Source organism: Frankia sp. CeTa3Moorea (assembly GCF_978021225.1).
The window spans coordinates 1-44,693 of the sequence record NZ_CDXDOR010000009.1 but is presented as its reverse complement, the minus strand read 5'-3'; the positions used below and the strand labels follow the sequence as shown (position 1 = coordinate 44,693).

Below are 44,693 nucleotides of genomic sequence, written 5' to 3'. Positions count from 1 at the left end.
GGTTGTTCCGGCCGCCCGCCAACGGGCGAACACCGAGGCGGTGCAGACCCTCGACGCGCTCCGGGCCGTCGACCAGGAGACATCTACGCAGGTCGTCCGCTAGCAGCACAGGCGTCGAGGAAGGTGTCATCGTCGGCGCTTCAGACAGTGACGGCTTCACAGCACACGAAGCCTACGGGCGAAGGCCGCCCGCCACGCGGACGGGCTCACGCCCGCGTGGAAGTCCCCTTCGCCGACCGCTTCAGCTGTGCGGCGACCGCCTCCCAGACGGCCGCGTGCACGGCCTCCGGCGCCTGCCCGGCCGTCGGCACCCTCATCATGCCGGTGTCGCGTGCGGCCAGCTCCTGATAGGCAAGATCTACGAACGACAGGTACGCGCGCTGCTCGCCGGTCCACTGTCTCCCGTCACGGGCCTCCGCCCGCGCGATCGTCTCACCCACCGGCGCCGACAGCCACAGCACGACGTCCGCCCGTCGCCCGGCAAGGCGTCCCAACCCATCCAGCCAGGACACAGCCTCGTCCACCTCCACCGCATGCTGCCGGATCAGGGACGCAAGCCCGTACGAGAACATGGTGTGCACACCACGGTCCTCGATCACCACATCGTGGTGATCGAGCGCCGGCTCGATCCGCGTCGCCACGATGTCCGCGCGCACCGCCGCCGCCAACAGGCACTCGGTCACCACGTCCCCGTGACGCAGGAACGGCTCATCCGACGACGAGAAGATCTCCACCAAGGTCGTCCCGACATCCCCGGTGTCGAGGGTGGCGAGATCCGGGAGAAAGGCGACCACGAGTCCTTCACTACGAAGTCGCTCCTCCAGCAGACGGCCCTGCGTCGACTTCCCCGCCCCGGGAAGACCTTCCAGGCTGACGAGCATCCCGACCCCTCCGATCACAGTGGCAACCATAAAAGGGGCAGTTCAGCCCTCAGCATCGGCCGTCGTGCCGGCCTCCCGTAGCTGCCGCACCCGAGCCAGGAAGAATCGGGCACGGCACCCTTCCTTCCAGCATGGCCCGCCGACGAATTGTTAGAAGGATAATGCTGCCACACTTCTTGAATGAAGCGTGGCATTCAACGATTCCGGCGGATGGTAGGAGGCTCGCGACAACGTCTCGTGCCGGCCGGCGGACGAGCAGGGACCCGCAACCTCGCCCGCGGCGACGGGAAGTTCTCAAAGATGGTACGAGCGCATAGACATCGAGCATGCCCGGATAGAGCGGGTTCCTCCACGATCGGCGCTCCGGCCAGGCTGACCGCCACAGCTCCACGCGGACGCCGACGTGATCACGGAAGGTGCCGCCCTGACTCCGGGCGTGCCGCAAACGATCGCTGTCTGGTTTCGACGGAATACGCCGAACAGATCAGGGGGTTCAAGCCGAACAAAGCGCACTCGTCGACACTGTTGTCGCAGGTCAGTGGCACCGCACAGACCCGAAGCGGATGTTCGCATTGCGGGGAATGACTGGCGTGCCGCCGGTTGGGAGGCTGAGGGCGTTCAGCGTCGACGCGGTCAGCTCGCCGTCACGACAGCGGCGGCCAGCTGACCCGGTCGTCGAGGCGCCTACGACGAGAAGGATCTGATGATCATCTCCTCTCCACCTCCTCCAACCGTTGATACTGAGGTGCAGCCGGGCCCCGGTGAGATCTGCGCGCCTACTGCCGAGCCTGTCGTCTTCACCGATGGGCACCATTTCAGGCTGAGGGCTCCGCTGGATCTGGAGGCGGTCGCAGCCGGGGCGGCTGGGCCACTGTCAGTGATCCTTCAGGTCACGAAGCGGTGCAATTTCGACTGCTCGTTCTGCTCCGAGACGTTGCAGGAGCCCGACCCGACGCTGGCCGCCTTGGAGCGGATGCGGGACAATTTGGCCGGGGTGCCCCGGGTGTTCCTCAGCGGTGGCGAGCCGCTGCTGCGCCGGGACTTCGTCGACATCGTCGACATGTTCGCCGGGACGGTGATCGGCGTGCCGACCAACGCGACCCGTGGACTACAGCACGCGGCACGCCTGTCCGGCAAGATCGCGTTCGTCAACGTCGGGCTCGAAGGCCCACGGGCCACGACCAACCGTGTCCGGGGAGACTACGACGCGGTGATGGCCGGGATACGGGCGTTCCAGGACGCCGGGCTTCCGCTGTCGCTGTCGGCGGTGGTCTACCGCTCGACGGTGGCCGCGCTGCCGTACACCTACCAGATCGCCGATCTGCTCAATGCCGGGAAACTCAAGATGATCATGCCACTGAAGAAAGGCAACGCGCTCGATCTCGCCGACAACGAGTTCATCTCCGGGGAGGAAGCCACGGCGACGTTCGATCGGCTCGCCGAACTCCGCACAGCGCACGACTGGCGGCCGGCATTGCGGCTGACGTCCTGGACCCCGGACACCGAAGGCCACATGATCGTGGTCAGCCCGCGTGGGCTGGCAAGTGCCTGGCCGGTCTACGACGCCCCCGACCTGCTCGAACCGCTGGGCAACCTGCTCGATGAGCCGATCACCGCGATCTGGGCGCGGTACCGCTTTCGACGCAATCACTACGCCAAGTACCTGGGGCGCTCGATCCGCACCCTCACCCGCGCCGAGCAACCGCCGGCCGAACCTCCGTCGCTGCGTATCAGCCATGCGTGAGGCGACGAACCTGGGCTGGGCCGACACACCGTTCGGCGCCGCACGTCGGCCGTTCGCCGAACGCACTCCGTTGCTGGCCGCGTTCACCGTCTCGACCCGCGCCGCGGCGCCGGACGCCCTCGCAGCGGTCTACCTGCGGCTGCCGCGGGGACGCACCCTGACGGTGACCGACACGACGCTGCGGTTCGGCTTCCACGCCCTCGCGGCCGAGCAACCGGCTGAGACCCCCACCGTTTCTGCCAGGCTCGATGCCCTGCTGGTGCAAGCGCGACGCCAGGCGGCGATCCTCGCCGGCTACCGGCTCGCCGACACTCTGGCGAGGCTCGCCACCGCCGATGCACCCACACGGGGAATCACTGCCCTCGCCGCCGCCTGGTCGGGTCAGACCGCGCGACCCGGTCTCGCCCGCCTCTGCGACGCGGCATATGGCCCCACACCGCCCGCGCTGCGCGACGTGTGTGCCGCCGTCCACCTTCACGGCCTGCCCACCGACTCGGACCCAGCCGCCGGCCCTGCCTTGGCGGTACCCATGACCTCCGCCACCGCGCCGCAGACCCTTCGGCAGGTCATTCTCCGAGCACTGGGGATCGCGCTCCTCGCGGCGCGCAGCGCCGGCCACTACCAATGGGACCGGCTCGATCTCGACACGGTCATCGAGGCCGCCGCCTGTGACCAGACGGCAGCGGCCACGTGAGGAACCCATCGGCACGGCCCTCGTCTCGCCACGCCGCACCGGCCGGCAGCAGCGACCAGATGTCCGCCGCGGAAGGAGCTCGCTGATGCTGCGCAACTGCCTGGTCGTCGCCGTCGAAGGCACCCACGCCTCGGGCAAGACCACCCTCACCCACGCCCTCGCCGCCTACTACCGGGAACGCGGCGTGCACGTCGCCTGCGTCCCCGAGCCCGCGCGCAACAGCCCGTTCATCGAGGAGATCGTCGTCCACGGCCGCGGCGAGTTCGACCTGGAGACCGAAGTCGACCTCTTCGCCGCCCAGCTGACCAGCCTCCTGCGCACCGCACGCCAACACACCATGGTCATCGCCGACAAGACAATCGCGAACGTCCTCGCCTACGCCTGGCTCGTCCTACCCGGCGGCCCCGAAGGACCCCACGCGCCTGTCCTACGCGCGATGGAAGCGTTCTGCCGGGCCTGGGCGCCGTTCTACGACGCGGTGTTCTACTGCACCGACAAGTTCGACCAGCAGCAGCTCGGCGACCCCTACCGGTCGCGCGTCCTCGACATCCAGCCCGCGGCCGACCGGGTCGTGCGCAGCATCTGCGCCACCGTCGGACAGCGGATCTACGACATCCCACCGAACATGCCCACCAGCGCACGGGTCGGCTGGATCGCCGAGCAACTCACCACCCTCGGCCTCGACCCGACAAACCGCTGACCCACGTCCCTGGGAGACTGCCCTCCATGGCGTACACCAGTGTCATCGACGTCATGCTCCTGCTCATCCGAGACGGCGCGGTTCTGCTCGCTGAGCGATCCGGTACCGGCTTCGCTGACGGCTGGTTCAACCTGCCCTCGGTTCATTAGGCAAGTCGCCTGTCGGAATCGACCTTAACGATCTTCGCGTCCCGCGCACGCCGGTCTCCAGGTTGGCCCATCCCAGCAGCTATCCCCCTGCTTGACGTGCGCGCGCATCTCGGCCAGAAGCAGACCCCCCTCACGCTCCTCCGCAAGATCGGCAACGACCACGAGCCGGCGACCTACCGTCCGCACTCACCGATGATGAATCAGCGACGTGATCATGGACTGCTCCCACACCCGTCGCGTCGGCGACAGCCTGACGGTCTGTCCCGCTGGCTCCGCACGATCTGTGTTGACGGAGAGCCACATCGCCACCGGCATGCCAGCGCCCGGTCAGCGGCATGAGCGGATGTTTCATCCAGGCCGAGACCGTCACTGAAGGTTTGTAGAGCGTCACGGCACGTCGGGGTCGGGATGGGCGTCGAGAAACCGGGTAGCCGTGTCGTCGTCGATCAGCGAGTTGTCGACGAGCCAGTCGACGGCACGGCGTTGGGCGCGGACGTCGCGGAAGGCGTACCACGCCGGCAGCAGGTGCGGATGTTCCCGGTGTAGCTCGTCTTTGAAACGACGAAAGGCGCCCCTGCCCTCGATCGCTCTGGCCAGCCTCTGCCCGGCCCGATAATCGCTGACCCGCTCGGCGAAGTCGGCCATGTCCTGGTACCAGACGTAGGACGGGAGCGGGTCGATGCAGATCAGGTCCAGGTCGTCGAGGTCAACGGGGTTCTGGCCGTCGATTCCGAGGTCGGACGTCCAGAACGCAACCTCTCCGGTCCGCGGATCGATCAGCCAGCGATGCTCGTAGTCCGTCTGGTCGGCAAGAGCGGTAGCGATCTCCTCCAGGTCCAGGTTGCTCAGATCAAGCATCGGACCAGGGTAGTGAGGGTGTCTCTCGAATCGCCGGTCGGTCTCGGGTGGATCTTTGGCGGTCGGCATAGCCGCCGTTTGGCAGCAGGTGGTAGCGGTGTTGGTGCTGGTCGGGTGGGGTTCTCCGGTCCCTGCGGCCGGGGCGGCGGCTGGGGTGCCGCTGCGGCGTGATGATCGTTGAGGATCTATCCGTGCCCGATTTGCCGGAGTCGGTTTCAACGCGTTCGTGGGGCTTCGCGGCACGATGCCTGCCGGTTTGCCCGTTCTACCGGTCCGGCCCCTGGGTGCCAGGTTGAACGATACTCTGTCAAGATCTGTCGCATGTGGGCGGTGACACGGGCCGCCGGGCGCCCGGTGGCTACGCTTTCCCTTCGAGAGGCGCGGCGCGGGTGCGGCGAAACAGCTCCCGGATGTTCCCGGTCAGGGCAGGATGTCCTCGAGTAGCGCGATCCAAGCCGTCTGACGGGAGAAACCTCGCCATGGCTCTTGACCCGGCCAACCTGCGCGGCGCTCAACGTGACGGGCAGTCCAAGGCCGCAGGCGGCGAGGCTTCGTTTGCGGTTTCTGCGCCGTCTCTGAGCCTGCCCAAGGGCGGCGGTGCCATCCGCGGCATCGGCGAGAAGTTCGCCGCCAACCCTGTCACTGGCACCGGCTCGGTGTCGGTGCCCATCGCTACCAGCCCAGGGCGTTCCGGCTTCGGGCCGCAGCTCTCCCTGTCCTACGACTCCGGTGCCGGCAACGGGCCGTTCGGCTTCGGGTGGAGCCTGTCGCTGCCGTCGATCACGCGCAAGACCGATAAAGGCCTGCCGCGGTATCTCGACGCGGCAGAGTCCGACGTCTTCATCCTTTCCGGGGCGGAAGACCTGGTACCGGTTCTCCGGGCCGACGGTACGCGCTTCCGTGACGACACGACCGCGCCCGGGTTCGTCATCCACCGCTACCGTCCTCGTATCGAAGGGCTCTTCGCCCGCATCGAGCGCTGGAGCAGGATCGACTCGCCCGGCGACGTCCACTGGCGCTCGATCTCCAAGGACAACATCCTCACCCTCTATGGCTGTGACGCGAATTCACGCATTGCCGACCCGCTGGACGCCGGCCGCATCTTTTCATGGCTGATCTGCGAATCGCGCGATGAAAAGGGCAACGGCATTCGCTATCTGTACAGAGGCGAGGACGGCACCTACCAGGCCAGGCCAGGCCAGCCCGATCCGTTCCATCAGGTCCACCAGCGCAACCGGGGCCTCGCCTCCGACGCGCGGCGCACCGCGCAACGCTACCTGCAGCGGGTGCTGTACGGAAACCACAAGCCCCTGCTGGACGCCCAGGGCCTGCGCCCCCGGTACCTGAGCGACCTGCCCGATCCGCCGTCGGACACCGACGCCGACTGGCTCTTCGAAGTGCGTTTCGATTACGGAGAGCTGGACGAGGGCAACCCGACGGGCCAGCCGGAGAAGCCCTGGCTCCACCGCTCCGACGCTTTCTCCAGCTACCGCTCGGGTTTCGAGGTGCGCACCTCCCGCCGCTGCGAGCGGGTGCTGATGCTGCACCACATCCCCGATCAGCCGGCGGGCCCGGGCCAGGCGGCGCAGCCCGGCTACCGGGGCGTGGTTCGCAGCACCGAGTTCATCTACGACGACGAGATCGACCCCGGTCTTGCCACTCGGCCCGTCTACAGCTTCCTGAAGCAGGTGGTGCAGGCGGGGTGGAGGCAGGAAGGCGGCTCGAGCACACGCGGCAGCCTGCCGCCGGTGGAATTCGCATACACCGAGCCCCGCGTACAGGAGATTGTCGAAGAGGTCGACCGGGCGAGCCTGGAGAACCTGCCCATCGGCCTGGACGGCAGTACCTACCGCTGGACCGACCTGCACGGAGAAGGCATCCCCGGCATCCTCACCGAGCAGGCAGGTGCCTGGTTCTACAAGCGCAACTGGAGCCCGCTTCCGCAGGAGCAGACCGACGGCGGCAAGGCCGTCAAGGCCCGTTTCGCCGCGCTCGAAACGGTCGCGCTCAAGCCCAATGTGTCCTTGAATGCCGGCGCCGAGTTCATGGATCTGGCTGGCGACGGCCACCCTGACGTCGTCGTCATGGAAGGGCAGACGCCTGGCTTGTATGAACACGATGAGGCTGAGGGCTGGCAGCCCTTCCGCCCCTTTACCGCGCGCCTGAACCGCGACCTGAGCGACCCCAACCTCAAGTTGGTCGATCTCGACGGCGACGGCCATGCCGACGTGCTCATCACCGAAGACGACGCCTTGGTCTGGCATGCCTCGCTGGCCGAGGAAGGCTTCGGCCCTGCCCGCCGCGTCGCCCAGGCGCTCGACGAGGAGAAAGGCCCGCGCATCGTCTTCGCCGACGGCACGCAGTCGATCTACCTGGCCGACCTGTCGGGCGACGGCCTCACCGACATCGTGCGCATCCGCAATGGTGACGTCTGCTACTGGCCCAACCTGGGCTATGGCCGATTCGGCGCCAGGGTGGCGATGGATGGCTCGCCGTGGTTCGACAACCCCGATCAGTTCGACCACCAGCGCATACGCCTGGCCGACATCGACGGCAGCGGCACCACCGACATCATCTACCTGCACCGCGACGGTGTGCGGCTGTACTTCAACCAGTCGGGCAACGGCTGGAGCCAGCCGCAGACGCTCAAGGTGTTCCCGCGCGTCGACGACCTGGTGAGCATCGTGCCCACCGACCTGCTCGGCAACGGCACCGCCTGCCTGGTCTGGTCGTCGCCCGTGCCCGGAGACGCGCGGCGCCCGATGCGCTACGTCAACCTGATGGGCGGCTGCAAGCCACATCTGCTGGTCAGGACCATCAACAACCTGGGCGCCGAAACCCGCGTCGACTACGCGCCATCGACCAAGTTCTACCTGCAGGACAAACAGGCCGGGAAACCCTGGATCACGCGGCTGCCGTTCCCGGTGCACGTGGTCGAGCGCGTCGAGACGTACGACCACATCAGCCGCAACCGCTTCGTCACCCGCTACGCCTACCACCACGGCTACTTCGACGGCGTGGAGCGCGAGTTCCGCGGCTTCGGCATGGTCGAGCAGTGGGACACCGAGCGGTTCGCGGCCCTTGCCGATGGAGCAGCGCCGGCCGACAACATCGACGCCGCCTCCCACGTTCCGCCGGTCCACACCAAGACCTGGTTCCACACCGGCGTCTACCAGGGCCGCCAGCGTGTCTCCGACTACTTCGCCGGCCTGCTGAACGCCACCGACCACGGCGAGTACTTCCGCGAACCCGGCGTCACCGATGCGCAAGCATGGGCAATGCTCTTGCCGGACACCGAGCTTCCCGAAGGGCTCACGCTCGACGAAGAACGCGAAGCCTGCCGTGCCCTCAAGGGCTCGATGTTGCGCCAGGAGGTCTATGCCGACGACGCAGACCATCCCGGCGCCACGCAGGAGCAGATCGAGCGCGCCCGCACGCCCTACACCGTCACCGAACAGAACTTCACCATCCGCGCCTTGCAGCCACAGGGTTCCAACCGCCACGCCGTGTTCATCACCCATGCGCGCGAGGCACTCAGCTACCATTACGAGCGCAACCCGATCGATCCACGCATTCAGCACGCGCTGACGCTGGAAGTCGACGACTTCGGCAACGTCCTCAAGCAGGCGGCCATCGGCTACGGCCGCCGCGCCTCGCCGTTGTCGGAGCAAGGGGATCGTGACCGGCAGACCACGCCGCTGCTCACCTACACCGAAAACCGCGTCACGAATGCCATCGACTCGCCCGACGGGCACCGCAACCCGCTCCCCTGCGAGGCGACCACCTTCGAACTGACCGGCTACCCGGCCACCGGACCGGCAGGCCGCTACCAGGCCTCGGACCTGGTCGAACCCGACCCCGCAGCGCCAGGCCGCATGCGCCACACGTTCACAGCGCCGGAAGTCCCGTACGAAGCCACCGCCACCGGCAACCAGCGCCGTCGCCCCATCGAGCTACTGCGCACGCTCTACCGCCGCGACGACCTGACCGACCTGCTGCCGCTCGGGGAACTGCAACCGCTCGCCCTGCCTGGGGAGAGCTACAAACTCGCCTTCACTCCCGGTCTGCTCACCCAGGTCTTCCAACGTCCGCGCCACGGCCAGGCCCCCGAACCGCTGCTGCCCGATCCGGCCGCCGTGCTCGGAGGCCAAGCCGGCAACCGGGGCGGTTATCTGCAGAGCCAGGAACTCAAGGCCGACGGCCGCTTTTCCGCGAGCAACGCCGACGATCACTGGTGGATTCCCTCCGGGCAATCGTTCTTCAGCCCGAACCCCGCTGACAACGCCGCCACTGAATCGGCGCAGGCCCGGCAGCACTTCTACCTGCCGCGCCGCTACCGCGACCCCTTCGGCCAGGACGCCTTCGTCGACTTCGACACCCACGACCTGCTGATGGTCGAAACCCGCGACGCGCTGAACAACCGCGTCACCGTGGACACCAACGACTACCGGGTGCTGCAGCCGCGCCTGGTCAGCGACCCCAACCGCAACCGGACCGAAGTCGCCTTCGACACCCTCGGCATGGTGGTCGGCACCGCCGTGATGGGCAAGCCGCTGCCCGCGCCGGTGGAAGGTGACTCTCTCGCTGGCTTCGTCACCGACCTCACGCAAGCCCAGCTCGACGGTTTCTTCGACGGCGCCGATCCACACGCAATGGCGGCAGCGCTGCTGAACAACGCCACCACGCGCATCGTCTACGACCTCGACCGCTTCCAGCGCACGCGGCAGGCGAATCCCCATGCCCCGGAGCAGTGGCAGCCCGCCTGCGCCGCCACGCTCGCCCGCGAAACCCACCTCCACACCGCGCTGCCGCCGCAGGGCCTGAAGATCCAGCTCAGCTTCAGCTACTCCGACGGCTTCGGCCGCGAGATCCAGAAGAAGATCCAGGCCGAACCCGGGCCGGTGCCGCGGCGCGACGCGGCCGGAAAGATCATCGTTGGTGTCGACGGCCAGCCCGTGATGGCGGCGGCAGACGCCAGACCGCGCTGGGTCGGCAGCGGCTGGACGGTGTTCAACAACAAGGGCAAGCCGGTCCGCCAGTACGAACCCTTCTTCACCGACACCCACCGTTTCGAGCTGGATGTGCGCATCGGCGTCAGCCCGGTGCTGTTCTACGACCCGGCCGAGCGCGTCATCGCCACGCTGCACCCGAACCACACCTACGAAAAGGTGGTGTTCGACCCCTGGCAGCAGACGACGTACGACGTCAACGACACCTGCGCGCCGCGCCCTGCCCAACCGGGCGATCCAAGGCCGCCGCAGACAGGCGACCCGCGCACCGACCCCGACATCGGCGGCTACGTCAAGGAGTACTTCAAGACCCAGCCGAACGATTGGAAGACCTGGGTGCGGCAGCGGATCGCCGATTCTCAGAATCCCCCGGCTGACTCGCGCGGAAACAATCCAGAGCAAGACGCAGCCATACGCACGCTCGCCCACGCCGACACGCCCACCACCGCCCACTTCGATGCCCTCGGCCGCCCCTTCCTGACAGTGGCGCGCAACCGGGTGATCTGCGAAGGCCATCTGCTCCACGCCAAACCAGACGAGCAATTCCGCACCCGCGTCGAACTGGACATCGAAGGCAACCAGCGCAAGGTGTTCGACGAACGCAAGCTGCCCGACGCCAACAACCTGCCACTGGGCGCGCTGGAGCAGCGCATCGTCATGCAGTACGCCTACGACATGCTGGGCAACCGCATCCACCAGGAAAGCCAGGAAGCCGGCGCTCGCTGGATGCTCAATGACGTGGCCGGAAATCCCATCCGCGCCTGGGACAGCCGCGGCCACAACTTCACGACCAAGTACGACGCGCTGCGCCGCCCGATCGAACAGTACGTGTGGGGCGACTTCAGCGACCGCGATCCGCTGAAACCCAACTCCGACCCACGCACGCTGAACCCGCCGAACCAGGCCGGCCTGCTGGTCGACAGGATCGAATACGGCGAGAGCCAGCCCAACGTCGAAGCGCTGAACCTGCGCACCCGCATCTACCGCCACGCCGACTCCGCCGGCATCGCCACCAACGCCCGGCTCGACGCCGCCGGCAAACCACTCGAGGCCTACGACTTCAAGAGCAACCTGCTGCGCAGCACGCGGCAGCTGGTCAGCGACTACAAAGCCATCCCGGACTGGTCGCGGAATCCGGCACCGAAGCTCGACGCCGAAACCTTCGAAGGCAGCACCCGCTACGACGCGCTCAACCGTCCCATCCAGTCCATCGCCCCGCACAGCAGCCTGGGGCGCGGCCAGTTCAACATCATCCAGCCGGTGTTCAACGAGGCCAACCTGCTGGAGCGGGTACATGTGTGGCTGGAACGTGCGGCGGAACCGGACAAGCTCATCGACCCGACCGCCGAAGCGCCGTCACCGGTCGGCGTGGCCAACATCGACCACGACGCCAAGGGCCAGCGCCTGCGCATCGACTACGAGAACGGCGCCACCACCTTCTACAGCTACGACCCGCTCACCTTCCGCCTCACCCAACTGCTGACCAAGCGCAAGCCGGCGGACTTCCCCGGCGACGACCCGCAGCCCGCTGACCCCGCCTGGCCGGGAAAGCAGGTGCAGAACCTGCACTACACCTACGACCCCGCCGGCAACATCACCCACATCCGCGACGACGCGCAGCAGGCCATCTACTTCCGCAACCAGCGCGTCGAGCCGAGCAACGACTACGTCTACGACGCGCTGTACCGGCTGATCCAGGCCAAGGGCCGCGAGCACCTCGGCCAGGGCGGCGCGCCGATGCCTCACTCCTACAACGACGCCGGCCGCGTCGGCATCCTCAGCGCCAATCCGCCCGGCCGCTTCGCACCCAACGACCGGAGCGCGATGGGCCGCTACACCGAACGCTACGTCTATGACGCGGTCGGCAACTTCCTGCAGATGCAGCACGCGCGACACGACACAGCCGTGCCCGGCTGGACGCGCCGCTATGCGTACACGCAGGCCAGCCTCATCGAGCCAGGCAAACAGAGCAACCGGTTGAGCAGCACCACCGTCGGCAACGCCGCGCCGGAGCCCTACACCCACGACGCCCACGGCAACATGCTGGGCATGCCGCAACTGAACGCGATGCAGTGGGACTACAAGGACCAACTGCTGATGACGCAGCGGCAGAAGGTCAACAACGAGGACGCGGACGGCGCCGAGCGCCACGGCGAACGCACCTGGTACCTCTACGACGCCTCAGGGCAGCGCGTGCGCAAGGTAACGGAACTGGCCAACAACGGCGGCATCAAGGACGAACGCATCTACCTCGGCGGGTTCGAGGTGTTTCGCAGCTATCAAGGTCCAGCCAATGCGCGCACGCTGAAACTGGAGCGCGAAACGCTGCACGTGATGGACGACAAGCAACGCATCGCACTGGTGGAAATGCGCACGCTGGGTGATGAGCAGGACCTAGCGCAGCGACTGATCCGCTACCAGTTCGGTAACCGCCTCGGGTCAAGCAGCCTGGAGCTGGATGAGCAGGCACAGATCATTTCCTATGAGGAGTATTCCCCCTACGGCAGTTCAACCTATCAGGCGGTGCGCAGCCAGACGGAGATGGCGAAGCGGTATCGGTACACGGGAAAGGAGCGGGACGAGGAAAGCGGGTTTTATTACCACGGGGCACGGTATTACGCGGCGTGGGTGGGGAGATGGACAAATTGTGATCCAGCAAATTTCGTTGACGGGCCAAATATATACACCTACGTCCGCAACTCTCCAATTCGCCTTAGAGACACAACGGGAATGGAAGGGGATGACTCGTTCCCGCCTGATCCAAGTAAAGAAATCGCGATCGAGCTAAAGGTTCGCGCACAGGCGGCCAAAGGGGTACTTACGGGTTCTCTAGAGGGATCCAGGCGCTTTGCAGTGGCAACGGTGGCGGGCGCCAGGCAGATGGGAGAGAACGCAATTGTGGGGATGATGAGCGGTATGGTTCATAGCACAGGCGATCCGAAGGTGATTGCAGCTTATCAAGAGGACATGAATCGGCGCGTTCAACAAATGAACCCCTTCATCGGACTTAAGGACGCGTGGGAGAAGACTAAAAGCGGGGTTGCCGAGTTTAAGGCGGGAGACACTCATGAAGGGACAGCAAAGGTTGTCGAAGCGGCTGCGCAAGCCTATGCCATTGTTAGAACAATTAAAGGAGCTAAGGAGACTGTTTTCGAGAGTCCAGCTTCAGCACCAAGAGCAACTACACCGACTCCGGGCAAGCTGGCTGGCCAAGGCGAGGTGGCGCCAAAGGTAGGCCTTCCTGCAGGGGAATCTGAGCTATCCTTTCCTGCCCCAGCGCCTAAGCCCTCGGTTCAGGCTCCTGCTCAGGCGCAACCTTCACGCCCGGCTCAACCCAATAGTGGAGGTTCAACGGGAGCGACACCACGGCCGATTGGCGGGGCTCCACGGCCTGATACTCATCCCGACCTTCGGTTTCACTACACCGTAGCAGAAGATCCCGTTTCGGCGTTCTCGGGCGGCGTTCATGCAGAAACATCATTCACCGGTGAAGGGAATCTCTCTCCAAAGGCCGCTAAGACGAGGTTGGGTTTGCCAGGAAATCCTCGATACGTGGTCGTCGTTAGGGACAGCGGGCAGTTTCGCCCCAAGATTCAAACTAATCCGACCCCAGGTAGAGGTTTTTCCGGCGGCGGGAGCGACTACACGAATCCAAATAGAATATCTCCCGATCGGATTGAGGGCATGTACGAGATTGGTCGGCAGGGGCCAATCTGGGAGAACAATCTGTGGAACAAGAAGAATTGAATCTAGCACCCCGAGTCTTTACCGATATTTAATCCGTGAAGTCGTGTGGGCTCATAGCGATCATCTACCGTGATCTGGGCCAGGATGAGGGGCGCACCCGCCTGCGCGGGAGGATCACGGCTGCGCCGCTGATGCCGACCCTACCGGCACTCGGTGGCATGGCGTTCATATCTCGAGCCGGACCAGGCGGGCCGTCAGGTCGACCGCTCTCTGACTGTTGGTGGCTCGATTCTCCCCGCGGCGAGAGGTCGGGGGCGCCGGGCAGATGCCCGGGCCGGGCACGGCGTCATAGTGCACGAGCAGATAGACGTCGCACAGCCGACGGACCTCGGGTGGGAAGGCGAGGACGCCGAGATCGAGGCGATCCCCCGACCCGTTCCGGTCGGGGTCGAGCTCCACGAAGCCGTGGTACTGGCCGGGCCAGGCGCTGTCGCCGACGCAGACCACCGATGAGACGCCCTCTCGTGAGGTCGATGGATCGAGAGCGGTCAGGCGTTGACCTGCGTAGAAGGTCACCGTGTGGTGGGTCGCGGTCGCGGCGTCGGGTGCCTCGAAGAGGATCTCGATCCGGGTGGGTGCGACGGCCCGGTCTCCGGTGAGGTACGGGAAGATGTGCCGCTCCAGGGCCAGACCCAGCAGCTGTGTGGTGCCCCCCGCCCGCTCGACGGTGCGCCATTGCCCGCCGAGTTCGCGGACGGCGTCGATGAAGCGCGTGCCGTCGCCGGTGAGGTGTTGGCGGGCGCATTCGGAGGCGGCGGACCGTAGGAGGTCGCCGCCCTCGCGGGAGGTGTAGCTCAGGTGCAGTATCACGTCGCTCAGCTGCTCGAAGTCGAAGTGGTTGTTCTCGGGCGGGAGATCGATGCGCCACCGGCTGACGGCGCCGGCGAGTTCGAACGGCAGGTAGCGCTGGTCGTCGAAGTCGAGGCGGAACAGCCCGGTGTCGGACTGGCCCGTCGAGGTGGCGATCGCGTCGGTGGCGGCGTAGCTGGTGACGACGCGCTCGTCCTCGGCCAGTGGTGGGTAGCCGTTGTTGCAGGCCTGGTGGTCGCAGCACCGGTGGGCAGGCTGCTTCAGCTCCGGGCTCACCCGGGTGGTGCTTGACATCAGTGTCAATCGGCTGTGGATGCCTGTGTAGGGCCCGACGACCGACGGGATCGAGAGGGAGACGCTCTTGATGCGGCGCATGTACTGACCCGGGTGATCGAGGTCGAACAGCCATTCGGGAAGGTCGATCTCGGTTTGGCCCGTGGCTCGCAGCTGCAGGAGGGCGGCGGGGAAGTGCTGGCGCAGCGAGACATGTTTCGTGAGCTCGTACTCACGGACGTTGCTGTCGTGGTAGGCCTTCTCCATCTGGCGGATGGCGAGTGACAGGCGTTCGCCGCTGAGAAGCCCCTCGTGCAGGCTGTCCCAGGCATCGCTGGGCACGAACCGCGCTGCCGGGTGGCCGCGTTCGACGTTGAAGGCGTGTTCGGCCTGGAGTGCGCAGTGTAGTGCCAGCTCGTACATGCGGTGATGGAGCGCCGCCGTCTCCTTCTGCAACCAGAGGTAGGTGGCGTGGCTGGTGAACTTGTCCCGCACGAAGTCGTGGATCTCGGCGGCGTTCTCCATGGTCTGCCGGTGGTTGTTGAGCTCGCGCAGGGCGATGTCCCGCCGGCGCTCGGCGGCCAGGATCTGGCGTTCGATCTGCGCCACCTCGATGGTGAGCACGTCGACCTGGTGTTGCCATTCGTCCTCGCGCCGCACCCAGCCGTCCTTGGTCAGCCCGAGGCCGGCCATGGTGTTCACGACGTCGGCCGCGGTCCGGACGATGGTCCCGGCAGCCGCGAACATCATGGCGGCCTTCTTGCCGGGCGCCAGGGTGAAGAAGCTGGCCGGGAAGCCCATGTTGGGGTCGGGGGCCATGTTCATGGCCTGGCCGATCGCCTCCACGGCGTTGGCCGCGGAGCGCAGGCCGGTGGAGGTGATGGTGAGCGGCTCGTAGCCGGCCTCGCCGGACAGGAGACCGACGGCGATGAGGTTGCGGTACCACTGCAGCTTGGTCGTCGCGATCGCCTTGGCCTTCTGCAGTGCCTGGACCTGCCAGTCGGCCTCTCGCCACTGGTCCTGGCGGATCCGCAGGGCCAGGTCGCCGAGCTGCCGCTCGTGCAGGACGCGCAGCTGTGCCAGGTATTCGGCGTCGCCTCGTTCGTACGCCGAGATCAGCTGGCTGCCGAGCGCACGCACCTCCGAGGCCATCTCCTGGGCCCGCTGCGCCAGGAACTGGAACCGGTAGGGGCTGGCGGGGCGACACCAGAACGCGGTGTCCAGGCAGGCATCGCCCTCGGCGGTCCAGGCGATCCAGTGGTCACGCAGGCGTGGGTCCCCGAAGTACGCCAGGTCGCGGTTCGGGGTGCCGCCGTGGCGCCGGTGGGCGTTGAGGCAGGCGCGCAGGAGCGACAGCCGGTCGTCGATGCGCTCGTACAGGCCGAGCAGCCGGGGGTTGAGGGGCGCGCAGGCGAGCGTGGCCTGCGCCACCGGCACCGCCTCGCCGTCCTCGGCCGCCTCGCCGTCCGCGCCGGCGTCGAGGACGGTGCGCGGGACGTCGCCGAGGATGCGCCGGGCTGTGTCGGCGAGGAGCCGGGCGTGCTGGAAGGCCTCCGGCGTGTTCCGGGCGAGTAGCGCGTCGGTCCACTCGGCCAGGATCTCGAGGTAGGTCAGGACGACCGCGCGCCGTCGGGCCGCATGGTTGCCGGCGGGTTCGCTCGGGCAGCAGCAGCGGCTTTCGACAGGCAGCGGCTCGCCGTCGTCGTCATCGTCGTGGGCGTCGCAGGTGGCCCAGGTGTTGTCCTCGTCGAGGGGGCGGGCGACGAGTTCCAGCCACTTGAGCGCCTCTTCGTAGCGGCAGTGGGTGCGCAGGTGCGTCGCCACCGACAGCACCGGGGCCAGGATGTCGCGGGGCAGGATCGGCGCCCCGGGGCTGGCCCAGGCGAAGTAGGGGAAGGCGGCCAGGCCGCCGACGGGTTCCGGCGGTGGTGCCGGCACCACCTCGGGCACGGTGACGGCGTCGTCAGGCGCGAGGTCGTAGCGGAAGCCCGCCGGTGGATCATCTGGAAGACCCACCGACGTCTCGCCGCCGGTGACGGAGAACGCCAGCGAGTCACCCACCCGTCCGGTGAAGACCAGGGCCGGTTCGGCGCCGTCGGAGACCCGCACCCCCTCGGCCGACTGGCGGTGGGTTCCGAACTCGCCGTTGTGGACACGGCACCAGTGCAGGTGCACGGTCCGCCGCGGCGCCCAGGCCAGCAGCCCCGGGAGCGCCGCGGGACGGTGCCAGTCCGACAGCGGGTCGCCGGTGATCTCGGCGGCCGGGTCGTCCGGCACGGTACGCCACTCCGCCACCTGCTCGACCGGGTCGTACTGCTCGGAGACCTCGAGCCAGAAGTAGTACTCGTCCATCAGCGCCGGGTGGGCCTTCCCGCACTCCTGGCAGCAGGAGGCGGCCGACGTCTGGTCGTGCGCCGGCCGGTGGCTGGTCGAGGCCTGCGGCAGGCCGGCGGCGGCGACGCGGACGAACCGGGCGCCGAGGCGGACCGCCGCCTCGATCCACATGGGGAACGGGGGATTGGATCCGTCCTGCGTGTCCTCGCCGTCGTCGCGGATCCGGCCTCTCGGGCGGTGGGTGGCGGGGGCCAGCCAGCTGGTCCGCGCGTGCCGGTTCGGAGTGCCGAGCACCCCGAGGCCGTCGGCGGGCGGCGCCACGAAACGCATGGTCGCCGGCTCGCGGGCCTGGAGCGGCGTCGCACCGCTCTGAGGCGGCAGGCCGGGGGTCGGCCAGAAGGCGAGGCTTCCGGGTTCCGGCAGGGTCAGGTCGGCATGGCGCAGCTCGGAGGTGAGGAACCGGAACGCCTCCGACCCGCGGGCCTCGGCCTGTTCGTCCCACTGGATCCAGTTCTCGCGGTAGATCTCCCGCCGCCGGCACGCGAGCCAGGTCTGGTACTCGGCGAAGCGGCGGTCCCAGACGAGGGCGAACGACGGGCCGGGGGAGAACGCCGGTTCGAGTCCCAGCCGGGCTCGGCTGACGAAGAGCTGCACCGCGCAGATGGCCTCCTCGATGCGGCTGGCCTTCTGGCAGATGCCGGCCTCGACGTCGAGGAGCAGCAGCTCGGACAGGTCGCGGGCCGTGGCGGCGAATCCTCCCCACGGCAGGGCCACCCGGTCGAGGCGGGTGAGATAGGAGACCAGGGCGGCGCGGCCCCGCTCCCGCAGGCCGTCGTTCACGTTCCGGATCTCGGTGTACCGCCGTGGCGCACCGTTCTCGATGCAGTCGTCGCGGTAGAACCGGGTCAGGTTCTCCAGCCCCGCCGTCTCAGGGCCGTCGGAGGCCCAGAGGAAGACCGCGGCGGCGCGCGGGTCACGGCTGAGGAACTGGTGCTCGCGGGCCCGCACCCAGCGGTCGGCGTGCCAGACCCGGACCGTCCAACGGTCGTCGCTCAGGTCCTCGCTCGTGACGTCGTAGGAAAGGCCGGCCTCCGCGGGATCGAAGTAGCGCAGGACCGACTCCTGATGGTCGATCCGCACACCCAGGTGCCTGAGGAGATGCGCCGGGTTGTCCTCGTGGGCCTCGTGCGCCTCGTGGAACAGCAGCCACAGGGGCAGCTCCGGGCCACGGGTGGCCGCCGCCCGCATCACCGTGTAGTCGAAGAGACGCTCCCACCAGTCGAACAGGGCGGCGCTGCGCCGCCGGGACGGGGCGGCGCGCTGGTCGACGGCGGGCGACGGCGGGTGGTAGACGTCGGCGACCGGCCAGAAGTTGACGTCGAACCATGCCTGGTGGGCGACGATGCCGCCGCCGTCCCGGGCATAGGACCGGCCGGCGAAGGCCTCCGGCCGGGAGAGGATGTAGGCGAGTTCTGACTGTCCGTCGTCGGCTTCGGGCTTCGCTCCGAGGCCGAGGCGGTGGGCGAACAGCAGGGCCTTGAAGGCCCGCTGGTAGGTCCGGCGGATGTCACGGACTGTCGGGACGTAGCGGTTGCGGAGCGCGGCCAGCAGGGCGGCGGGGGAATCCGCGTCGAAGCCGTCGTCGAGCCCTGCTGCCTTGTGCCCCACGAACAGTCTGTCGTTGGGGATCGGCCGCCAGCCTCCGTCGGTGTCGGGGCCTTCGTAGCTGAGCTGGATCCCGGTGGTCTGCGGATACACGTCCTCGGGGCCGTCGAAGGTGACGGGCAGGCGTTCGAAGGTGATGGCGAGCTCGTAGAAGCCGCGTTCCAGCCGCGCGGGCGCCGAGCAGTCCGGCGGCGCCTCCTCCGCCGGCCAGTCGTGCGCCAGCAGCACCCAGGACCGCTGCCCCTGCCTCAGGGTGACGCACCAGCGGTGGAAGCGCCGGATCGCCTCGAAGTCGGGAAACCCGCCGTCGGTGGTGGGCGCGCCTACCCGGAAGCCGTAGGCACCGGGCTGCTCGATCAGTACCAGTCCGGACCAGGTCAGGCGGAACGGCTCCGCGCCGCCGAGGGCCAGACCATTGGTGTTCGCCATGGCGAAGCCGTTGCGGATGGCGGCGTACCGGAGCTGCTCGGGAGCGAAAGCGGTGTCCATGGCGGGCACCACGGTGGGCACCGGGCTCATGGCCGTGTTCTCGTGCGGCCCGAAGGCCTCCGTCCCGCCTCGGGTCTCCCGCCACCGGAGGGCATCGGTGGCGGAACGGTACTCGGCCAGCATGCCGGTGCCGGCCACCCCGAGGAGGGCGTGGAAGGCTCCTCCGCCGGGGGTCGGGGCCCACCTCACGGCCGGCGGCTGACCGCCGTCGTCCTCCCACGGCGTCAGGGCCGTGTTCTCATCGGCCCGGAGATACCTGAGGACGAGCCTCGCCGCGGTGGCGCTGTCCGGTCGGTCTCGCCCGGTGACCCGGGCGACGTGGCCGGCGAGGTGCGAGGCGATGGCGTCACAGCGGGCCAGGAAGCGGGCGAACGCGTGTTGGAACCAGGACCAGCGGGCCGCGGCGTCGGTCTCCTCGATGAGGTGCCGCTCGGCCTCCGCCTGGTTGTCGAACAGGAAGGAGAAGAAGGCAAGCTCCGCCCGAGGCAGGTGGTAAAGCTCGCTGACCGCCGCCTGCTCGGCCGGGCTGAGCTGGCGGACACGGGCCAGTTTGGCGAGGACGTCGGCGTCGGCCAGCGGGACGTCGCACCACAGGACGCCGGCAGCGGGGTCGTGGCGGAACGGGCCTTCGGGAGGGGTGTTCCAGAGTTCCGTCGAGGTCCCCGCCAACGGTGTTCTGTAGCGCCGCTGCGCGGCCGTGACGGGGACGCCTTCGGCGATCAGGACGTCAGGGAAGAAGTGCCGACCGAACCGATCCCACTGGTCGCCGTCCGGAGGCAGCGGCAGCCCGACCTCGGCGTGCAGGCGCTCCCCCATCGCCGTGAAGGTCCAGGCCCGGGCCGCCGCGTCGTCGACCTCGACGGCGAGGAGGCGCTCCCGCAGCGCGAACAGGTTGTCCGGGTCGTCGTCGGGTGCGGCGAACGGGAGGTCGAGCGCCTCGTTCGCCGGCTGGAGCGGAAAGGGGTCGCCCCCTTGGATCTGAGGATCGGCTGTGAAGAGGAACAGGATCTCGCCGACCTCGAAGTCCGAGGCGTAGATCTTGGCCAGGATCTCGGCGAGGCGGAGGGTGTGGGTGGGTCTGGCGTCCCACGTGTCCCCCGGCGTCTGCGGATCGAAACCGGCCAGGCGTGACAACGGGTCCAGATTGTCCTTGAGCAGCTTGATGAACTCGGGCGGGCGGGGTGTGCAGCCATAGGTGTAGACGGCGTAACGCTGGATCTGGTTCAGCAGGTGCCGGACGGCCCACTCCCGCCGGGCGGCCCCCGGAACCCAGAACGCCAGGAGGTGGGTGCGGTCAGCCCCACCATCAGCCCCACCGGTGGCCGGCTCCTCCGTCGGCGTTCCATCGGTCAGGTCGAGCTCGAAGTCGCGACGCAGCATGAGGAAAGCGGCCAGCTGACGGGCGAAATCGCCGTTGACGGCCGCTCCGTCGTAGAGGGCCAGCACCCTCGCGATATCGGCGAGCTCGGCGAACGACAGCGCCGTCTCCGGCCGGGCGTTCAGCCGGCGCCACAGGCGGATGAACGCGTTCAGGCGCTCGAGCTCCTCGGCGGGATCCGCGGAATCGGGGAAGACGATGGTGAAGTCATCGAGACAGCAGGGCTCACAGGCGGGCAGTGGGCGTTCCTGCGGATGGCGGAACGTGAACGACACGTAGTCGGCGAGCCACAGCTCGCGGAACTCGCAGAAGCTCAGACCGGTACGTTCAAGGAACGTCGGAAGGTCGGTGACGGAGCTGATCCAGCTCTCGTCGTCCCGACCGAAACCGAAATGGACCGGCAGAGTCGCCGGATCGAGCCCCCGGGGGGTGTAGAGGACGTCGTACTCCTCGGGACTGATGCCCAGGTATTCAAGTGCCAGGGGGAGGCGGACCGGATACCGCCACAGGTGCGTCTGGAAGTCGCCCGGCTCGGACGACGGGTCGAGCACCAGCTCGGTGATGTGCCGCCGGCCGCGCCGCATGGTGGCGTAACGGCTTGTCCCCAGCGCGTCCAGGTAGGTCCGGGCGATGTCGAGAGGCTGGTGGTAGGGCAGCAGCCAGGACGAGAAGTCGCGGCGGAGCACCTCCCACGCCCCCGGAGCCCTGGTGGGTGTCGCCGGTGTGGAATGCGCGGGCAGCGCCTCGAACAGCGTCGTCGCGTCGTGGGACACCCCGCCCGCCGGGGCGGCGGTGTCCAGGGCGTGCCCGCCGAGGGTACCGGCCGCGGTGTCGTACACGACACCGGAGGTGGCCTGCCCGGCCACCAGGTGCTCGAGACACTCGTTGACGCGGTCGATGAGCGGGATCGGCACGTCGACGTTGGAGGCGCTGGCCAGAAGATCACCGACAGGCCCACGCCGGGAGGCCACCAGGTCCGACAGCGACGCACCTCTGTCGACAGGCAGCGGTTCCTCGCAGCTGGACCTGCCTGTGGCCCGCAGCAGTTCCTGCAGATACGCCACCGGACCCAGGGCCGACCGGTGCCGGGGCGGGACGCAGTCGGTGAGCCGCCCGTCCGGGTTGACGGCGGCGAAGGGGCCCGCAGGCTCGGCCGGCTCCGCGCCACGGGCGCCGGCCTGCGTCCAGATGGCCTCGGCGTGATCGAAGGCGACACTGCCCTGCAACGCGTCCCGGAACCCGTCGAGGGTGAGGCTTTCGAAACCGGCCGCGGTGATGAAGCCACGGGCCCACAGAGCCTCGATGACCGAGAACTGGAGCTCGGCCGGGACGCCGGCGACGAGGGCGACGACATCGCGGATGCGCCTCAGCCACGCGGTGACCTCGGCCTGGGCGTCGGGGTCACCGGGCAGAAGCAGGTCGAGCGCCGGCGCGAGCGTGGTTTCCGTCCACGTCCCGAAGTCGAAGTCGGGCAGGGCAGCGATGAGCGCGTCGACCAGGGTGCCGGGCGACCGGTCCAGCAGCGGGGCGCCGAGCGCCGTCGGCGGCGGCGGTGTGTCGGCGGTCTCGGTGAGGTCGAAAAAGCGCCGAAGGCCGCGGATGAACGCGTCGATCCGCTCGCTGGTCGTCCCAGGAGCGGTGAACGGCGGCAGCCTGGTGGGGTCGGCGGCGAGCAGCGTGGCCCAGTCCTGGTTCGTCTTCGCGGCCAGGTCCGCCACGGTGGTCACACCGAACGCGGCGTCCTCGACGGCGTCGACGAGCGGCTGGTGGGCGTCCGCGATCGCACCGACCACGACGTGGAGATGCCCGGCTGCCCGGCTGCCGTTCAGCGAGGCCCAGAACGCGTCGATGTCGTCGCCGGCGAAGGCGAGCCACCCGGAGAACAGGGCGTTGACCGGCGCCGGTGCCGGCGCCAGCTCGCAGGTGGGGGTGCCGAGGTCGTTCAGCCGACCCAGGAGCTGCAGCCGGCGGGCCGCCTGGTACCGGTTCGCGGCGGGCGGCTCGCTGATGACGCCGTCGGCGACCGCCTGCGAGAAGGCCCTCACGGACTGGGCCTCCCCGTCGAGCACGGCCAGGTCGTAACGCTGCTCGCGCTCGACCTGGTGGGGCAGCACCGCGGCCAGCGCGTAGAAGTACGCCGCCGGAACGACCGGCGCGGGTGCGAGCGGCGCCCCGCCGGCACCGGTGAGGAACACGCGACGGTGCCGGTCAGGGCGGTCGGGGAAGACGGGGAACGTGAAGCCGGCACGTGTGGCGGCGGCCGACCGCCGCTCGCACCAGATCGCGGCCGACAGCGCGTAGACGAACTCGGTGAGGCGATCGGATTCGGTGTTGCGGGCGACGTGGTGCATGAGCAGCTCGCCCTCGAACACCTGACGCTGCCGCTCCTCGTTGCTGTCGGCAGCGTTCGGACCGGTGTAGATGGCCTGGAACACCTGACGCTGCCATTCCTCGGCATTGTCGGGAGTGTCCAGACCGGTATCGATGGTCCCCTTCGCCGCATCGGGCTTCGGCGGCGGGTACGCGACGCGGTTCCACGCGATCTCACGCGCGACATGGCGCGCCTGCTCGAACGTGAGATCGGCGATGCCCGCGGTGGAACCTGGATCGTCGTCGAGGACATCCTCCACCGCCGCCCGCAACGCGTCGAAGTTGGGGGCGGTGCCGTCCTCGGGCAGGGTGAACCCGGCTCCCGTGCCGTGACCCGATGAGGGGAGCTCGAGGTAGAGACTCACCGGGGCCAGCTCCGGATAGTCGTTCGGATCGGCCGGGACCGGCGCCGGCGCGACCGGCACGTTGTAGTACAGCTGACGATGGACGATCTCCCCGTTACGGGCGATCACAATGCGGACATCGACGGTGTCGTGCTCGCCGCCCGCGGGCGGGTCGGGCACCTCGATGACCGCGGTCGCGACGGCGAATATCTTGGGTATGCGCTGGCCGGGCGTCGGGCCTTCCACCATCCCGACGTGCTGCGTGACCCGCGTGTTCGCATTCGGCAGGTAGTTCGCGGTGCCGAAAGCCGGCCCCGCCCCGGCCGGGTCCGAGAAGGACAGCTCGTGCGCCGCGATCGAGAGGTTCGGCAGGTATTCGTCCTGGAACGAGTTGGCGGTGACGGAGACATCAGGATGCAGGCGAATCACCAGAAGAGTGGGCATCGGTGCTCCTCGACACTGAAAGCGACTCGCCGACGACCGGCCCCCGTCGGAGCCACGTCAACGAAGGCGGTAAGAAGGACTATCCCGGTCGGGTTGGCGAGTGGGATCGGCGGATAGTCAAGTTGGGGGAACAGGTCATCGAGTCGTCGACCGTCGAAAGACTCCACCCGAGACCGAACGGCCCGTTACCCGCCCCCGAGTCGTAGCCGAGCGTGAGCTGAGGGCCGAATCCGGAGCGACCGGGACTGGCGGCGATCGGCACCGACACGGTGCCCGTGCCACTGACCGGGTTCGCGGCCAGCTTCTCGCCGATACCGCGAATGGCACCGCCGCCCTTCGGCAACGCAAGAGAAGACGCGACCACCTGCGGCGATGCCGAAGCAGAGTCGGCTCCACCGCCCGCACGCCCGTTCGCAGCTGACGCCGCCATACGCCCCCCCGAGCTTGCGCCGAGAGCAACCGCCCGAGGCCCTAGCGGCATAGTAACCCCGAGGAACGTGACGTACGTCAGAATTCCCCAGACGGACACCGAGCGTCGTCACGTCTCCGGACGCGAAGAGAAACGCCGACCTTACCACTCCCACGATCATGGTGACCAGGCGGACCGGAGCGAACGGACCTACCAGGCGCTCAGAACGTGCGTTCGACGTAGTGGATGATGTTGCCAGTCGAGTTCTAACCGGGCATCCCCCTGGTCGACACCCGCGCGGCAACGCTCCGTACCTGCCGAAGCCCTGGACCGACGACCCGATCGGCTCGCCGCGGCCAGCGTCCCTGACGGGACCGGCTTCCGCACCAAGCCAACCCTCGCCCTACCGGTGATCGTTTCGGTGCCGGGCAACGGGTGTCCGCCGGCTGGGTGACGGTTACAAAGTCGATGGAGCTGACCCGCGCCTGCGCGCCGATCTCGTCCGACGCGCGGCCGCCGCCCTGGTCCTCGCCCGCCGTCCGCGGTTGCCCGGCGTCCCCCGCGCCGACCTGGCTGGTGCCAACCCTTACCGTCCCTCCAGCGTCACCGTCCTCGACCTCGCCAAGGCCGATCTCCGGACCGTCGCACCGGCCGGGTGCGAGCCTCAGCCATACCGGGCCGAGCGAGGCGGATTCAACCAGGCGCCACTGGGTTGACACAGGGCAGGTAGACGTGGCGTGTGGGGTACGCGGCGGCGTGGCTACCGAACGGTCTTCGCTCTACGCGAACCTGCCATTGCCAGAGCGTAGATGATCATTTGCTGTTCTCCGCGTCTTCGCTGCTGTAGATGCCATCCCAGCCATCGATGGAGAATCCGTGTCCGACTTGGATCTGTGCGACAGCCGCGGCCGTGTAGCCGACCGTGTTGGGTGGCAGCTTGTCGGGGTCAGCCCAGAAGAGGCCGGCGCATTTCGCGGGCTCGCGGTTACGCGGCTCTCCTTCCCACCGGGTAGCTCCAAAAAAGAAGCCGATGCGGGCCTGCCCCTGCGGGTTGCGGTGGTGCACGACATGCACGAAATGAAGGTTCTCCTTCCGGAGAGTGACGCCGACCTCCTCGTGGGCTTCGCGGATGGCGCCATCCACCACGGATTCACCTTCTTCGAGATGGCCGCTGGGTGGGCAGAGCTGCCCGTCGGCGTACCCGGTGTTGGCGCGTTCCAGGAGGAGAATCTTGCCGTCTCGTCGGAGCAGGACGTAGACGTCAACGATGCTTCGGTAACGGTCCGGCACAGCTCTCCTACAACATGTGGTGGAGTCGAGTAGGGAGTCCGTCAGCAAGGGCCGATGAGGTGCGGGTCGGTGCGGGCGTGAGACGAACGGCGTTTCTCTGATCATGTCCTTGGTCCTGTGCTTGGCTCAGTTCCAGAGACAGCTCGACGACGAGTCTGCGCAGGGTCGCGGCGGCGGCGCGTTCCTCGGCCAGCTCGGCTTTGGACGCGGCGAGTTTCTGCATGAGGTCGGCGTTCTCCTCGGCGAGGTCCCGCAGGGCGGTGGGTGTGGAGTTCTGTGCCTTGACCAGCGTGCGGAAGACCTCGACCAGGTGGGAGTGGTCGGCGTAGACGACGTCGCGGCGCAGGCCGGACTCGACGATCAGCTCGGTGACGGTGAGTTTGCCGGAGCGGGACCGCAGTGGGGTTCCGGCAAGCAGCCGCGCGGTCGCGGCCTCGATGGCGGATCTCTCTGCCGGCGGATTCCGGGGCTGGCGGGTCATCACTGGTCTGCCTGGTCTGCCCGACGGGGCGAGGTCGAGATGTGCCGGTCGATGGTGGCTTTCGCGGCTTCGGCCTGTGCGTGCGCGCGGTCGCGGAGCGGCTGCGGTGTCAGCGGGTCGCCGATGGTGGCGTCCAGACGATTGAGCCGTGCGCGGAGCTGGTCGATGCCGCGGTCGGTGTAGGCAAGGTTGGGGCAGGTGGACCGGCAGTGGAACTCCTGCGGCCCGTCGGGGGTGAGCCCCTGCCGGGCGAGGACGCGGCGGCATTCGGCGGTCTCGGCGCGGTAGACGCAGGTGAGGCCGTCGCCATGATGGACATCGGGGTCCGAGCTGGCGAGGAGCCGCCGGGCGTTGCGGGCCTGGTTGACAACGCGGCCGTGGAACCGTGCGCCCCGGGTGCGGTATTCGGCGGCGGCGGGTCCGCTGATGTGCTCGCCGTCGGTGAGGAGCCGGGTGTCGGTCTGCGTCTGTTCGATGACCAATTCCAGGCGTTCGACGGCGAGGTCGTCGAGCCAGGAGGTGTCCGCGGCGCCCGCGTAGCTCAGGGTGACCTTGGTGTGGACATGGCCGTATTGCAGGGCGGCGGCGATGAGGCCGCCGGGGGCGGCGGACGATGCTGTGGGCGAGGGTGCGCCGGAAGCGGGTGGCGCGCAGGTGCTTGGTCGGATCGGGTGGGATCGGCAGGGTGCCGTCCGGGTGGGTGAAGGTCGTGTTGACCCAGGTGATGAGGTCTTCCAGGTCCTGGTTGATGGCGGCGGTGGACCGGGCGTGGGTGGTGTTGGCCCGGCCGGTGTGGGCGGCGATCGGGCTGGCGGGGAACAGGAACGGGAAGTCGGCGAGGGTCTCCAGCATCTGCACGGCGGTGTGGACCGGGGCGACGACGACCCAGGGTCGGTCGGGTTCGGCCCGGCCGGAGGTCAGGGGGCTGCGGTCGTAGCCCTTGCCGCGCCGGCCGTGCACCAGGAGTTCGCCGGTGCGGGGGTCGCTGCCGGAGCAGCCGTGGGGCAGGGTGAGGACCTCACCGGGGCGCATGCCCGAGAGATAGCAGATGACGGTGAAGGCGGAGGCATAGAGCAGCCGCACCAGGGTGGGCAGCTCGCGGATGCTGATCGGGTCTGGCCGCCAGGGGATGCCGTCGAGGTGTGCGGTGATGCTGCCTATGGTGGTGTCGGTGGCGATCGGGAGTCCCGCGTTCTCCAGCAGCGCCCGCTGCCGTGGGGGCAGCCCGGCGCGCTTGTCCGGAGGGACTCCGATCAGGCGCAAGATGTGAGCGCCGTTGACGACAGTGCCGCGGGCGGGGTCGTGCCGTCCGGGCAGCGGGGTTCCGCGTCTGCTGGCGTGGTGGAGGAACAGGTCCAGACGGTCGGGGATGCCCAGCCCGTCGTAGATCTGCTGGGAGGGGTGGGAGCCCGCGTCGAGATCGTGGAACTCGTGCCAGGCGTCGCGGATGTCCGGGCCCAGGGTTTCCACCATGCGCAGCGCCCAGGCGAGCAGGGCGTCCATCGTCGCCGGGGCGATCCGGGGAGTGGCGTTCTCCCTGCCGCCGGGTGGGAGGCGGACCAGATCCTTGGCCGCCAAGCCGTTCCACGGGCAGACCCGAAGCCGGCATGCGGTCGGAAGACGTTCGCGGTAGAGCCACAGGGTGCGGACGGCGGCGAGGAGATCCGTCTCGCGGGCGGGGCTGCGGCCCAGTCCGAGGATGTGGGACCGGTAGGCGTCCAGGTCGGCGGTGGTGACGTCCCTGAGGCTGCCGACGGCGCGTTCGTTGAGCCAGGTGGCGAAGACGAGCAGGTCGCCGAACCAGTAGCTGAGCGTGGCGACGCTGGGCCGCTCACCGGGCCGCTGCACATGTGGCGACGCCGGGTAGGGCTGCTCCAGCGCGGTGTGGAAAAACGTTTTGAACGGCCCGACGAGCCGGGCCGGGTAGCGGCGCCAGTCCAGCGCGGCGACGGTGACGTGCGCGTCGGGATGTGCCGGGCTCAGCTGCCAGACCATGTCCCCGAAGCGGGACAACAGCGTCTCGTCGGTGCCGGGGCGCAGCGGCCGGCCGGCCAGCACGATCGTGTCGTCGTCCGGCCAGCCGACGGCATCCTCAATGTGCGCCTGCGAGTGCGCCGCGGTGGTCATCGCAGGTCCCATCGGCCGTCGAGTAGATCGTCCACGAGCTGCTGCTGGCGGGCGGTCACGCCGGCGCGGGCGTGGTCGCGTTCGGCCGGCGTGTAGTGGTTCAGGATCTCCTCCAGCTGGTCGAGCCGTCGGCGCAGATGGGCTTCCCAGACGGCCGGGGTGAGGTTCGGTCGCAGCGCGCGTAGCCGCTCGGCGGCCAGCATCTGCACGCCGAGCTGGTGGGGCAGTGCGCGGGCGTTCGGGCAGTCCAGGCAGTCCAGGAACGACGCCGGGCATGGCTGCCCCGCCGTGATGTGCGGGCCGTCGCGGTGGTCCGTGCAGGAAGCAAGGGCGGTGTCCTGCACCCCGGAGATCATGCGCCGCAGGGTGTCCTGGTCCATCCCGGCCGTGGCCGCCGCGGCGGTGGGGTCGCGGCGGGCGTGGGCAAGGAAGGCCACGGTGAGTACGGGCATGCCCTGGGCTGCCCGCGCGCTGTCGACCTGCTCGCGCAGCGCGGCACCGACCACGGTGCGGCTGTCGTCCTGGACCGTGCGGCTGCGCCGGAGATAGTGGTCGTTCATGGTCTGCCGGGTGTGGGCGATCGGCTGCCGGCGGCGTTCGATCACGGTCTGGCGCAGGCGTCCGACGTGCACCGCCGGTCTCGTGCCCGGACCGGCCTCGGCGGCGGCGGGGAAGCCTCGGCGGCGGGCCCACCAGAGCAGGTCCGTGGCGTTGACCCCTTCGGTCCAGCGGGAGCCGAGCGGGCCGGGCCGGGCGACGAAGGCGCTGAATGCCGAGGTGTGGCCGCCGTGCCGGCGGGAGAGCTCGGTCAGCTCCACCAGCAGCCGGTAGACCCGCAGCGGAGAGCGGAACAGCCGCGTCTCCTCACCGGCTGCCTCCAGCCCGGCGGGCAGGTCCTCCAGCGCGATGACCATGTGTTCCCGGTCGGGCCCGCGCCGTGGCTTGACCTCTTCGACGAGGGCGACACCGGTGTCGCCGTCGCCTCCGTCGGGCCGGTGGTGTGCGGCCGGCCACGCGGCGACGGTGCCGACGTTCTCTCCGGTCAGCGCGACCAGCAGCAGGCAGAACGCGACCGCCTCGTCGCTGGACAGGCACAGCCGCCCCCCGACGGCGGTCAGGCCACCGGCGTCCCGAACGGCTCGGGAATGCCCGCCCGAGCCGACGCGAGGAAGATCACCGGTACGGTCGAAGACGTCCAGCAACACACCAAGCCCACTCTCCGGGCTCTCGGACGGCAGGGCACCGGTGCGGAAACGATCTAGCAGTTGGCGGCTGGCCCGGATACGGTCCCGGGCCAGCCGCACGTCCCGCCGCACCACGGTCATGATCTGCTGCCATTCCGTGTCGCCGTAGCCGACGACCGGGCTCACTGGCGCCGCTGGCGCGAGCCGCGCGGACAACAGCGCCGTCCGCGCGGGCTCGGGCAGCTCCGGATCGTCACGCAGCAGCACCCGCAGCCGCTTGAGATACTCCCGCTCGCTGGGCTGACCGCGGTAGCGCAGGACAAACGCGGTGACGTGCGCGGGCCGCAGATCGACCGGGCCGGACGGGGGCGGTGACGCTCCGGCGAGCGACGCGGCGAAGCCCCGCAGGACATCGAAGTGCCCCACGGCGGTGCCCATCCGTTTCGTCGCCGAACGTGGACCGGCCCGGCGGGCGAACACCCGGGCCAGCCATCGCTGGACGTCCTGCTCGACGGCAGACCGGCGAAGTCGAACGTTCGCTCCCGTCGGCCGGACTCCTCGACGAACCGCACCCGCAGGCCGTCCCCGTCGGCCTCCAGCCGCTGCGGTGGCCGCCAGCCCGTGGCCGGCTGCGTCGCGCGCCGGCCACCCGCCCCGGTGCCGCTCACCCGGCGCTCCCCGTGCCGCTCAGGTCCGCCCCGGTGAGTACGCGTCCGCTGTCGGCGGCCACCGCGCGCAGCAGCGTGTCGACGGCGGTCTGCTCCTCGCCGTCCAGCAGTGCCATCAGATAGTCGACGTCCAAACGGGTGAACGGTTCCAGATAATGGTCGCGGGTCGTCGACGGATCGGCGTGTCCGAGCAGACCGGCAAGCTGATACCAAATATCCCCGAACTGCGTGCGATAGTCCTTCAGCTCTTCGGCGGTGAAGCCCGTCAGCCGGTTGTTCCACACCATCGACAGGATCGAGAACCATTTCAGCGCGAAGCTGTGCCGGCACATGTGCGGCGTGCACCACGACGGCGCGCTGCCCATCCGGCCCGCGGCCGTCCACGCCCCTGCGACACGACGGTTTGCGGCGGTGAACGTGTCCTCCCAGCCGTGCGGATGTTTCGGTAGCCCATCGCGTCCCAGCCACACAGCCAGCGGCTCCAGACCGTTATCAGTCCGCCGGAAGAGGCAGCGGCGCTCGTGCGGGCCCAGCACGTCCACCGACATGCGGACCGGCCCGGCCGCGCCCTCCAGCGTAAGGATGCGGGAGCGGGGGTTGTAGCCGCTGACGAACCGCCGGACGGTCAGCTGTTCGTAGCGGCCGGCTTGCTGTGCCCAGCGGACCCTCTCGCCCCGGGAGCCCTCCTGCGGGTCCAGGTAGCCGCGCACTGCCGTCAGCGCCCGACGCGGTATCCGGTAGACCCGCCCGTGCCGGCCGCCCTTCGCGCACGCCGCCGCCAGCCACGCCCGCGGAAAACGATCGCCGCCGTCGCCGGGCAGCTCGACATCGAGGATGCTCGCCCACTCGGTCAGCCGCAGCCCCGTCCCGTACAGGCCGTCGACGAACGCGACGTCCCGGTCCTCATACGGGCCGCACCAGTCCGGGTGCCGGACGCCGTCGAAGCCGTAGCCGCGCAGGCCGATGTCCCGCCACTGCTCGAACGCCCTCCGCAACATCCACTTCACCTGCCGCCGCGGCGCCCCCGCCGGGCGCAGCGGGTCCCGAGACCCACGCCAGCCATCGACGTCGTCACCTGGCCGGCCGGTACGTGCCCACCGGCCGGAGGGAACCGGGTTGACCACGCCGTAGCGCACCACCGCCCACGAGTAGAAACAGTTCAGCGCCGCCCGGTCCGCGTCGAAACTCGCCGGCGCGACCCGGCCGTCGTTCGCCCGGTCGGTCACCCGCCAGTCCTTGAACGCCTCCACATCGCCCGCAGTCGCCGTGTCCCACTGCCGCCCGAACACCTCCAGGAAGTTCAGCCAGACCACCAGCGAGTAGGCGTAGCGCCGCCACGTCGACGGCCGCGCCGCCACCATCGGACCGGTACGGAAGAACAGATTGACCCGGGAATCGACCATACCCGACGTTTTCATAATCAGTGGAGTGCCGTGCCGCGCGCCGTTACGCGCCGCCCGCTCGTGTACATCACCCAGCCCGACGAACCCCTCAACCTCAACACCAGGAAGCTTGGCTGTAAAGTTATAGAATTCAACTATCCAGGACGCGCTGTTCTCCACGACGATCTCCCTGAGGCTCTTGAACCCGACAGCGGAGCGAAGCCTAGAGAACGTCGGGGAAGCTGGAAGCCGGCGAGGACGTCGCCGCCGCGATCTGCCGCGAGGCCCGCGAGGAGATCGGCCTTCACCTGGGCCGCGGGGCGCTGTCGCTCGCCTCGACCGTGCACTTCCGCAACGAGCACGGCGAGGGTCGGCTCGGGCTGTTCTTTCACGCGCAGTCGTGGGAGGGCGAGCCGGTCAACGCCGAGCCGCACAAGTGCGCCCGCCTCGGCTGGTTCCCGCTCGACGCTTTGCCCGACAACACCTACCCCTACACGCGGATAGGTGTCGAGCTGTACCGGAAGCGGCAGAACTTCGCCGTCTCCGGTTGGGCACCTGGCGACGCCTAGCACGTCACGTCGCGCGGCGTGGACGCCGTATCCGTGGGCAGCTGGCGGACCTGTTGAACCGGGCGCCAGCCTGCTTCGTCAGCTGCCCATGTGTTCGCGACGGCGATCAAGAGCGTCCGGCCGGGTTCGACGTGAAGTCGACGCTGCGGCCGAAGTTCTGGGGGCTGTAGGCCCTGTCTGTGCAGGTGGCGGCCCCGCGTGGTGGGGAACTGCTTGTTCGCGTCCCAGGGAATGACCATCCTGTGCGATGTCGCGGACAGTGACAGGTGCTACACGCACACCGCCGAAGCTGGTCCAATCCGGGGCCATCCGTACGGCGGTGGAGCACCGTCCGTCCGGAAGGCATCGCCGTGGAGCATCCCCCTGAGCCCCTCGCCCGTCTGGTCACCGCTGTACGCCTCGCTGGCGCTAATCCGGCTGCTGGCCCACCCGATCACAGTGAGCTGCTGCTCCACCCACTCGCGCTTCGCGACTGGGTGGAGCGGCAGTGTGCCGGTGAGGTGAGGCGGGTTCGGGTCGCGGGCGCGCTCGATCGCCGTCTGGTTTTCGTCGAGCGTGGTGAGGGCCGGTGGGTGGTGGCGGACCTGTCGGGTCAACCGCACGGTTCACGGGCCTGGCCGGCGTGGACACGGGACACGGTGGTGCTCGACGAGCCGGCGTCCTGGCTGTCGCTGGCTGACGTGGACGAGCCGGGCGTGGAGCGGTTGTCGCGGCCCGGGGTGCTGCTGGCGGCGCTGTATCACCCGGAGACGTTCCCGCTGCCGCGGTTTCCGCTGGGGATCAGCACGGTGGCGCGCGCGGCGCGTGAGACGCTGCTGGGCACGGTGTCCCTGGCCGACATGCAGCTCGGGCTCACGCTCGACGGGCTGGTCGCCCGTGTCGAGGCGGACCGGCCGGACGTTCTCGGGGTGTCGGCGACGTTCGGCCAGTACGACCTGCTGGTCCAGCTGCTGGAGTCGGTCTACGCCCAGGATGATCCGCCGCTGGTCGTCGTCGGCGGCAGCCTCACCGTACGGGTCGAACGGGTCCTGCTGGACCGGTTCAGGTCGCTGCTGGTCGCCAGGGCGGGCGGGGAGGCCACGATCAGCGCGCTGCTGGCGCACTGGCACGGCGACTGCGCCCTCGACGAGGTCCCAGGACTGGGATATGTGGGAGCACCGCGCGGGAGTGGGTTGGCGGTCGGGCGGCGGAAGACCGCGAGACCCGTCACCCGGGACGTGACGGCCGACGTCGTTCCCGAGCTCGACCTGCTGCCGGCGACGTTCGACCATCACGGTGTCGCGCAGTTGGAGACCAGCCGGGGCTGCACCAGCTACTGCTCGTTCTGCCCCCGCGACCACAAGGGCAGCTGGGCGGGGGCCGGTACGGGCCGGCTGCCGTGGCTCCTGGGCGAGCTGTCGGCGGTCTTCGACCGCTACCCGCAGGTGTCGCGGACGTTGTACCTGGTCGACGAGGAGTTCCTCGGCCGCAGGCCCGACGCCGCCAGCAGGGCGTTAGAGCTGGCCGGTCTGCTGCATGCGGCGGGCTTCGGCTGGGAGTCGAGCTGCCGCGTCGACCAGGTCGTCGACGCCGACCGCGGCCTCGACTGGCATGTCGACCGCGCCGAGATGTGGCGGGCGCTAGTCGACCGGGGCCTGCGGCGGATGCTGTTCGGCGTGGAGTCCGGGGTCGACAGCGTCCTCGGCCGGTTCGCGAAGGACACCACGGGCGAGCAGAATCTGCTGGCGGTCCGGACCCTGTCCGCACTTGGTGTCCCGACTCGGTTCACCTACATCACCTTCGACCCGCTGATGACCCTCGACGAGCTGAAGGCCACCCATGCGTTCCAGGGCCGCACCGACCTGCTCCTGGCCCCGCAACGAGATCTTCCCCCTGCCGAGGTCGTGCGAGGGGTCCGGGACGCGCAGTTCGTCGCGACGGCGAGCACGGGCCAGCCGTTCTACCAGGCCATCTCCTACCTGCTGGTCAGCATGGAATGCCTGATCGGCGCCGCCTACACCCGACGAGTCCAGCACGCCGGCCTTTCCGGGGCGGTGACGCCGAGCATGGGCCGGGTCGAGGCGAGCTACGCCGACTGGCGGATCGGGGTCGCCGCCGGCTGGGCGCAGCGCTGGGTCGACCGGCACTTCGCCCTCGACTACACGTTCAAGTCGCTGGAGAAAGTCCTCGACGGCGACCCCCGCCGCCAGGTCCGCGGGGCCCGTGGCGTACTCAAGGACGCCAGCTACACGGTGCTCGGCGACCTGATCGCCGAAGTCGACACCCAGCCTCTCTGCCACGATCCGGCGGCCGAAGCGATCCTGGGTGCCCGGATCTGGCAGCGGGTCGAAAAGCGCCTCGCCCTGCTGCGGGGCGTCCTCGCCGCCGCTGTGCACGACCTGCTCCCCGTCCTCGACCGCGAGCACACAGCACTGCTCGCCACCGAACACCGGCGATGGTCCGCGGCCAGCGGCTGGACACTGATCAACGCGGCGGACTCCTGTGCCAGCTGACCCGCAGGCCCGCAACCGATCAGGTGCCGGACTTCTCCGGGATCGGCACCCAGTTGAACTCCGGGCAGAACCGGGCGTACGTGACCAGCTTCCACGCCGCGTAGTCCTCCAGCCGGCCAGTCTGGCGCAGCAGGTGCTTGACCCAGGTGTGGCAGACCCGCTCGTCGTGGCTCATCGCCTCGTCGATCTGGTCGAGCATCCGGCAGGCGACCGCGAAGTCGTCCACCGTCAACGCGCTCAGGTCGATCTCGACGTCGTCCACGGTGAAGGCGAACACCAGCCGGGTCGTGGAGAAGCTGGTGTAGCGCTCGCCAAGGAAGCGGGCGCTCCCGTCGAGCGTGGCCATCAGCTCCGCACGGCGTTCCACCGGGTAGCCGATGCCCAGGTCCAGATCCGAGGTCTCCAGGTTCAACCGGGTGCCGAACGAACCGACGTCCCACGGCCGATGCCCGGTCCAGCGCTCGATGAGCTCCGACGCCCTCGTCCGCACCGCGTGCAGGCGTTCGTCGTGGGCGCGCATCGCCGTGTAGAACGCCTCGGCACGGCCGTATTCGGCGTCGGGGAAGTCGCTACGGTCGGCCCACCCCTTCGCCCTGATCGCATCCAGGTCCAGCAGGGTGGCGGGGTCCGGAGTCGTCATGCCGGTGACCCTAACGTCACAGCCAGCAGCGCCCGCACACAGGCCGATCCCAGAGACCGTCGGCGGACAACGAGGGGAACGAGATGGCGGCGACGAGTCCTCTGACAGCCCGAACGCTCGCCGGCGGGCTGACCGTTCATCCGATCGGCGTCGGTTGCTGGGCCATCGGTGGCCCCGACCACAACCTGGGCCTGCCGATGGGCTGGTCCACCGCCGACGACACAGCCTCCCGCGCGGGGTTGGAACTCGCGTACACCCTGGGAGCGAACCTGTTCGACACCGCTGATGTCTATGGCCACGGCCGCTCCGAACGCCTCCTCGGCCACCTGGTCGAGCATGTGGATCGGGACAGCGTCGTGCTGTCGTCCAAGGTCGGCTATTTCGCCGGCACCGCCGCCCATGCCTACCTGCCCGCGGCGATGCGCCGCCAGTTGGAGACGAGCCTGGAGAACCTGCGCACCGACCGGCTCGACATCTACTTCTTCCACACCAGCGAGTTCGGCGCCGACGACCGCTACCTCGACGACGCCATCGCCCAGATGCGCGACTTCCAACGCCAGGGCCTGGTGCGCTGCGTCGGCATGCGCGGCCCGCACCGCTACGCCCCTCACCGGCTCACCCAGCCACCATCAGCCCGGCCGGACAAGCACGCCCGATTCCGGGTCCTGTTCGACCGCATCCGCCCCGACTTTCTCGCCGTCCGCCACAACCCGTTGACCCCACCGCCGCTGGCCGGCCAGCCGGACATGTTCACCCTCGCGGCCGAGCACCGCACCAGCATCCTGATCAACAAGCCGCTCGGGCAGGGCCTGCTCACTGGCAAATACGACCCGCAGCGGCCACCCCGCTTCGGCGACGGGGATCACCGGCAACGCAAACGCTGGTACACCCCCGACGCGCTCGCGCTCGTCGACCGCCGGCTCGCGCCCCTGCGCGACCGGTTCGGCTCCTCGACCCGCGACCTGGTCCGGGTAGCGCTGGCCTTCAGCCTTCAGCGCGCCGCCAACGCAGCCGTGCTCGTCGGCTTCACCACCCCCGACCAGGTCCGCGAGAACCTCACCGCCCTGGACACGCCGCTGTCCGCCGACGACCTCAGCTTCGTCCGCGCCACCCTCGGCCAGCTCCAGCAGGACCTCGACGCCGCTGGCGAGGTCTTCCTCGACGAAACGGCCCGGCACGCATGAACCCGCAGCAGTCCCTGTTCCCGAGCCCGACCGCGGCGGCTCCCGCGTCCACGACCGAGCTGCGGCTGGTCACGTTCAACGCCCAGCACGCCGCACCCGACCGGGCCCGCCGCCAGGCCGCCTGGCTCGGACAGCAGCCCGCCGCCGACATCGTCGTGTTCACCGAGGTCGGCCACGGGCCCGGTGGTCAGGCGCTCCTCGACGCGCTCGGCCACCACGGTTACATCCACCTCCACGCCCCGCAGCCGGACCTGCCCGACTACCGCACGGTGATCGCCTCCCGCCACGCGCCGCTCGAACCCGTGCCCGCTGGCATCGACGTCCTTGCCCACCGCGCACCCGCCGTCGACCTGCGGATCGGTGGACAGCGGCTGCGTCTGGTCGGCCTCTACGTCCCGTCCCGGGGGCCGGCCGAACGCCGCAACGAGAACAAGCGCGCCTTTCAACATGCCGTCACCCGCGCGCTGCCCAATCTCCTCGCCGGCTTCGAGGGGCCGGTCGTGGTCACCGGCGACCTCAACGTCGTCGAACCCGGCCACGTCCCGCACTACCCGGTCTTCGGCCGCTGGGAGTACGACTTCTATCGTTCCTTCACCGACGCCGGCCTCACCGACGCCTACCGCGCCCTGCACCCCGACGCCCCGGGCCACAGCTGGTACGGCCGCGGCGGCAACGGCTACCGCTTCGACCACACCTTCCTCACCGTCGACCGGCTCGACTTGACCCGCTGCGACTACGTTCATGCCCCTCGCCACGACGGCCTCAGCGACCATGCGGCGATGGCCATCGCCGCTGTCGTTGCTCCCGGGCAGCTCCAGCCGTAGTTCGCCGGCGTCAGTTCGATTCCGCCGCGATCCAGGCGAGGATCACCCGCCGTACGAAGGCTCCCCCTTCGGCGAGGCCCATGGCCGACGTCTTGCTCGGGGTGCCGGGCATCCTGGCGTGCCGTGCGGCCTGTCCGCTGATGCCGGGATGGTTCGCGGCCTGCGTGAAGGCCCGCGCTTCGGCTTTCGTCACCCAGCCGAGGGCTGCCGGGTCGCGGCCGTCCTGCACGATCTCCCACACCTTGTAGAGCTCGACCCACCCAAGGTGCGTGGTCCGGCCGAGAATCGCCAGGGCCTCCGCGAGCGCCGGACCGCGGGCCGCGGCAGCAGCCTGCGGAGGGCCCGGCGGCGGTGGCGGCTCGGAGGCCACCGCGTCACCTCCTATGACGACGCTCCCGATGCGGGTGGTGCACCTGATCGTCTTAGGCGTGAGGACGGCATGACGCCGATCACCGTCGTCGTACATCCCGGTCAGCTCGACGGCGTGGAAGTCGGTGCTGTTCAACCAGCCGATGCCGTTGACCCAGGCGAGCACCCCGGCCGCTGCCTCGTAGAAGGCCGTGTCCTCGGGCCGGTGGTCCACCGCCGTCGAGGTGAGGTAGTAGCCCTCCTCGTCCCGGACGACCTGAGTGCCACCCGTGGGCAGGACCCGCGAGAGCAGGGCGAGGTCGGTCTCCCCGCCCCGTAGACGCGCTTTCAAGGCCATTCGCCCAGCGTACGGTCCTTGGCGATCTCCTCTGCCACACGCGGATATCAACGACGCCTACTGCGGTGGGCGAAGCCGCTGCTGGCGCTCGGACTGGCAGACACCGGTGACCGCTCCATCCCTCGACCTACACGGACGATCTCGACGCACTGAGGTTCTCGCGGCGGAAGAAACCGTCTGCCTGGTGAGCCATCTCCGCTGGTCAGTGGCCCTCCAACGGCTCGAACGGCTTCTTCGTGCGCGGGCGAATGACCAGCCCCGCGCCGGCTGCAACCATGATCTCGAACATTCCCAAGGTCGAGAGGTTGCGCAGCCGATGACGACCGAGCAGACGACCTTGGCGAGCCGGCCAGCCGGTTGGCTGGCTGCGCTGCCCGAACGCCGGCTTCTGCTCGATGTGTCGCTGTGGTCTGCGGATCTGGCCGCGCTCGGGACGGAGCTCGATCGGACCAGCGGCGTCGCTGACCTGATCCACTTCGACATCGCGGACGGGTACTTCGTGCCGGACCTGATGTTCTCCCCAGCCATGCTTGCGGTCCTTCGCGCTCGGACGACGGTCCCGTTCCACGCCCACCTGCTGGCGCGCCGGCCGATGGCGCTCATCGACGCGGTCACCACCGCTGGCGCCGATCTGATCACGGTGCCAGCCGAGATCGACGATGCCGCGCGTGCCCTGCATCGCATTCGCGAGAACGGCAAGGCGGCCGGCCTAGCGCTCGGGATGGACACCCGGGTCGTCGATGCGCGTCCCTACCTCGGCGCGATCGACGTGCTCGTGGTCGTCTGCACACCTGGCGGCGCGCGGGACGCCGCGCTGACCCTGGCCGCTCTGCGCCGCGTCCACGCCGCTCGCCGACTCGTTGAGGCGACCGGGCACCAGCGCCCCGTGCGGCTCCTGGCCGAGGGAGGGGTCGGCGCGCGCACGGTTGGGCCGCTCAGTGTCGCCGGGGTCGACGGCCTCGTCACCGACCTGCCCGTCCTCAGCGACGACCCCGCGGGCACCGCCCAGTGGCTTCGTAGCCAACGCCCGGCGGGACAGCGCCCTGCGCCGAGGCCACGTCAGGACGGGCAGGGGTCCACGCGCAGACCCACCTAACGTGCGTGGATCACAAAGAAACGATCATGAATCCGATTGAGTCGACAAGGGGTAGGGCACCAGTGGCGGAACAGGACAGCACGGTCGACGGCTGGAACTTCCAGTCGGCGGCGCCGAATGGGGCGGTGCCGACGGATCTGCGGCCCGATGTGCCGCACCTGGCCCGGATTTACGACTACTGGCTCCGCGGCAAGAACAACTACCCGGCGGACCGGGCTGTCGCCGAGGCCATGATCCAGACGGTGCCCGAGATCCATGAGGGTGTGCTCGTGAACCGGGCGTTCCTGCGCAACGCGGTGCGCTTCCTGGCGGCCGACTGCGGGATACGGCAGTTCCTCGACATCGGTACCGGGCTGCCGGCAGCCGACAACACCCACGAGGTCGCCCAGCGCGTCGCTGCGGACGCCCGCATCGTTTACGTGGACAACGACCCACTGGTCCTGCTGCACGCCCGAGCGCTGCTGACCAGTACCCCCGAGGGTCGCACGGCCTACCTGGACGGCGACGTGCGCGACCCGGCCCGCATCCTCGAACAGGCCGCCGCGACGCTCGACCTCACCCAGCCCGTCGCCCTGATGCTCGTCGCGATCATGCATGCGATCCCGGACGACCAGGACCCGCACGCGGCCGTACGCATGTTGCGCGATGCCGTGGCGCCTGGCAGCTACCTGGTGCTGTCGCACCTCGGCCTCGACGTCTACCCGGACAAGACCCACCTGAAGGCGGGCGTCGACCAGGTCAACGCCGCCGCCCCCGGCACCCTGTTTCCACGGACCCGCGACCAGGTGGCCGGCTTCTTCGACGGCTGGGAGCTGATCGACCCCGGCCTCGTCCCCGCACCAGCCTGGCGCACGAGCAGCGAGTCGGTCTCCGCGATGTGGGCCGGTGTCGCCCGCAAGCCAGCCGCCTAGGCTCGGCGACCGCACCGGCCCAGCCCTCTTCGGGGCGCGTGCTTCACCGCGAGATGTCGGTGGCTGCCGCTAGCGTCCGCACCGACTATCGGCGCTCGACCGGCTCTTGGAGGCTTCCGTGACCCGATCCGACCAGCCGTCCCATCACGGGTTTGTGGCTGTCGAGGGCCTGCGCTGCACGGGGAAGTCCACGTTGGCGACCGTGCTCGCCAGCCAGCTCGGCGCCACTGTCATCCCCGATCCGGCCGAGCTGTCCTCGCCGCTGCCGCACCCGCCGAGGACCCTCGGCGACGTCCGGTCCGGTCTTGACCACCTGCGCGGCGTGGAGCGGCAACGCGCCGAGGTCGCCCGCCGGGCACGCACCGGCCTCGTGCTGTTCGACCGCAGCCCGCTGTCGCACATCGCCCACCAGCACGCCGTCGCCCAGCTCGGTGTTCCTGCCGACGCCGGCTACGCCGCGCGGACGTTCACCGCAGAGGCCCGCGCGGGCCTCACGCTGAGCCCCGGCCGCTACCTGTATCTGCGGCTGTCCCAGGCCGCGGTCGCCGCGCGGCAACGCCGTCGCGGGCCGGTGCACCCGCACCTCGTCGACCCCCGCTTCGTCGCCGCCACTGACCGGGTCTTCCTGCGCTACCTGGACGCGCTGCCGGACGATCGGCGCCTGGTGCTCGATGCGGGCCTGCCCGTCGGCCACCTGGCCGCGACCGCCGCGGCCTTCCTCGCTGCGAAGCCGACCTCGTCGCCACCTGGTGCCTGGACGCTCATACTCGACGCCCCGCAGGCCGTCCCGGCGGGTTTGTCCACGCCACCCCGAGCCACCGCGGCCGGCGACGTCGAGGCGAGACTGTGATCGTGTCCGAATCCCGCTCGGTCGACCGTCAGCTGCGGGCGGCGGCGTCACATTTTGGTCGACGCCGGCGAACCGCCCAGGTCGGCGTCCCCGTGCTGGTCTGCGTCCCAGGGTTCTGGCTGTGGGCCCAGCTGGTCCGCGCCGGCATCAGTGCCGGCCGGCTGGCGCTGTTCGGGACCTGGTTTGCCGGGACCGTGGGCGTCGGCCTGTTGCTCGCCGGCCGGCGGTGGCTGGCGCTGTTGGACCGCCTGCCGCTTGCGTCCCCGGGATGCCGGCTGGCCTATCACGCGCTGCGCCTCGACGAGTTCGCCCACGATCCTGAGCTGCGTGGCCTCCTGAGTGGCGTTCTCGGCGACGGCGTTGGACGCCGCCGCGCACGCCGCCCGAGCGCTCCAGCGCAGCCTCGATCAGCAGACGCCGGCGGGTACGGCTGCCGCGGACCTCGCCGCCTACGCGGCGTCCAGTGCCGAGCGGGTCCGGGTGGACATCCTGCGCGGGGTTGAGGAGTTCCTCGCGATCTGGGCAGACCTCGTCGCCGGGCTGGGGAGAAGGGTCGAGTCCCGCCCGCGATCAGAGCTGTCCGGGTCCTCCTCACGGGCGGATGCGACCCAGCGGGTGCCGGCAGATCTTGCCGAGATCTCCGCTGTCCTCGTCGGCCTCGCTCAGCTGGCCCTCACCCGGCCCTGAACCACCGGCCCGCCTCCCCGTTGCAACCCCGCGCCGTCCGACCCGGGCGACCAGACGAGACGTGTTAGGCGCTCAGAGGGACGACAGCCACGGTGTCCCACTGGTAGGTGCCGCCGTCGCGGTACAGCCGCACCAGTCGAAGATCTGCCACAGATACCTCGGCCGGCGGCAGGTCACGTAGACCCGCGACCCGGCGGATGATCGGCTCTGCGGGCGTATCGCGGTTGCAGTAGGCGATGCCGACGTGCGGACGGAAACGCTGCTCGACGGCGGGCAGGCCACAGGTGGCGGACACGTCGTCCACGGCGTCCCGCAGTCGGGCCAGTGGTTCCCAGGGGGTGACGGTGAAGCGGACGGCGCCGCTCGATCCGGCCAGCGGTCCGACCCGCAGCCGGAACGCCGGCAGGTCACGACACCGTTCCGGGACCCGGCGGGTGACCGTGCTGAGGGTGGCGGGGTCGATCTCGTCGGTGAACGCGAGCCGGCGCACGGTGAGGTGCAGCCCGTCGGCGGGCACCGGGTCGAGGCAGTCGAACGTGCGTAGCTGCTGCTGGCAGATCGCGGCGAGGTCGCGCAGCGCGGTGCTGTCGAACGTCAGGAACCAGTGGAAGCTGCGCCGGCCAGGGGTCCAGCCGGGCCGGTCCCAGTGGTCGGTCATCGAGGGCAGGACTCGGAAGCGTTCCCAGTCGTCGTGGACCGGGTCGTGCTCGCTCACCGCGGCGCGCCGTGGGTCAGTGCCTGCGAGACCTCGGCCAGTTCGGCGACGGCGGGCAGGGCCCGCCAGGGCGCGGTGCGGCGGGCGAGTTCCCGGCCGCGCTGGCGGATCGACTCGATCGGCGCGGCACCGGCGCGGGTGAGGGCCTCGACGCCGAGCGCGGCGCCGTGTTCCGGGTCGGGGTCGTCGCCGGCCGTCAGTGCGGTGGCGACATCGAGGGTGATCAGGATGTCGCTCCAGTGGGAACGGTCGGCGCCCGGCAGGCTGCTGGCGGTCTACGCGTAGCTCTGGACGAGGGCGGTGTCGCCGGTGCCGACGTGGGCGGTCGCGGCGTTCGCCGCGATCCGCGCGTAGCTGTAGGGGCCGAAGGAGATACACGGCGACATCCCCTCGGGCAGCTCGGCTCCCTCGGCGAGGTCGAACGCGCGTCCGACGGCTTCCCGCACACCGTCGCGGTCGCCAAGCTGGCCAAGGGCACGGGCCTCGCCGTTGACCGCCAGCCGGATCGCCTGCGGCCCGCCCGCGGCGTAGGTCTGTCCGTCGCGGGCCCGCTCCAAGGCCAGCCGGTAGTCGCCGGCGTAGTAGGCACACAGGCTTTCGGTGCCCCGAACCCAGGCCGCCAGATCGCTGTCCTCGACGGCGAGCGCGAGGGTGAACGCCTCCACGCAATAGGCACGCGCGAGCGGAAAATCCCCGAGGTTCACCGCCATATAGCCGGCCAGCCCCGACAGCCGCCCAGCGGAGCGGAGCAGCCGGATACGGTCCCGGGGCAGCTGCCAGCCCTCGACGAGGGCTTGCACGCCCTTCCGCTGCCGCACGACAAGAGGCATCAAAAGCGCTGGGCCCCGTGCCTCATAGGAGGCGACACTGTCCTCGACGAAACCGTCAAGATAATCAAGAAAAGGAGCCTGCACAGAGGGTCCCGCAAAATACCGTAGCCGAACGCCGACGTCGAGCAGCTCCGCCTGCCGATCATACCCACCACCGAAGGAAGCGGTCACGTCCCCGGCTGGCGAGACCATCACCGAAGCGGACGATCTGATGCCTTCTCCGGTCATCTCGACCTGCGACGCACCCCTGGGCTTCGGCACTTCTTCGGGCCTGGCCCGCACCGTTTTCGGCGTCTTGCTGATAAGGAGAGCGTCGGCGGGGGTCAGGTGTTCACGGTCGTCGAGGTCGATCAGATTGTGGATGCCGGTGCCATAGACCTCGGCGAGCAGCGCGAGGATTTGAGGAGTAGGACGGCGGCGGTTGTTCGGCAGCGGCCAGTTCTCCAGCTCCGACAACCGCGGGCCGGTCATAGTGGCGGCGCCGTGGGGGTCCAGACCGGCGCGGGCGGCGTGGGCGTTGATGCGGCCCGCGGCCTGCGTCTGGGTCCAGCCGTGCGCGACACGGTAGGCGGCGCGGGGGCGCAGCTGGTAGCGGCGGGCGAACTCGACGGCGATCTCGTCGTGGGACATGCCCGCCGTGCGCATCCGCGCCCGCAGTTCCGCCTGCTCCACCCGCAGGCTGGGCCTGGTCGTCACGAGGTCCTTGGCTCCTTCCGCGTCCGCACCAGAACTGGTGGCGGACGGCGAGTCGGAATGCGCCAACAGTAGCCCTCGACGCTCCTCGTCCCAAGCGGTCCAGCAGGTCCCGCCGTGCCGGAGCGGCGACCTGTCTCGCCGACTCGACGGTTCTGGCGCGTTCGCGGCTGCTGAAGGGGGCTCGTGGCTGTGGTGCGCGCCGTCGGCGGTGTCCGCGTTGGCGGCCTGCTGTCCGCCTACGGCCGCCGTTCGACGACGACCCCTGCACGCCCCACATCCCCCGTTCGGGTCTGACAGCGATCTAGTGCAGTAGTCCGATCGGGTGGGTAGCGGCTAGTCCGGTTGAGTCATTTCCCGCTGGGATGCCGGTCCCACTGCGTAGTGGGACCGCTGCGATGCGACGCAGCCGGAGTAGTCCTAGATGGAGGGTTTTTCCTTTCCAGGGCGAGTTGGTCGTTCGTTGGGATTTCCTGCGAGGTGGGCACTGTGGCGGTCCGGGCTCGTACACCACGACGTCGCCGGCGGGCTCGGCGGGGCGCCGTCGGCGCCGTGACTGCTGCCGTGGTGCTGCTCGCCGCCTGTAGCTCTGGCGGTTCCACGCCCGACCCGACCGCCAGCAGCGGCGCTGCCTCCTCACCCGCGCCGTCGAGCGGGACGCCGTCACCGACACCGACGTCTCCGGCGGACCTCGCCCGTCGGGACGCGGTCACCGCGTACGTCGGCATGTGGAAGGCGTACGCGCAGGCCAGCCACACCTCCGATTGGCAGGCGCCGTATCTGTCGCAATACGCCTCGGGCGACGCCTTGCAGGTCATCACCGGCAACCTGTATGCCGACCACTACAACGGTCTGGTCGCCAGGGGCGAACCGGTGAACAACCCGCGGGTGACGTCGGTGAGTCCGGAAGACGTGCCGAAGTCGGTGATGATCGAGGACTGCGGCGATGACCGAAACTGGTTGCAGTACAGAACCGACGGGTCGTTGCTGAACAACACGCCTGGGGCATTGCATCGGATTGTCGCCGAGGTGCGGCTGCACACCGATGGCAAATGGCGGGTCACCG

The 44,693-nt window shown here is 69.3% G+C and carries 26 protein-coding genes; 14 read left to right on the top strand and 12 right to left on the bottom strand.

Features of this window, described 5'->3' with window-relative positions:
* Positions 1-206: 206 nt before the first annotated feature.
* Positions 207-899 (bottom strand): dTMP kinase, encoded by a 693-nt coding sequence (locus AC08OV_RS03350; protein ID WP_476619280.1) that lies wholly within the window; start codon positions 897-899, stop codon positions 207-209.
* Positions 900-1,626: 727 nt separating this feature from the next.
* Here AC08OV_RS03350 and AC08OV_RS03345 point away from each other — a divergent pair.
* The 4 genes from AC08OV_RS03345 (at position 1,627) to AC08OV_RS03330 (ending at position 4,168) form a co-directional block, all read left to right on the top strand.
* Positions 1,627-2,625 carry a radical SAM protein gene (locus AC08OV_RS03345; protein WP_476612722.1) on the top strand — a complete coding sequence of 333 codons (999 nt, stop codon included), beginning with the start codon at positions 1,627-1,629 and terminating at the stop codon, positions 2,623-2,625.
* A complete protein-coding gene (locus AC08OV_RS03340; RefSeq protein ID WP_476612723.1) occupies positions 2,618-3,319 on the top strand; it encodes a hypothetical protein in 702 nt (233 codons plus the stop codon). The genes AC08OV_RS03345 and AC08OV_RS03340 overlap by 8 nt, the downstream gene beginning before the upstream one ends.
* An 85-nt stretch (positions 3,320-3,404) precedes the next feature.
* Positions 3,405-4,019 (top strand): AAA family ATPase, encoded by a 615-nt coding sequence (locus tag AC08OV_RS03335; RefSeq protein ID WP_476609547.1) that lies wholly within the window; start codon positions 3,405-3,407, stop codon positions 4,017-4,019.
* A 26-nt stretch (positions 4,020-4,045) separates the two neighbouring features.
* Positions 4,046-4,168 carry an NUDIX hydrolase gene (locus AC08OV_RS03330; RefSeq protein ID WP_020460401.1) on the top strand — a complete coding sequence of 41 codons (123 nt, stop codon included), beginning with the start codon at positions 4,046-4,048 and terminating at the stop codon, positions 4,166-4,168.
* A gap of 387 nt (positions 4,169-4,555) precedes the next feature.
* Here AC08OV_RS03330 and AC08OV_RS03325 read toward each other — a convergent pair whose 3' ends face one another.
* Positions 4,556-5,026 carry a UPF0158 family protein gene (locus tag AC08OV_RS03325; protein ID WP_476612724.1) on the bottom strand — a complete coding sequence of 157 codons (471 nt, stop codon included), beginning with the start codon at positions 5,024-5,026 and terminating at the stop codon, positions 4,556-4,558.
* Positions 5,027-5,505: 479 nt separating this feature from the next.
* Here AC08OV_RS03325 and AC08OV_RS03320 point away from each other — a divergent pair, with 479 nt between their 5' ends.
* Positions 5,506-13,782, top strand: a complete 8,277-nt coding sequence (locus tag AC08OV_RS03320; RefSeq protein WP_476612725.1) for a SpvB/TcaC N-terminal domain-containing protein — start codon at positions 5,506-5,508, stop codon at positions 13,780-13,782.
* A gap of 165 nt (positions 13,783-13,947) precedes the next feature.
* Here the strand turns inward: AC08OV_RS03320 and AC08OV_RS03315 are convergent, their stop codons facing one another.
* The 6 genes from AC08OV_RS03315 to AC08OV_RS03290 form a co-directional block, all read right to left on the bottom strand.
* Positions 13,948-23,889 carry a Tc toxin subunit A-related protein gene (locus tag AC08OV_RS03315; protein WP_476612726.1) on the bottom strand — a complete coding sequence of 3,314 codons (9,942 nt, stop codon included), beginning with the start codon at positions 23,887-23,889 and terminating at the stop codon, positions 13,948-13,950.
* A 79-nt stretch (positions 23,890-23,968) separates the two neighbouring features.
* A complete protein-coding gene (locus AC08OV_RS03310) occupies positions 23,969-24,319 on the bottom strand; it encodes a SpvB/TcaC N-terminal domain-containing protein (RefSeq protein ID WP_476619279.1) in 351 nt (116 codons plus the stop codon).
* Between the two features lie 792 nt (positions 24,320-25,111).
* Positions 25,112-25,588 carry an NUDIX hydrolase gene (locus AC08OV_RS03305; protein ID WP_476612727.1) on the bottom strand — a complete coding sequence of 159 codons (477 nt, stop codon included), beginning with the start codon at positions 25,586-25,588 and terminating at the stop codon, positions 25,112-25,114.
* A gap of 7 nt (positions 25,589-25,595) precedes the next feature.
* The gene (locus AC08OV_RS03300; protein WP_476619278.1) at positions 25,596-28,196 is read right to left on the bottom strand and encodes a hypothetical protein; all 2,601 of its coding nucleotides are present in this window, start codon (positions 28,194-28,196) and stop codon (positions 25,596-25,598) included.
* Positions 28,193-29,818, bottom strand: a complete 1,626-nt coding sequence (locus AC08OV_RS03295) for a hypothetical protein (protein ID WP_476614654.1) — start codon at positions 29,816-29,818, stop codon at positions 28,193-28,195. The genes AC08OV_RS03300 and AC08OV_RS03295 overlap by 4 nt, the downstream gene beginning before the upstream one ends.
* A 226-nt stretch (positions 29,819-30,044) precedes the next feature.
* Entirely contained in the window at positions 30,045-31,610 is a 1,566-nt protein-coding gene (locus tag AC08OV_RS03290) for a site-specific integrase (protein WP_476614653.1), read from the bottom strand.
* A 62-nt stretch (positions 31,611-31,672) separates the two neighbouring features.
* Here AC08OV_RS03290 and AC08OV_RS03285 point away from each other — a divergent pair, with 62 nt between their 5' ends.
* Complete coding sequence (locus tag AC08OV_RS03285) at positions 31,673-31,999, top strand: NUDIX domain-containing protein (RefSeq protein ID WP_476614656.1); 327 nt, start codon at positions 31,673-31,675, stop codon at positions 31,997-31,999.
* 350 nt (positions 32,000-32,349) lie between these two features.
* Positions 32,350-34,491, top strand: a complete 2,142-nt coding sequence (locus AC08OV_RS03280) for a B12-binding domain-containing radical SAM protein (RefSeq protein WP_476614652.1) — start codon at positions 32,350-32,352, stop codon at positions 34,489-34,491.
* 19 nt (positions 34,492-34,510) lie between these two features.
* On the opposite strand, the gene AC08OV_RS03275 is transcribed toward AC08OV_RS03280, so the two are convergent.
* Positions 34,511-35,131: a hypothetical protein gene (locus tag AC08OV_RS03275; RefSeq protein ID WP_476614651.1), complete on the bottom strand. Its 621-nt coding sequence runs from the start codon at positions 35,129-35,131 to the stop codon at positions 34,511-34,513.
* 83 nt (positions 35,132-35,214) lie between these two features.
* On the opposite strand from AC08OV_RS03275, the gene AC08OV_RS03270 reads away from it, so the two are divergent.
* Entirely contained in the window at positions 35,215-36,315 is a 1,101-nt protein-coding gene (locus AC08OV_RS03270) for an aldo/keto reductase (RefSeq protein ID WP_476614650.1), read from the top strand.
* The gene (locus AC08OV_RS03265; protein WP_476619277.1) at positions 36,312-37,139 is read left to right on the top strand and encodes an endonuclease/exonuclease/phosphatase family protein; all 828 of its coding nucleotides are present in this window, start codon (positions 36,312-36,314) and stop codon (positions 37,137-37,139) included. Before AC08OV_RS03270 ends, AC08OV_RS03265 begins: the two co-directional genes overlap by 4 nt.
* A gap of 10 nt (positions 37,140-37,149) precedes the next feature.
* Here AC08OV_RS03265 and AC08OV_RS03260 read toward each other — a convergent pair whose 3' ends face one another.
* The gene (locus AC08OV_RS03260) at positions 37,150-37,845 is read right to left on the bottom strand and encodes a hypothetical protein (protein WP_476619276.1); all 696 of its coding nucleotides are present in this window, start codon (positions 37,843-37,845) and stop codon (positions 37,150-37,152) included.
* Between the two features lie 316 nt (positions 37,846-38,161).
* Between AC08OV_RS03260 and AC08OV_RS03255 the strand changes: the two genes are divergently transcribed.
* The 4 genes from AC08OV_RS03255 to AC08OV_RS03240 all read left to right on the top strand — a co-directional run bounded on the left by AC08OV_RS03255 (position 38,162) and on the right by AC08OV_RS03240 (position 41,389).
* A complete protein-coding gene (locus tag AC08OV_RS03255; protein ID WP_476619275.1) occupies positions 38,162-38,941 on the top strand; it encodes a ribulose-phosphate 3-epimerase in 780 nt (259 codons plus the stop codon).
* A 62-nt stretch (positions 38,942-39,003) separates the two neighbouring features.
* Positions 39,004-39,852, top strand: coding sequence for an SAM-dependent methyltransferase (locus AC08OV_RS03250; protein ID WP_476619274.1), 849 nt, complete (start codon positions 39,004-39,006; stop codon positions 39,850-39,852).
* Between the two features lie 118 nt (positions 39,853-39,970).
* Positions 39,971-40,702 carry an AAA family ATPase gene (locus AC08OV_RS03245; protein WP_476619273.1) on the top strand — a complete coding sequence of 244 codons (732 nt, stop codon included), beginning with the start codon at positions 39,971-39,973 and terminating at the stop codon, positions 40,700-40,702.
* Positions 40,703-41,041: 339 nt separating this feature from the next.
* Positions 41,042-41,389: a hypothetical protein gene (locus AC08OV_RS03240; RefSeq protein WP_476619272.1), complete on the top strand. Its 348-nt coding sequence runs from the start codon at positions 41,042-41,044 to the stop codon at positions 41,387-41,389.
* 64 nt (positions 41,390-41,453) lie between these two features.
* Here the strand turns inward: AC08OV_RS03240 and AC08OV_RS03235 are convergent, their stop codons facing one another.
* Both AC08OV_RS03235 and AC08OV_RS03230 read right to left on the bottom strand, forming a co-directional pair.
* Positions 41,454-42,104 carry a 2'-5' RNA ligase family protein gene (locus AC08OV_RS03235; protein ID WP_476619271.1) on the bottom strand — a complete coding sequence of 217 codons (651 nt, stop codon included), beginning with the start codon at positions 42,102-42,104 and terminating at the stop codon, positions 41,454-41,456.
* Between the two features lie 275 nt (positions 42,105-42,379).
* Positions 42,380-43,579, bottom strand: coding sequence for a helix-turn-helix domain-containing protein (locus AC08OV_RS03230; RefSeq protein ID WP_476619287.1), 1,200 nt, complete (start codon positions 43,577-43,579; stop codon positions 42,380-42,382).
* 612 nt (positions 43,580-44,191) lie between these two features.
* Between AC08OV_RS03230 and AC08OV_RS03225 the strand changes: the two genes are divergently transcribed.
* On the top strand, positions 44,192-44,693 hold a 502-nt coding region (locus AC08OV_RS03225; protein ID WP_476619270.1), incomplete at its 3' end, for a hypothetical protein.

Excerpts from the sequence above, each read along its gene's own strand:
- AC08OV_RS03335 (WP_476609547.1), top strand. The coding sequence starts at position 3,405 with ATGCTGCGCAACTGCCTGGTCGTCGCCGTCGAAGGCACCCACGCCTCG.
- AC08OV_RS03270 (WP_476614650.1), top strand. The coding sequence starts at position 35,215 with ATGGCGGCGACGAGTCCTCTGACAGCCCGAACGCTCGCCGGCGGGCTG.
- AC08OV_RS03295 (WP_476614654.1), bottom strand. The coding sequence starts at position 29,818 with ATGGGCACCGCCGTGGGGCACTTCGATGTCCTGCGGGGCTTCGCCGCG.
- AC08OV_RS03230 (WP_476619287.1), bottom strand. The coding sequence starts at position 43,579 with ATGCGCACGGCGGGCATGTCCCACGACGAGATCGCCGTCGAGTTCGCC.
- AC08OV_RS03300 (WP_476619278.1), bottom strand. The coding sequence starts at position 28,196 with ATGACCACCGCGGCGCACTCGCAGGCGCACATTGAGGATGCCGTCGGC.
- AC08OV_RS03340 (WP_476612723.1), top strand. The coding sequence starts at position 2,618 with ATGCGTGAGGCGACGAACCTGGGCTGGGCCGACACACCGTTCGGCGCC.
- AC08OV_RS03275 (WP_476614651.1), bottom strand. The coding sequence starts at position 35,131 with ATGACGACTCCGGACCCCGCCACCCTGCTGGACCTGGATGCGATCAGG.
- AC08OV_RS03315 (WP_476612726.1), bottom strand. The coding sequence starts at position 23,889 with ATGCCCACTCTTCTGGTGATTCGCCTGCATCCTGATGTCTCCGTCACC.
- AC08OV_RS03330 (WP_020460401.1), top strand. The coding sequence starts at position 4,046 with ATGGCGTACACCAGTGTCATCGACGTCATGCTCCTGCTCATCCGAGAC.
- AC08OV_RS03325 (WP_476612724.1), bottom strand. The coding sequence starts at position 5,026 with ATGCTTGATCTGAGCAACCTGGACCTGGAGGAGATCGCTACCGCTCTT.
- AC08OV_RS03320 (WP_476612725.1), top strand. The coding sequence starts at position 5,506 with ATGGCTCTTGACCCGGCCAACCTGCGCGGCGCTCAACGTGACGGGCAG.
- AC08OV_RS03310 (WP_476619279.1), bottom strand. The coding sequence starts at position 24,319 with ATGGCGGCGTCAGCTGCGAACGGGCGTGCGGGCGGTGGAGCCGACTCT.
- AC08OV_RS03255 (WP_476619275.1), top strand. The coding sequence starts at position 38,162 with ATGACGACCGAGCAGACGACCTTGGCGAGCCGGCCAGCCGGTTGGCTG.
- AC08OV_RS03260 (WP_476619276.1), bottom strand. The coding sequence starts at position 37,845 with ATGGCCTTGAAAGCGCGTCTACGGGGCGGGGAGACCGACCTCGCCCTG.
- AC08OV_RS03265 (WP_476619277.1), top strand. The coding sequence starts at position 36,312 with ATGAACCCGCAGCAGTCCCTGTTCCCGAGCCCGACCGCGGCGGCTCCC.